The 57,671-nt window shown below is 53.3% G+C and carries 53 protein-coding genes and 4 pseudogenes (1 of these 57 only partly in view); 32 read left to right on the forward strand and 25 right to left on the reverse strand.

Features of this window, described 5'->3' with window-relative positions; translation table 11 throughout:
* Positions 1-333 carry the 3' end of an aspartate aminotransferase family protein gene (locus tag SOP95_RS16205; protein WP_323607611.1) on the forward strand. Its footprint begins 1,014 nt before the window's first position, so 333 of the gene's 1,347 nt are visible here — the last part of the coding sequence; the start codon falls outside the window, past its left edge; its stop codon occupies positions 331-333.
* 62 nt (positions 334-395) lie between these two features.
* Positions 396-1,892: a CoA-acylating methylmalonate-semialdehyde dehydrogenase gene (locus tag SOP95_RS16210; RefSeq protein WP_323607612.1), complete on the forward strand. Its 1,497-nt coding sequence runs from the start codon at positions 396-398 to the stop codon at positions 1,890-1,892.
* Positions 1,893-3,043: 1,151 nt separating this feature from the next.
* Here the strand turns inward: SOP95_RS16210 and SOP95_RS16220 are convergent.
* The 7 genes from SOP95_RS16220 to SOP95_RS16250 form a co-directional block, all read right to left on the reverse strand.
* Entirely contained in the window at positions 3,044-4,447 is a 1,404-nt protein-coding gene (locus tag SOP95_RS16220; protein WP_323607613.1) for a purine-cytosine permease family protein, read from the reverse strand.
* A gap of 301 nt (positions 4,448-4,748) precedes the next feature.
* Positions 4,749-5,045, reverse strand: coding sequence for a hypothetical protein (locus SOP95_RS16225; protein WP_323607614.1), 297 nt, complete (start codon positions 5,043-5,045; stop codon positions 4,749-4,751).
* A gap of 82 nt (positions 5,046-5,127) precedes the next feature.
* Positions 5,128-5,907, reverse strand: a complete 780-nt coding sequence (locus SOP95_RS16230) for an ABC transporter substrate-binding protein (protein WP_323607660.1) — start codon at positions 5,905-5,907, stop codon at positions 5,128-5,130.
* Positions 5,908-5,982: 75 nt separating this feature from the next.
* Positions 5,983-6,930 carry an ornithine cyclodeaminase family protein gene (locus tag SOP95_RS16235; RefSeq protein WP_323607615.1) on the reverse strand — a complete coding sequence of 316 codons (948 nt, stop codon included), beginning with the start codon at positions 6,928-6,930 and terminating at the stop codon, positions 5,983-5,985.
* Complete coding sequence (locus SOP95_RS16240; protein WP_323607617.1) at positions 6,927-7,904, reverse strand: threonine/serine dehydratase; 978 nt, start codon at positions 7,902-7,904, stop codon at positions 6,927-6,929. The genes SOP95_RS16235 and SOP95_RS16240 overlap by 4 nt, the downstream gene beginning before the upstream one ends.
* Before the next feature lie 19 nt (positions 7,905-7,923).
* The gene (locus tag SOP95_RS16245; RefSeq protein ID WP_323607618.1) at positions 7,924-9,048 is read right to left on the reverse strand and encodes a succinylglutamate desuccinylase/aspartoacylase family protein; all 1,125 of its coding nucleotides are present in this window, start codon (positions 9,046-9,048) and stop codon (positions 7,924-7,926) included.
* 553 nt (positions 9,049-9,601) lie between these two features.
* Positions 9,602-10,234 (reverse strand): helix-turn-helix transcriptional regulator, encoded by a 633-nt coding sequence (locus SOP95_RS16250; RefSeq protein ID WP_323607620.1) that lies wholly within the window; start codon positions 10,232-10,234, stop codon positions 9,602-9,604.
* Between the two features lie 263 nt (positions 10,235-10,497).
* On the opposite strand from SOP95_RS16250, the gene SOP95_RS16255 reads away from it, so the two are divergent.
* Entirely contained in the window at positions 10,498-11,118 is a 621-nt protein-coding gene (locus tag SOP95_RS16255) for a tyrosine-type recombinase/integrase (protein WP_034149084.1), read from the forward strand.
* A 118-nt stretch (positions 11,119-11,236) separates the two neighbouring features.
* Here SOP95_RS16255 and SOP95_RS16260 read toward each other — a convergent pair whose 3' ends face one another.
* The 5 genes from SOP95_RS16260 to SOP95_RS16280 form a co-directional block, all read right to left on the reverse strand.
* Positions 11,237-11,455, reverse strand: a complete 219-nt coding sequence (locus SOP95_RS16260; protein ID WP_323607621.1) for a hypothetical protein — start codon at positions 11,453-11,455, stop codon at positions 11,237-11,239.
* Between the two features lie 434 nt (positions 11,456-11,889).
* Complete coding sequence (locus tag SOP95_RS16265; protein ID WP_323607622.1) at positions 11,890-13,218, reverse strand: amidohydrolase; 1,329 nt, start codon at positions 13,216-13,218, stop codon at positions 11,890-11,892.
* A 60-nt stretch (positions 13,219-13,278) separates the two neighbouring features.
* A complete protein-coding gene (locus tag SOP95_RS16270) occupies positions 13,279-14,601 on the reverse strand; it encodes an OprD family outer membrane porin (protein WP_323607623.1) in 1,323 nt (440 codons plus the stop codon).
* Positions 14,602-14,686: 85 nt separating this feature from the next.
* Positions 14,687-15,985 carry an MFS transporter gene (locus SOP95_RS16275; RefSeq protein WP_323607624.1) on the reverse strand — a complete coding sequence of 433 codons (1,299 nt, stop codon included), beginning with the start codon at positions 15,983-15,985 and terminating at the stop codon, positions 14,687-14,689.
* A gap of 53 nt (positions 15,986-16,038) precedes the next feature.
* A complete protein-coding gene (locus SOP95_RS16280) occupies positions 16,039-17,217 on the reverse strand; it encodes a M20 aminoacylase family protein (RefSeq protein WP_323607625.1) in 1,179 nt (392 codons plus the stop codon).
* A gap of 126 nt (positions 17,218-17,343) precedes the next feature.
* Between SOP95_RS16280 and SOP95_RS16285 the strand changes: the two genes are divergently transcribed.
* Positions 17,344-18,297, forward strand: coding sequence for a LysR family transcriptional regulator (locus tag SOP95_RS16285; protein ID WP_323607626.1), 954 nt, complete (start codon positions 17,344-17,346; stop codon positions 18,295-18,297).
* A gap of 186 nt (positions 18,298-18,483) precedes the next feature.
* Positions 18,484-18,681 (forward strand): annotated as a pseudogene (locus SOP95_RS16290) (IS3 family transposase); the annotation flags it as partial.
* Positions 18,682-18,745: 64 nt separating this feature from the next.
* Here the strand turns inward: SOP95_RS16290 and SOP95_RS16295 are convergent.
* From SOP95_RS16295 to SOP95_RS16305, 3 genes and pseudogenes are all read right to left on the reverse strand, one after another.
* Positions 18,746-20,005 (reverse strand): IS110 family transposase, encoded by a 1,260-nt coding sequence (locus tag SOP95_RS16295; protein WP_323607627.1) that lies wholly within the window; start codon positions 20,003-20,005, stop codon positions 18,746-18,748.
* 447 nt (positions 20,006-20,452) lie between these two features.
* Positions 20,453-20,670 (reverse strand): annotated as a pseudogene (locus SOP95_RS16300) (hypothetical protein).
* 260 nt (positions 20,671-20,930) lie between these two features.
* A complete protein-coding gene (locus SOP95_RS16305) occupies positions 20,931-21,782 on the reverse strand; it encodes a hypothetical protein (protein ID WP_323607628.1) in 852 nt (283 codons plus the stop codon).
* Positions 21,783-21,887: 105 nt separating this feature from the next.
* On the opposite strand from SOP95_RS16305, the gene SOP95_RS16310 reads away from it, so the two are divergent.
* Positions 21,888-22,103, forward strand: coding sequence for a hypothetical protein (locus tag SOP95_RS16310; RefSeq protein WP_323607630.1), 216 nt, complete (start codon positions 21,888-21,890; stop codon positions 22,101-22,103).
* Positions 22,104-22,241: 138 nt separating this feature from the next.
* Here the strand turns inward: SOP95_RS16310 and SOP95_RS16315 are convergent, their stop codons facing one another.
* Positions 22,242-23,114: a DNA-binding protein gene (locus SOP95_RS16315; protein WP_323607631.1), complete on the reverse strand. Its 873-nt coding sequence runs from the start codon at positions 23,112-23,114 to the stop codon at positions 22,242-22,244.
* 78 nt (positions 23,115-23,192) lie between these two features.
* Between SOP95_RS16315 and SOP95_RS16320 the strand changes: the two genes are divergently transcribed.
* A complete protein-coding gene (locus SOP95_RS16320; protein WP_323607633.1) occupies positions 23,193-24,290 on the forward strand; it encodes a site-specific integrase in 1,098 nt (365 codons plus the stop codon).
* A gap of 260 nt (positions 24,291-24,550) precedes the next feature.
* Positions 24,551-24,790, forward strand: a complete 240-nt coding sequence (locus SOP95_RS16325) for a BPSL0761 family protein (RefSeq protein ID WP_323607635.1) — start codon at positions 24,551-24,553, stop codon at positions 24,788-24,790.
* A gap of 1,037 nt (positions 24,791-25,827) precedes the next feature.
* On the opposite strand, the gene SOP95_RS16330 is transcribed toward SOP95_RS16325, so the two are convergent.
* Positions 25,828-26,130 (reverse strand): helix-turn-helix domain-containing protein, encoded by a 303-nt coding sequence (locus SOP95_RS16330; RefSeq protein WP_323607637.1) that lies wholly within the window; start codon positions 26,128-26,130, stop codon positions 25,828-25,830.
* A gap of 253 nt (positions 26,131-26,383) precedes the next feature.
* Between SOP95_RS16330 and SOP95_RS16335 the strand changes: the two genes are divergently transcribed.
* Both SOP95_RS16335 and SOP95_RS16340 read left to right on the forward strand, forming a co-directional pair.
* The gene (locus SOP95_RS16335) at positions 26,384-26,842 is read left to right on the forward strand and encodes a hypothetical protein (RefSeq protein WP_323607638.1); all 459 of its coding nucleotides are present in this window, start codon (positions 26,384-26,386) and stop codon (positions 26,840-26,842) included.
* A gap of 314 nt (positions 26,843-27,156) precedes the next feature.
* Complete coding sequence (locus SOP95_RS16340) at positions 27,157-27,597, forward strand: DNA-binding protein (RefSeq protein WP_323607639.1); 441 nt, start codon at positions 27,157-27,159, stop codon at positions 27,595-27,597.
* A gap of 11 nt (positions 27,598-27,608) precedes the next feature.
* On the opposite strand, the gene SOP95_RS16345 is transcribed toward SOP95_RS16340, so the two are convergent.
* Positions 27,609-28,424, reverse strand: coding sequence for a hypothetical protein (locus SOP95_RS16345; RefSeq protein WP_323607642.1), 816 nt, complete (start codon positions 28,422-28,424; stop codon positions 27,609-27,611).
* Positions 28,425-28,666: 242 nt separating this feature from the next.
* On the opposite strand from SOP95_RS16345, the gene SOP95_RS16350 reads away from it, so the two are divergent.
* From SOP95_RS16350 to SOP95_RS16395, 10 genes are all read left to right on the forward strand, one after another.
* Entirely contained in the window at positions 28,667-30,517 is a 1,851-nt protein-coding gene (locus SOP95_RS16350; RefSeq protein WP_323607644.1) for a Mu transposase C-terminal domain-containing protein, read from the forward strand.
* Positions 30,518-30,713: 196 nt separating this feature from the next.
* A complete protein-coding gene (locus tag SOP95_RS16355) occupies positions 30,714-31,631 on the forward strand; it encodes a TniB family NTP-binding protein (protein WP_323607645.1) in 918 nt (305 codons plus the stop codon).
* A 152-nt stretch (positions 31,632-31,783) separates the two neighbouring features.
* Positions 31,784-32,503, forward strand: coding sequence for a hypothetical protein (locus SOP95_RS16360; RefSeq protein WP_323607646.1), 720 nt, complete (start codon positions 31,784-31,786; stop codon positions 32,501-32,503).
* Positions 32,481-33,425 (forward strand): hypothetical protein, encoded by a 945-nt coding sequence (locus SOP95_RS16365; RefSeq protein ID WP_323607647.1) that lies wholly within the window; start codon positions 32,481-32,483, stop codon positions 33,423-33,425. The genes SOP95_RS16360 and SOP95_RS16365 overlap by 23 nt, the downstream gene beginning before the upstream one ends.
* A complete protein-coding gene (locus tag SOP95_RS16370; RefSeq protein WP_323607648.1) occupies positions 33,422-33,916 on the forward strand; it encodes a hypothetical protein in 495 nt (164 codons plus the stop codon). Before SOP95_RS16365 ends, SOP95_RS16370 begins: the two co-directional genes overlap by 4 nt.
* A gap of 807 nt (positions 33,917-34,723) precedes the next feature.
* Positions 34,724-35,977: a tyrosine-type recombinase/integrase gene (locus tag SOP95_RS16375; RefSeq protein ID WP_274075191.1), complete on the forward strand. Its 1,254-nt coding sequence runs from the start codon at positions 34,724-34,726 to the stop codon at positions 35,975-35,977.
* An 11-nt stretch (positions 35,978-35,988) separates the two neighbouring features.
* Complete coding sequence (locus SOP95_RS16380; RefSeq protein WP_323607649.1) at positions 35,989-37,146, forward strand: tyrosine-type recombinase/integrase; 1,158 nt, start codon at positions 35,989-35,991, stop codon at positions 37,144-37,146.
* Positions 37,147-37,157: 11 nt separating this feature from the next.
* Positions 37,158-37,508 carry a hypothetical protein gene (locus SOP95_RS16385; RefSeq protein ID WP_323607650.1) on the forward strand — a complete coding sequence of 117 codons (351 nt, stop codon included), beginning with the start codon at positions 37,158-37,160 and terminating at the stop codon, positions 37,506-37,508.
* Positions 37,495-39,603 carry a hypothetical protein gene (locus tag SOP95_RS16390; protein ID WP_323607651.1) on the forward strand — a complete coding sequence of 703 codons (2,109 nt, stop codon included), beginning with the start codon at positions 37,495-37,497 and terminating at the stop codon, positions 39,601-39,603. The genes SOP95_RS16385 and SOP95_RS16390 overlap by 14 nt, the downstream gene beginning before the upstream one ends.
* A gap of 8 nt (positions 39,604-39,611) precedes the next feature.
* A complete protein-coding gene (locus SOP95_RS16395) occupies positions 39,612-40,007 on the forward strand; it encodes a hypothetical protein (RefSeq protein ID WP_274075194.1) in 396 nt (131 codons plus the stop codon).
* An 81-nt stretch (positions 40,008-40,088) separates the two neighbouring features.
* Here SOP95_RS16395 and SOP95_RS16400 read toward each other — a convergent pair whose 3' ends face one another.
* The gene (locus SOP95_RS16400) at positions 40,089-40,358 is read right to left on the reverse strand and encodes a helix-turn-helix domain-containing protein (protein WP_034022979.1); all 270 of its coding nucleotides are present in this window, start codon (positions 40,356-40,358) and stop codon (positions 40,089-40,091) included.
* An 817-nt stretch (positions 40,359-41,175) separates the two neighbouring features.
* Here SOP95_RS16400 and SOP95_RS16405 point away from each other — a divergent pair.
* Both SOP95_RS16405 and SOP95_RS16410 read left to right on the forward strand, forming a co-directional pair.
* Positions 41,176-42,108: a hypothetical protein gene (locus SOP95_RS16405; protein ID WP_323607652.1), complete on the forward strand. Its 933-nt coding sequence runs from the start codon at positions 41,176-41,178 to the stop codon at positions 42,106-42,108.
* A gap of 58 nt (positions 42,109-42,166) precedes the next feature.
* Positions 42,167-42,390 (forward strand): annotated as a pseudogene (locus SOP95_RS16410) (aminotransferase class I/II-fold pyridoxal phosphate-dependent enzyme); the annotation flags it as partial.
* A 122-nt stretch (positions 42,391-42,512) separates the two neighbouring features.
* Here SOP95_RS16410 and SOP95_RS16415 read toward each other — a convergent pair.
* The 3 genes from SOP95_RS16415 to SOP95_RS32170 all read right to left on the reverse strand — a co-directional run bounded on the left by SOP95_RS16415 (position 42,513) and on the right by SOP95_RS32170 (position 46,328).
* Complete coding sequence (locus SOP95_RS16415) at positions 42,513-42,923, reverse strand: phosphate-starvation-inducible PsiE family protein (protein WP_274075351.1); 411 nt, start codon at positions 42,921-42,923, stop codon at positions 42,513-42,515.
* A 192-nt stretch (positions 42,924-43,115) separates the two neighbouring features.
* Entirely contained in the window at positions 43,116-45,881 is a 2,766-nt protein-coding gene (locus SOP95_RS16420; protein ID WP_425313630.1) for an AAA family ATPase, read from the reverse strand.
* A gap of 240 nt (positions 45,882-46,121) precedes the next feature.
* Positions 46,122-46,328: a hypothetical protein gene (locus SOP95_RS32170; RefSeq protein WP_162493639.1), complete on the reverse strand. Its 207-nt coding sequence runs from the start codon at positions 46,326-46,328 to the stop codon at positions 46,122-46,124.
* Here SOP95_RS32170 and SOP95_RS16430 point away from each other — a divergent pair.
* The 4 genes and pseudogenes from SOP95_RS16430 to SOP95_RS16445 form a co-directional block, all read left to right on the forward strand.
* Positions 46,310-46,615, forward strand: a pseudogene (locus tag SOP95_RS16430) (TolC family protein); the annotation flags it as partial. The gene SOP95_RS32170 and the pseudogene SOP95_RS16430 sit on opposite strands and share 19 nt — an antisense overlap.
* A gap of 36 nt (positions 46,616-46,651) precedes the next feature.
* Entirely contained in the window at positions 46,652-47,188 is a 537-nt protein-coding gene (locus SOP95_RS16435) for a redoxin domain-containing protein (protein ID WP_064677812.1), read from the forward strand.
* Between the two features lie 17 nt (positions 47,189-47,205).
* Entirely contained in the window at positions 47,206-47,733 is a 528-nt protein-coding gene (locus SOP95_RS16440; protein ID WP_010459441.1) for a DsbA family protein, read from the forward strand.
* 519 nt (positions 47,734-48,252) lie between these two features.
* Entirely contained in the window at positions 48,253-49,353 is a 1,101-nt protein-coding gene (locus SOP95_RS16445; RefSeq protein ID WP_154854652.1) for a low temperature requirement protein A, read from the forward strand.
* Between the two features lie 230 nt (positions 49,354-49,583).
* On the opposite strand, the gene SOP95_RS16450 is transcribed toward SOP95_RS16445, so the two are convergent.
* Positions 49,584-50,399: a CmcJ/NvfI family oxidoreductase gene (locus SOP95_RS16450; RefSeq protein ID WP_154854655.1), complete on the reverse strand. Its 816-nt coding sequence runs from the start codon at positions 50,397-50,399 to the stop codon at positions 49,584-49,586.
* A gap of 568 nt (positions 50,400-50,967) precedes the next feature.
* Between SOP95_RS16450 and SOP95_RS16455 the strand changes: the two genes are divergently transcribed.
* Both SOP95_RS16455 and SOP95_RS16460 read left to right on the forward strand, forming a co-directional pair.
* Positions 50,968-52,092, forward strand: coding sequence for an alkene reductase (locus SOP95_RS16455; protein WP_323607653.1), 1,125 nt, complete (start codon positions 50,968-50,970; stop codon positions 52,090-52,092).
* Between the two features lie 173 nt (positions 52,093-52,265).
* A complete protein-coding gene (locus SOP95_RS16460) occupies positions 52,266-52,571 on the forward strand; it encodes an ArsR/SmtB family transcription factor (RefSeq protein WP_047530947.1) in 306 nt (101 codons plus the stop codon).
* Between the two features lie 96 nt (positions 52,572-52,667).
* On the opposite strand, the gene SOP95_RS16465 is transcribed toward SOP95_RS16460, so the two are convergent.
* The gene (locus SOP95_RS16465; protein ID WP_064677807.1) at positions 52,668-53,555 is read right to left on the reverse strand and encodes a LysR family transcriptional regulator; all 888 of its coding nucleotides are present in this window, start codon (positions 53,553-53,555) and stop codon (positions 52,668-52,670) included.
* 103 nt (positions 53,556-53,658) lie between these two features.
* On the opposite strand from SOP95_RS16465, the gene SOP95_RS16470 reads away from it, so the two are divergent.
* Positions 53,659-54,657 (forward strand): zinc-dependent alcohol dehydrogenase family protein, encoded by a 999-nt coding sequence (locus SOP95_RS16470; RefSeq protein ID WP_323607654.1) that lies wholly within the window; start codon positions 53,659-53,661, stop codon positions 54,655-54,657.
* Here the strand turns inward: SOP95_RS16470 and SOP95_RS16475 are convergent.
* Positions 54,654-54,956, reverse strand: coding sequence for an ArsR/SmtB family transcription factor (locus tag SOP95_RS16475; RefSeq protein WP_177010346.1), 303 nt, complete (start codon positions 54,954-54,956; stop codon positions 54,654-54,656). The two genes, SOP95_RS16470 and SOP95_RS16475, sit on opposite strands and share 4 nt — an antisense overlap.
* 86 nt (positions 54,957-55,042) lie before the next feature.
* Here SOP95_RS16475 and SOP95_RS16480 point away from each other — a divergent pair, with 86 nt between their 5' ends.
* The 3 genes from SOP95_RS16480 (at position 55,043) to SOP95_RS16490 (ending at position 57,647) form a co-directional block, all read left to right on the forward strand.
* Complete coding sequence (locus SOP95_RS16480) at positions 55,043-56,134, forward strand: NADH:flavin oxidoreductase/NADH oxidase (RefSeq protein WP_064677805.1); 1,092 nt, start codon at positions 55,043-55,045, stop codon at positions 56,132-56,134.
* Between the two features lie 189 nt (positions 56,135-56,323).
* Positions 56,324-56,617 (forward strand): putative quinol monooxygenase, encoded by a 294-nt coding sequence (locus tag SOP95_RS16485; protein WP_064677804.1) that lies wholly within the window; start codon positions 56,324-56,326, stop codon positions 56,615-56,617.
* A gap of 10 nt (positions 56,618-56,627) precedes the next feature.
* Positions 56,628-57,647 carry a zinc-binding alcohol dehydrogenase family protein gene (locus SOP95_RS16490; protein ID WP_274075201.1) on the forward strand — a complete coding sequence of 340 codons (1,020 nt, stop codon included), beginning with the start codon at positions 56,628-56,630 and terminating at the stop codon, positions 57,645-57,647.
* Positions 57,648-57,671: the final 24 nt, after the last annotated feature.

The raw sequence follows: 57,671 nt of genomic DNA on the forward strand, positions 1-57,671 counted from the left end.
TTGGCCACGCTGGATTTGCTTAAACGCGACAACCTTATTGAACAGTCGGCCAACCTTGCGCCGGTTTTCGAGTCGGCGCTGCACGGCTTGAAAGACTCTAAACACGTGCTGGACATTCGCAATTGTGGCCTCGCTGGCGCAATCCAAATTGCTTCACGCGATGGTGATCCTACGATTCGTCCATTCGAGGCCGGGATCAAGTTATGGAAGGCCGGTTTCTACGTCCGCTTTGGCGGTGACACTCTGCAATTTGGGCCAACCTTCAACACCCAGCCGGAAGAGCTCGACCGCTTGTTCAACGCTGTCGGCGATATTTTGCACCAGGTCGACTGATCACCTCCCCTTGCTGTTTCCCAGCCCTGAATGACAACCAAAAAAAATATCTGGAGCCCCATATGCGCCCTATCGAACACCTGATCAACGGTGAGTTGATCAATAACAACGGCCGCACGGCGGATGTGTTCAACCCGTCCACCGGTGAGGTGATACAAAAGGTGGCCTTGGCCGATTGTGCCACCGTGCAGAAAGCTATTGATGCCGCACAGATAGCCTTCCCCGCCTGGCGTAACACTCCGCCAGCCAAACGTGCGCAAATCATGTACCGCTTCAAGCAACTGCTGGAAGTCAATGAAGCGCGGATTGCCAGACTGATTAGCCAGGAGCATGGCAAAACTCTGGAGGACGCCACTGGCGAGCTCAAACGCGGCATCGAAAACGTTGAATACGCTTGCTCTGCTCCGGAAATTCTAAAGGGCGAATACAGCCGCAACGTGGGTCCGAACATTGATGCCTGGAGCGACTTTCAGCCGCTGGGTGTAGTCGCCGGCATCACCCCGTTCAACTTCCCGGCAATGGTACCGCTGTGGATGTATCCGCTCGCCATTGTTTGCGGCAACTGCTTCATTTTGAAACCGTCCGAGCGCGACCCAAGCTCCACTCTGTTGATTGCCGAGTTGCTGCTGGAAGCCGGCCTGCCAAAGGGTGTCATGAACGTAGTGCATGGTGACAAAGAGGCGGTAGATGCGTTGATCGCGGCGCCAGAAGTCAAAGCGCTTAGCTTCGTCGGTTCCACGCCAATTGCCGAATATATTTATGCGGAAGGCACCAAACGCGGCAAGCGCGTGCAGGCTCTAGGGGGGGCCAAGAACCACGCAGTACTAATGCCAGATGCCGATCTGGATAACGCTGTTAGCGCGCTGATGGGCGCTGCCTATGGTTCGTGTGGTGAGCGCTGCATGGCGATCTCTGTGGCTGTTTGTGTAGGCGATCAGGTAGCCGATGCGTTGGTGGCCAAGCTGGTTCCGCAAATTAAGGCTCTGAAAATTGGTGCCGGCACATCCTGCGGTCTGGACATGGGTCCACTGGTCACCGGTCAACATCGCGACAAGGTTCGAGGTTACGTCGATGACGGCCTACAAGAGGGTGCCGAATTGGTGGTCGACGGTCGCAACCTGGTAGTCTCAGGCTTAGAGTCCGGTTTCTTCCTTGGCGGGTGCCTGTTTGACCATGTCACCCCAGAGATGCGCATCTACCAGGAAGAAATCTTCGGCCCGGTCTTGTGTATCGTACGTGTCAGTAGCCTGGAAGAAGCAATGCGGCTGATCAACGATCACGAATACGGCAACGGTACCTGCATCTTTACCCGTGATGGCGAAGCGGCTCGACTGTTCTGTGACGAGATTGAAGTTGGCATGGTTGGGGTTAACGTGCCCCTGCCAGTGCCCGTGGCTTACCACAGCTTCGGTGGCTGGAAGCGCTCATTGTTCGGTGACCTTCATGCTTACGGTCCGGACGGCGTGCGTTTCTACACACGCCGCAAAGCCATCACCCAGCGCTGGCTAAAGCGTGCGACCCAGGAGGCCGCACAATTTGCTTTTCCCAGCAATGGCTAACTCACTATTCTGAGTCGACGCATTTGTTTCTGCGATCCTTTGCAGGTCGCAGAGACGAATGGTTTCAGTTGTTTCTTGGGCTTTCCATGACACAGAGACGAACTGATTTTTAGGCTAAGTGGGTGCCGAGTAACCCCCTGGACAAGGTTGGGTCCCCTTGGCACTTGGCAATGGGTCTGCATAGATAACATCACCTCAAGGCCCCGGGTCTGTCTCTTCCATGCTGCGCTTCCCACCGCAATCGGCTCTTCGGCGCAAAAAAAAAGCAGTGCCAATCATCGTCGCTCTTCGCGCAAGCATGCTCGCCCCAAGGCATTGCGCTCCCGAAAGATCGGCCATCGCCGAGCCCCGTAGACTACAGCCTTAAATCCGAGATGCGCTGCTAGGTGCAACCAAATCCGATCATGAGTACTAAGTGATTTAACTTGTTGTCAGCAGGCGCGTTACGCAGCGGCAAGCACGGCTGCCAATCGGCGCGGTTCAATAGGAATGGTCAGTACGCCTGTTTGAAGGCGGTCTCAAGCATCTGCCGATGCAACAGGCGAGTGAAATTACCGAAAGCTAACGAATGCACACCGACCGTTGCAGTGATACTCAGCCCTAGAGATTGTATGTTAAAGGCAAGGTAAAGATTTTTTGTTGGAGTTAACGATGAAAATAATCGGAAGAGTCGAAGTCGACACCGTCACTGATGTGAGGTGCGATGTATGCTGTTGTTCGACCGGCTTGGATATGGGCGGGCATCAGTACGGCACCCTACAAGCAAACTGGGGCCATGGCACTGTCCATGATGGGGAGCGCTATGAAGTTCACCTGTGTGAGATATGCTTCTTCCGAACGTTGGCTTTCCTCAAGCAGGAGCGACGATCTCAAAAACTGCATAGCAAGAATGGCCATGAGCTCCTTCGATAATTTCGATCTGCTCACGAAATATGATTATAGCTTTAGATTAATTGAGCGATTGATGCATGGAGAGTGTAAAGAAATGATTACCAAAAGCATAATTATGAGTAGTCGCTCATAGATCACGGAGAACTTAAAGCACAAGTCCCACCTGATCATCCATCAAAAACTTGATACAGCTCTCGCATTGAAATAGAACGAGTCCGTCTCAATGCGAGGCTGTATAATGAGCTGATTTGTTATCGTAATTACCGAACCGATGCCGGTACCGCAGCAACAACTTTTCTGGCTAAAATATAATGGGCGAGCCCAGGAATGATCAAGCCAATAATCCAGGAAATATCCACACCTCCCAATCTTTCAACCAATGGCCCGGTATATAAGCTCGTTGCAATGAACGGCATCTGGATCAGCACACCGAAAACGTATGTGCTAATACCGACAGCGTTCCACCGACCATATTGACCGTTAGGGTCGAAGAGAGCATTTAGATTGTATCGACCTTTGTTGACGAAGTAGAAATCAACGAGATTAATTGCGCTCCATGGCGTGAAAAATGCCAATAGGAACAGGATGAACGATTTAAACGTCCCGATGAACGAATCTTCACCGATCAGTGCAACTGCTGTGGAGGCTCCTACAATGCATAATACAAAACCTATACGCTGGGCTTGGGTAATCACAACGTCACCACGGAAACCACTGATTACCGTTGCAGCGCACATGAAGCTACCGTACGCATTCAGCGTCGAAATGGTGAGCTTGCCAAATGCGATGCTGAAGTAAATCAGCGCTGCGGCCAGCCCCGTGCTGCTCAATCCAACGATGACGGATACTTCGTGGCCAGCAAAACTTGATCCTGCCAATGCGGCTGCAAACACTCCGAGTACCATTGATGTTTGGGCGCCGATGACTGACCCAAGGCCTACCGCGAGTATGGTCTTCGACGAGGACGTGTTGCTCGGCAAGTAGCGAGAGTAATCTGCAACGTACGGACCATAAGCTATCTGCCAAGAGGCTGATAGCGAAACTGCAAGTAAGAAGCTGCCCCATTCAAAATGACGAATAGCCAACAATTTTCCGATGTCGTTATCAAGCGTCAATCGCGCAAAAAGGTAACAGAACGCAACCACTCCTACGACACTGGCTGCGCGGCCGGCCAAATGGATGAATCGGTATCCCATTATGGTCATCAACATCGTGAGACCAGCAAAAATTAATATTCCAGTGCTGTTGGTGACTCCCGCCAACTGCGCAACTGCCTGCCCCGAAAGTATGGCTCCTGTTGCGTTGAAGCCAAGGTACATCAAAGCCACCAAGACAATCGGAATGGTTGCACCGTAAACGCCAAATTGAACCCGACTGGAGATCATCTGAGGCAGTCCTAATTTTGGACCTTGAGCGGCATGCAATGCCATGACTGCCCCGCCAAAGATTTGGCCGATGAGCAGACCAATCAAGGACCAAAATACATCCCCGCCAAGTACAAAAGCCAGGGAGCCAGTCAGTAATGCAGTGATCTGCAAATTACATCCCAACCAAAGAGTGAACTGGCTAAAGAGACTGCCATGCCGCTCAGATTCTGGAATATGGTCGATCGAGCGTGTTTCGATCAGCGCTGGCTGCTGTGAATTATTACGGGGATTGGGCATTTGCTATCTCCACGGGACATCGAAGTGTCCTCGTAATTTTTGTTTGGTGTAAGAGATGGGCAGAAGCGAAAGCGAGTGCTTAAAGAGCAAATTTTTTATTTTTCAGAACGCCCCTTAGAGTAAGGACATAGCGGGTAAAAAATACATACCGAATCAGTTAACCTAGGTTTTCTCCAGCGTTAACTGTTGTGACCCTAACCAATCCCCCCACCCTAAAGCTACGCAATATCAGACAATTAGGAAAAATTCAGGCTCATGGAAATAGAAATGGCGAGCACTCAAGGCTCGCCATTTTAGGTGTCTAAAGCGTTACAAGCATGCCTGAAGGCCAGCTACCGTTGTTTGAGACGGCCTCTAAACACAACTCAACATCACTTACAGGCCAACATACAAAAAAGCCTCCATCGCTCAGCTTCGGATGTTTGAACTTCCATGTTCGCTCACTTTCTTGATTGAGCTTTGGAACTGATTCACCTAATCGAACGATGGTGAAAAATCCGGCAGGGGTGGGTTGTCGATCAATTACCTTGCTAGATCCATGCTCAAAATTTCCCAGCATCTCTTGAAGTGCCATAACTTCTAGCGATTCGAGTTGCATCGAATATGCTCGCTCGTGATCTTTCAGTGGTTCGCCGAAGCATACCACTCAATTGTGTTAGCCTATTTGATGGATTTGAAATTTATTCGCCGTAAATATCAAACTTGAAATAGCGGTCTTGGATATTCTCGTACACACCGTTTTCCCGGATTGATGCCAGGGCGCTGTTGAATCGCTCAGTCAGGGCTTTGTCGCCCTTACGCACAGCAATTCCCACCCCATCACCGAAGTACTTTGAGTCTCTCAGGGGTTCGCCTGCAAATGCGTAGCCTTTACCGTTGGGTGTGTCGAGGAATCCCATTTGAATCGCGACATCATCTCCCTGAACAGCTTCGAGTCGACCGGCAATCAAATCCAGGTAGGCTTCATTGAGCGACGCGTAGCGGACAACCTGAGCGCCTGCGGGAGTGAGAACTTCCGTAGCAAAGCGATCATGGATTCCCGCCCGCTGAACCCCCACTCGCTTGCCCGATAACCCCGAAAAATTGGTACCCAAGTCGCTACCCTCACGCATCACCAAGCGGCTGGCTGCCTGGTAGTAGCGATTGGTGAAGTCGACGGATTTCTTTCGCTCATCACTGATGGTCAAGGAGGAAATTATCGCATCCACCTTCCTAACCTTGAGTGAGGGGATCAGCCCATCGAATTCCTGCTCCACCCACTGACATTTGACCTGCATCTGCGCACAAAGGGCATTTCCGATGTCGTAATCAAATCCAGTAATTTCCCCTTTATCTGTTTTTGATGCAAATGGGGGATATGCGGCTTCTATACCAATTCGAAGGGTATCAGCCGCACTTGTGTAAGAGGCCATCACGAGGGCGAGTGCTGAGACAGAAAACAGAACGGAAAGCTTTTTTATTTTCATAATTACGCTCCGAGGAAGATCTCGCGCGCTTAGGTTTGGCGCACGAGTTGGGGAAATAAACGAGGGGGATTAGCCGTTCATGGATGCCAACGCACAACTAGAGATCTGGGCATCCTGCACAGCCACACCAGTTAGGTCGACCAGCGTGATCTGATCATCGCTTTCACGACCTTTCACACGACCGGCGAGCAATGCACCAAGCTCTGCCAACTGGGCTTCCTCGATCAGTCCTGCCTTCAGTGCGTGCGAGATCTCTCCGTACTGACTGCACTGATAAATGGAGTCCACGATGATGCGATCAGCCCGGGCGACTAGAGCCGCATCCAGCTCTTGCTTGCCAGGGGCATCAGCACCTACGGCCGTGATGTGGGTCCCAGGTTGAATCCACTCGCTCTTGAGTAGAGGCTCACGCGATGGGGTAACGCAGATGATCAGGTTTGCGGACCGTGCGACATCTTCCGGGTTACGAGTGGTTTGCACCTCATAGCCCAGAGATGTTGCGAACGATTTATAGGCCTCAAGCTCAGCATCATCACGGCCCCACACCACAACCTTGCGGCAATCAGTGACAGCATGAAGCTGCTCCAAATGCATCCGTGCCTGCATACCAGCTCCCACGATGCCGATTGCCCTCACTTCTCGCGGAGCCAACAGGCGCGCAGCAATTCGCCCAGCGAGCGCTGTACGGATGCAAGTCAGCCAGCCCTCGTCCTGCAACAAAGCCAGAGGCTGCCCGGTAGTCGCGGACAGCACCATCATCAGTCCATCGTTACTCTCCAAGCCTTTGGCCGGGTTGTCGTAAAAGCCCGTAGAAATCTTCACAGTAAAGGTATCGCTGCCTTTGACGTAGGCAGATTTAACGCAGCAATCACCATTGGCCTCGACAAACGAAAATGCTTGTACTGGTGGTACTTGTACCTCGCCGTTGGAGAAAGCTATGAAGCCTTCCTCCAATCGCTTCACGGCCAGATTTAGGTCAAGTTGGGAAATGATCTGTTGCTTGTTGAAGACTTTCATTTAACGGCTCCAAGGAATTTTTCGAGAAGGATGTTGCGACCGCAAATGACCACCGCAACACGTTTGCCACGGTATTCCTTCGCCAGTTTCTTCATGCTGGCCACCGCGACGCCTGCGGCACCTTCGATGATCCAGCGCTCACAGCCTGCGACATCGCGCATTGCTGCTTTGATTTCTTCCTCGCTAACCAGCACGGTGCGGGACAACAAGTTTTGACAGAGTGGGAAGGTAATACTGCCTGGTTCGATACCACCGGCAGTGCCGTCAGAGATGGTGTCATCCTCTTCCATCTCGATAATCTCGCCGGCCTCGAGGGACCGTTGCATGGTCGGTGCATTTGCTGGCCAGCAACCAATGATCTCGACGTTCGGACTGAGGGCTCGCAGAGCAGCGCCAATACCGGAAACCATCCCACCACCACCTACCGCCACGAACACAGCGTCAAGATCAGGAGCTTGTTCGAACAACTCGACTCCGATCGTGCCCTGGCCGGCGATGATTTCTGGATCGTTGTAGGGAGAAACGAAAGGTTTACCTTGAATGGCAGCTTGACGTGCTGCTTCCAATTCCACGCTCAATGGGTCGAGATCAAGGCTAACAACTTCAGCGCCAAGAGCACGGATCGCATCCAACTTGTAGGCGGAGGCCGAGGTTGTGGTGTAGACGGTAACCGGAACACCCAACACCTTGCCGGCGAGCGCCAGACCCTGCCCGTGATTGCCTGAAGATGCGGTGATCACACCCAACTGACGCTGCGCTTCAGGCAGAAGGCGGATTTTGTTGCTGGCACCCCGGAATTTGAACGAGCCGGTATGTTGCAAGTGCTCGCATTTCAGGTAGACCTCACAGCCCGTCATGGCGGAAAGTCGAGCACTGTAAGTAAGAGGCGTCACAGCCACTTCGGGTCGCAATGCTTTGTGTGCTTCGGAGATAGCGTCGTACAAAGCCGACAAACTGTTTTGATCAACGGACATTTCAAAATTCCTTCGTGAATCAGAAGTGATTGAGTAGTTGGCCAGCCCGGCGATTGGGCAACGGTTCAATGCCGGCTAGCAGCGCGACTCGCTGACCTGCTCGAACCAGTTTGAATAAGGGTTGAACCGTGATCACCCCATCCACATCACTCAAGATGGGCAACCTATGCGCGCCAATTGCCGCGTCGATTGGTACCAGTTCGCCGATCAACTCCCCTTTTGAAACTGCTTCCCCGACTCGTTTTTTCCAAACGAGCAAACCATGTCCAGGGGACGGCAAGTGGCTTGCACCTTCCAGCGGATACACTTTCGGAATGCATTTCGCCTCGACCGGGCTATCAAGCCGAATCAACCCCTCTAAAGCGAGAAAATCCAAAATGCCCAAGGCATCTAGGCGAGCTAGTTGATCATCGACATCGGCCTGCCCACGCAGCTCGATGCTCGCCGCAAATGGGCGCTCCTCGATGCTGCGAAGGCCTTTTTCAATAAGCCAGTCCCACGGCCGATTACATGACTCATCAAACGGCTGGCCGCCAGCTGACTTTTCAAGAAAAACAATCTCGATGTTCATGCATTCGGCGAGCGTCAATGCCTGATCACGTTGCGCATCGTTTGCGTAAAGATGGAGTACACCAGCTGTGTCGCAGTGCAGGTCCAATACAACGTCATGCTGCAGCGCTTCGCCTAAGAGCGTCTGGCGAACAGCGCTAACTGTGTCGGCCGGGGATAACGCCGCGACTGCGTGCACGAGTCGCTGGGTAGGCGTCAGCTTTTCGCAAGCATGATCGTTGAGTTGCGCGTCCAATACAGGAAGCAGGTCTGGGAAGTTGCGGTTAAAGTTTTCACCGTTCGCCAGATTGAATCGCCCAGTCCAAAACCCAAGAACGTTTTGGGTCATGCCAACCGGATTGGCGAATGGGCACAACACGATGCGGCCCAGGATTCTGTTCTGTTGATGGAGCTCCACCAACAACTCCTGCAAATGCTGAATGACCAACAATCCAGGATGCTCATCAGCATGCAAGCCAGCCTGGATGTACGCACTGCGCGAGCTCCCATTGCCGGTGAACTCGTGATTATGCAAACGAACTGTGTTACCCGGGCCGAGTGGTGGCAAATCCGTAAAACGGGTCTCGATCGACATGACGGCATCATCGCTGACGTGGAATATGCGTCCAGGATAGACCCGATTTCTCTATGTGACAATAGCCTGTATTGCGCGAGGTGCGGTCAAACATGCCAGAAAATCAGTTGCGATTATGGTCTCGACCGCTCTAAAACGGGGTTATAAGCTGAAAATAGTTATCTACACATTTGTGGAATTAAAATCTCCCGTAGAAAAAAATATGTCTATCGAGAGAGCTGCACCCCCGAACCCGCCCTCGCTTCGGAGGCTGCTTCTCTTGGAGCCTTCTCATTTGGACCACACCGCTCAGACTCGCGCACAGGCGTATTGCTAAGCAGAGGTTGCGCTGCTTCTCGTATGTGAGCTGAAATTTTCGCTACTTCAGACCCCTGTTCACGGCGTCTGATTAGCTCCCTACAAATTGGGGCTACCTGATCGTCGCCGGAATTGTCTAGTGAGGAGCAGCTGAGAAATTTTTAAGGGGGGCGTCTTCGGCTATTTGCAGGAATGCGTGGGAGTGGATCATCAAGGAGCCAAGTGTTTGACGTCGGCTCCTTCGTGCACACGCTGGCTAGCCTCGAAGTTGTTTCAAATATTTGTAAACCGTAGCGCGCCCCATGTTAAGGACATTAGCTACATAATCAGCTCCGCTGCGGCCTTCAAATGCGCCTTCAGCAAATAGCGCTTCCACCAAAGCGCGCTTGTCCTGGTTCTTGAGAGTACGTAGCGACAAATTGCGCTCATGTAGCCATGCATGCAGGAAGGTATTTATTCGCTCCTGCCAATCATCCTTGAACAGCGCATCGGGTTGCGGAATCAGTCGGCTGACTTGGAAGAATGCAGCCAGTGCATGATGAGCTTGCTCCAGAATGGAGAAGTTTAGGTTTATGCAAAGCAGGTATTCAGCCTTGCCATCCTGATCACAGAGCACACCGGTGATTGAGCGGATTTTTTGCCCATTCCAGTTGATTTTCTCGTAAGGACCTATGCTGGTTGCATGGCCGAGATCGCCCAGCTCCTGATCAAGTGCTGAGTCATCACCCAGTTTGCGCTTGGAGAAATTATTTGCGATGTGGACCACAGTCTGAGATTTCACATGATGAACAATGACTTCTGCGTGAGGGAAAAGCAGCGTTGCGATGCAGTCCGCAACAACCTTGTAGTTATCAATTTTTTCGTAAGCATTGACTGATTGATTCGGCATTGATGGGGCTCAGGTAAGTGTCGGGCACCGTTCACTCGGTGGCATATTTGTCCATGGTGGACTCAACACCTATGCTTATCAAGTTTCTGCTTTGATCGTTCTACCCTGCATTTGGCTCGCGAGGAAGGCTACTTGCGGCCCACCACGAGCGACCGCTATGGGTCGATTTATGCCTTTGCTGACAGGCAGCTATGGGTCTGATAGCCACCACCAGCCATTGTGACTGATCCACCCTTGTCTTCCCTCAACGTGGAGGACGAGCCATGAACACTGTTGCTAGATACCGCCATCAGCCTTGGAACAAGGGAAAGCTTGTCGGTCAGAAAGCCCCGCTCCGAGTCAGAGATATCTGGGCTATCCGAGTAAGACTTCAGCTTGCTGAGAAGACGCGTGATTTGGCGCTCTTCAACTTGGCCATCGATAGCAAGCTGCGTGCCTGTGACTTAACCAAATTGCGGGTCCGAGACATTGCCCATGGGGAGCATGTGTCGTCACGGGCCATCGTGATGCAGCAGAAAACTCAACACCCAGTGCAATTTGAAATCACTGAACAGACCCGAACGGTTCTGGAAGCGTGGATGCGCCAGGCGCGTCTCCGCAGTGAGGATTTCTTGTTCCCGAGCCGGTTGCACGCTTCAGAGCATTTATCCACCAGGCAATACGCTCGAATAGTCAAAGCATGGGTGACAACCATTGGCCTTGACCCAACCATGTATGGTACTCACACGCTACGGAGAACCAAGGCTTCGTTGATTTATCGCAGGACGAAGAACCTTAGAGCGGTCCAACTCCTGCTTGGTCATACGAAGCTTGAAAGCACTGTCAGGTACTTGGGAATCGAAGTCGATGATGCCTTGGAAATGGCGGAGCAGACGGAGGTGTGACCATTCACTGCGACGGTCATGCCAGACCGTCGCTATCCGTTCCTTTACCAGTCAATTGTGTCTAAAAAGTCGGGGAGCCATTCAAATCAGAGGGCAGTCCTGGACCTCTCTGAGTGATCTAAGACTGGCGTACCCTCATAATGGAATCTGTGATGGCTTGAGCATTTGTGTCCAGCGTTTCCATTGCCGATATCGCATTAGAGGCGACACTGCCTACCCCATTTTCTGACAGCCACTTGGTGATTTCTTCTATCGCTGCACATAGAGCGTGCTGGTTGTGGAGGAGCAATGTCAGAGCGTCCGCTGTGGCGATTTTGCAATTTGAGTTATCGGGCATGACGGTCGTCCTTGAGTAATGATGCCGGAAGCCTAGCTCATCTCATCTCGCCGTTGCCTTTCCCAGATCTACCCAGCTATTTGGACTCGATCTGACGGTCCTTTGGACCGAATTTGACCTGTACGTGCCTAGTTTATGACCGGCAGAGGTCGATCTGTTACCGCCGACGCATTTTTCACCTACACGCCAGAATTTCATTGACCTAGCTTCGAACTCCGAGTTCGTTGTTGAGTTTCGCTTTCAGACTGCTGGGGTGGGTCAGAATAGCGTCGGCACCTGGGTCAAAAATGCATTGGCGGTAACACCTTGTAGGAGCGGGCTTGCCCGCGATGGTCTTTAACGAGGACGCGGAGTTCCTGGAGCTCCGCGGCAGTCTCGGGTTCATCGCTGTCAAGCACGCTCTCTCAAAGGCATGAACCGCCTACGCTAATCCGTCAGGATTTCCCAGTAACCCGCCCCACATAGTTCAACACAAACTGCACATACGCCTTGACCCCAGTGGTCAGTGTCCCATCATCCACCGAAAAATACGGGCTATGGTTGGGTGCCGCCTTGTTCATGTCCTGCCCCTCAGGCGTCGCGCCGAGAAACACGAACAGCCCCGGGACTTTTTCCGCGTATAGCGAGAAGTCTTCGCTGGGCGACAGTGAGGCCGGCAGCCGCTCGACTTTGCCCGGCGCCGCCAATTCCAGCGCCGGGACCATCGCTTCGGTCAAGCCAGGATTATTGGTGGTCACCGGTGCGTAGTGCATCACTTCCAGGTCGGCCTTGACCTCATAGGCACTGGCGATGCCGCTGACCAGGGTCGGCATTTTAGCCAGGATGGTGTCGCGGATATCGGCGCTGTTGGTGCGGATGGTGCCGGACAGGGTCACGGTTTCGGGAATTATGTTGGTGGTGGTGCCGCCGTTGATCGAGCCGACACTAATCACGCCCATGCCCTTGGTCAAGTCGATGCGACGGCTGACAAGGGTCTGCAGGCCGTCGACGATTTTCTCGCTGGCGACAATCGGGTCGACCCCGGTCCATGGTGCCGAGCCATGGGTCTGCTTACCGTTGACCGTGATGCGGAAATCGTCGGCACTGTTCAACGCGGTGCCTGGCTTGTAGTACAGGTGCCCGCTCGGGTAGCCGGACATCACGTGAACGCCGAACACCGCTTCAACTTTCGGTGAATCCAGCGCGCCGTCGCGGATCATCGCCTTGGCGCCGATCACCGCGTGAGTATCGAAGTCGTCGACGTCGGCCGCGCCCTCTTCCGCCGGCTGGAACAGAAACACCACGGTGCCCGGCACATCCTCACGGTGTTCGGCCAGGACCCGGGCAGCGCCCAGCAACATCGCAGTGTGAGCATCATGGCCGCAGGCGTGCATCACCGGCACGGTCTTGCCCAGGCGCACGCCCTCGGCCTTGCTGGCGAATGGCAGGCCGGTCATTTCCTTGACCGGCAATGCATCCATGTCGGCACGCAGGGCGACTACAGCGCCAGGCTTCCCACCGCGCAATACCCCGACTACACCGGTCTTGCCCACGCCGGTGCGTACTTCGATGCCCCAGGATTTCAGTTGCTGGGCGACCAGCACGGAGGTCTGGACCTCCATGTTTCCCAGTTCCGGGTGTTGGTGAATGCTGTGGCGCAGGTCGATCACTTGCGCACTGGCTGCGGTGACGGCCGGATTCACCCAGGGTGCATCGGCGGCGTTGCACAGCGTGGAAGCCATGGCCGCGAATATGGCGAGGCCAAGAGGGGCTGGAAATTTCATCGGTGGGTATCCCTTTTGTTTTTTGTTGTTGGAAACGGTTTTGGATCGGAAGCACTGCGGTCAAAAGATCCGCAACGGCCACTCGACCACGACAATGTTCATGGTGATGTCGCCATCCGGCTGGCCGCCAATGGCGTTGTGCATGCCCCGGCGCAGGCGCACGCGCATGTCCTTGGCCGGACCGCTTTGCACGACGTAGCGTGCTTCCAGGTCCAGTTCCTTGTGCGAGGCGCCGTCGGCATTGGCCCAGGCGCCGTAGTGCGGATTGGGCGAGCTGGTGATGTCGTAGCCGTAGACATAGCGCCCCATAAAGCTCAAGCCGGGCACGCCGTAGGGCGCCAAGTCGAGGTCGTAGCGCACTTGCCAGGACTTTTCGTTGGGGCCGTTGAAGTCGGACGCCATGACTGCGTTGCTGAGGAAGATCGAATTACCGAAGGCTCCGGAACCATTGTTGCCAAAGCCGATGTAGTCGAACGGGGTATCGCCGATGACGTGTTGGAAGGCGACGGTGAGCTTGTGATTGAGCAGCGAGTAGGCCATCAGGCCGGACCAGGCCGTGGTGTCGATAGCGCCGGCATTGGCCTGACCCTGGTCCCGTGAGTGGTAGAGGTTGCCCTCCAGGTCGAAGCGGCTGCCTGAGCTGGGCTTCCAGGCATAACTGCTGCCGATGTACTGCTGGCGCCACAGATCTTCGAACTCAGAGCCGTACAGACTGATGGCCCCCTGCTCGCCCAGCGCATAGCGGCCACCGGCGAAGTCGACAGCGGCGGTCTGCACATTGGCGTAGTTGGCCCAAAGCCCGCCCCGGCTGCTGGTCGAGGCCGGCTCGGTGCCCGCGGTAAAATGCCCGCCTTCGAGCAGCAAATCCTGGACGTCCTTGCTGCTCAGCAGAAAGCCGGTCGCGGTGCTGGGTAAAACCCGTAAGTCCGCGGTGGCGAACACCGGATTCAGCACTTCCATTTGCCCGTAGCGCAATTGGCTTTGCGCGTACCGCAGCTTGAGCGAGGCGCCAGCACGGCCAAAGGCATCTTTGGGCTCGCTCTCGTCATTGATCTGGATGTTGCCGTAACCGGCGTGGCCGGCGCCACCGTCCAGTTTGAATGCGGCGTAGCCGAACGCATCGACGCCAAACCCGACCGGGCCCTGGGTAAAACCCGAGGCAAAACTCAGGCGTTCTCCCAAGGCGACGTCGCGGGGATCGCGCCGATTGTGCTGGCGCTGATCATGACCGTCGCCGGAGATCCGAGTGTTCAAGACATTGAAACGGCTGACCAGGGTCAGATGACTGTCCGCGAGGAAGCCCTGCTCATCGGCTACGCAGATTCCGGAAAAAATCGCCGTGCAGGCAACAGCCAACGGCCACAACTTCGAAGTATGGGACATGCACAAATCCATCAGATTAAAGAGCGCTCGAGCGCCTGTTTTTATTATTCGGCCGTGGATCGGTGCCACGGCCTTCGGGGGTTGCTCAGTCGAGGCGTTTGCCTGCGGTTTCCCTGGACATCGTCACGCCGACGAGGGTGGCGCAGAGACAGATCATCACGTACAGCGCAGGCGCGTGATTGTCCCCGGTCAGACTGATCAGGCCGGTGGCAAAGAACTGGGCGAAACCGCCAAAGATCGAGACGCCGAGGCAGTAGACGAGGGACAGGCCAGTGGCGCGGATGGCGCGAGGGAACATCTCAGTCAGCATGACTACCGACGGTACGGTGATCATCACCAGCAGGAAGGTGTTGAAAATCGATACCAGCATCAGCGTGATAAGCGTCGGGAAATGGGTCATCAACAGGAAGGCCGGGTAAATCAGGATCAGCATCGGCACGCTGCCCAGGACAATGGTGCGACGCCGGCCGATCCGGTCACTGAGCTTGCCGGCCCACAGCGACAGAATGATCTGCACCAGGGCGCCGAGGCAGGACGCGCCAATTCCGACCTGCAGCGGCAGATGCAACACCGCAACGGTGTAGTTGGTCATGTAGTCGAGGACGATGTAACTGCTGGCGGTACCACCGATCGCCATCAGTACCCCGGCGATAAGTACGCGGCGATGATGGGTGAATATCTGCCGCAGCGGTGACGCCTGATGCGCGCTGGGCTCGGCTGCGGTTTCCTGCAGGTGGCGACGGATATACACGCCGACCGGCAGCACCAGCACCCCCACCAGGAAAGGAATGCGCCAGCCCCAGCTTTCCAGATCAGCGTCGCTGAGGCCCGCACTCAAGGCCAAGCTCACCAGCGAGCCCATGAGAAAACTCAAACCCTGGCTGAAGAACTGCCAACTGCCATAGAAGCCGCGGTTGTGATCATCGGCATACTCCATGAGCATCGCGGTCGAGGCGCCGACTTCACCACCGATGGCAAACCCTTGCACCAGCCGCGCCGCAACAATCAACAGCGGCGCCGCCAGACCGATCTGCGCGTAGGTCGGGGTCAGCGCCAGTGCCGTTGAACCCAGCGCCATCAGGCACAGGGTCAACAACATCGCCGGTTTGCGTCCGGCGCGATCGGCATAGGCACCAATGATCAGGCCGCCCAGCGGGCGCATAACGAAGCCCAGGCCGAAGGTCGCCAGCGCCAGCAACAACTGGCCGAGCTCGCTTTGCGCGGGAAAGTACTGCCGACCGATCACAGTGGCAAAAAAACTGAATACCGAAAATTCGAAGAATTCCAGCGCCGAGCCGAAGGTAATGGCGGCGATTGCACGGGAACTCAGGGCAGGACGACAGGCGCGAGCCTCGCCCCCCTGCGCGGTTGCAGTAACGGACATGCTTACTCCTTTGCCAGGCGCAGCGACTGCCCCGGCCGACAGACAGTGGGCGATCAGGCCAGGAAGGATTCAACCAGGCGCACCCAGTAGCTCGCCCCCAATGCCAGGCAGTCATCGTTGAAGTCATATCCGGGGTTATGCACCATGCAGCCGCCCTCGCCTTCACCGTTGCCAATCACCAGGTAGCAACCCGGACACTGCTCCAGCATCACCGCGAAGTCTTCGCTGCCGGTGAGCGGTGACATGTCGCTGACCACCCCGTCGCTTCCCAGCCAATCCAGCGCTACCTGGCGGGCAAATGCTGAGCTCCGGAGGTCGTTGATCAACGCCGGGAAACGCTGCGCCTCATCGACCTCGACCGTCGCCGTGGCGCCGAAGCTGGCGGCTTGAGCCTGGACCACCGCAGTGATGCGCTCGATCAGCAGATCACGGACGTCGGACTTCAGCGCCCTGACGCTCAGTTGCAACTCGGCGTGATCAGGGATCACGTTGGGGGCGATGCCGGCGTGAAAGGAACCGACCGAGACCACTGCGCAATCCAGCGGGTTAACGTTGCGCGAGACGACACTCTGCAGCGCCTGGACAATCGCCGAGCCGGCGAGGATGGCGTCGGTGGCCTTGTGTGGCATCGCCCCATGACCGCCCACGCCCTTGACGGTGATGGTCAGGGTGTCGGTGGACGCCATGAACGGGCCGGGCAGAAAACCGAACTTGCCTGTTGGCAGTCCCGGCATGTTGTGCATCGCAAATATGGCGTCACAGGGAAATAGCTCGAACAGACCGTCCTCGAGCATTCTCCGGGCACCGCCATCGCCCTCTTCCGCCGGCTGGAAAATCAGCACCAGGATGCCGTCGAACTCACGGCTCTGCGCAAGATGCTTGGCGGCCGCCAGCAGGATTGCGGTGTGGCCATCGTGGCCGCAGGCATGCATCACGCCTTCATTGCGGCTGGCATACGGCAGGCCGGTCTGCTCGACGATGGGCAATGCGTCCATATCCGCGCGCAGGCCGATGACGCGGTTGCTGGAACCCTGGCGCAAGCGCCCGACGACGCCCGTGCCGCCCAGACCACGGTGCACTTCGTAGCCCCACTCCTCAAGCCGGGCGGCGACCAGGTCGCTGGTGGCGAACTCTTCAAAGCTCAATTCAGGATGGGCATGCAGGTGTCGTCGCAACGCAATCATTTCTTCTTCAAGCGCTGCGATACCGGATAATACGCATGGCTGGGTCATGGGTTTTCCTTGTTGTTATTAACGGGCATGCTGCGGGTCCGATAATAGACAGCCGGCCCATCCGCCGGCAGTCGCAAAATGGTTGTACTGAAAACCATTGGTTTACGCCTGACGAAGGAATAAGACATGAAACTGCATCAGTTGCAGGCATTGGTGGCGATCGCCGATTGCGGCAGCATCCGCGCTGCAGCCCGCAAGATCGGGGTCTCGCAGACCGCCGTGGCAAAGTCGCTGCGGGAACTGGAAAGCCACCTGCAACTGCCGCTGCTGACGCGCAACGCCAGTGGCGTGCTGCTCACCCAATATGGGCGCTCGTTGCTGCTGCACGCCAGGCAAATGCTAGGCCAACTGGAGCTGGCACAGCTGGAGCTGACACACCTGCGGGGACAGGCTGAAGGTCACCTGCGCCTGGGCATTTCGCCGTGGATGGGCATGACCGTGCTGCCCGAGGTGGTGCAGTTATTCCGCCAGCACATGCCACAAGTTCGGCTGGAGATTTTCGAGGGTTTGATGGCAGTCACCTTGCCGCGGCTAAGGGACGGCACCATGGAACTGGCGGTGGGCCTGGTGTCAGCGCTGATGCCGCGCCCGGAGTTCGCCTGCGAGCCGTTGTTTTCCTACGAAATGACGGTGATTGCTCGCCATGGCCATCCCAGGCAGGATTGCCGCTCGATCCACGACTTGCTGGATCAGGATTGGGTGGTCAACTATCCGGACGCCAACCACGACAGTTTCATGCACGAACTGTTCGGGCAACACGGCGCGCAGATCGCCGTGGAGCATGTGCAGCGTGCCCATTCTTTGCAACTGATGCTTTCACTGACTGAGCAGACGGACATGCTTAGCTATTGCCCCGAGCCGATGCTGACCGTGCCGGTCTTCGGCGAGCGCGTGACCAGGTTGAACCTTACCGAATCCTTCGCCACCGACACCATCGGCATCGTCACCCCGCGCAACAGCCAGCCGGGCAGCGCCGCGCAGTGCTTCATCGAATGCATCCTGCAGGTGGTGCGTCGCCGCTCACGCTCGTCGAAGGCCGAAGACCGACGTCTGTTTGATGCCTTGCAATTGCTGATCTGAATCAGGCCGCTCGAACCATTACGACTGCGCAGCCAATGCTGCCGTCATCCACCTGTAGCAGGCCTTGAGGACTTCGATGGGTGCTTCCAGATCTCAAAGCTCCAACCGGCATCACGCAATGGCTAACGCTTCGACCTGAGCCCCACCCGTAGCTAGTGCTCGTGATGGTGTTTCCGTCCACCTCCTCTAGCCGAAAGCTTTTTCCAGCTTCCAAAGCAGAAACGGATCAAGCGAAAAACCCACAAAACGCTGCAGGATGCTCGAAGCGATGTGTTCGATTACATCGAGATGTTTTACAACCCAAAACGACGTCACTGTTTCACCAATCAGCTGTCACCGGTAGAGTTTGAAAAGCGCTACACAGCAAGCTTGGAGAGTGTCTAGAAAACCCTCGGGATGCCCATAGCTACTCTCTACCAAGGGCAGCTTCACGCCCTGAGGAAGTCAGTCAACCTAAATCGAGGTTCTTCAGCAGCGGTGAACCGCGCTTCCTCAAGGCATTCAAATAGGTCGTTTCATCGTAGAGCGTCCTGGTCTGCCAGCACCGATATAGAATCCGAATCCACTTAAACGCGAGTGCGCGTACAGCAGCTTGATAGGTGCTCCCTTTGGCGCGTTGCTGCCGGTAGAAAGCTCCAGCCCAAAAGGATTTATTGATGGTCTGCCCCGCCCATTCCACGAAGGTCTGACGAAGAAATGTTGGACATTGCCAGCGCCAATGCACCCAGCTCTTCTTACCGCTCCGTTCCGTCACCGGGGCAATGCCTGAGTATTTTTGCAACTCGTCCGCGCCATGGAAACGCTCACGTTGCTCTCCGAAGGCTGCGAGTAAACGTGGCGCTAGATGCGGGCCTGCGCCCGGCAAGCCACGAAACAATGCGTAATCCGGTAGTGCAGAAGCGACCCGCTCGATTTCCTTATCGAAGCGATCGATCACCGTGAGGACGGTGCGTAGTTGCTCCACCAACGCGAGGGCGTGTAAGCGGCAAGGCTCGATAATGCCGGCATCTTCTGTGAGCGCAGATGCCGCACGAATCGACGCCAAACGCGCCTCGATCAATGTGGCGCGACGCCCGTTGTGGGCATAAAAGAACGCCTCAAGCGTGGTTTTACGCGCCCGTTTGGCTGACAGGAGTGTCGGCCAGCGAGTGAGGAAATCGCAAAACAACAGAGTGTCTCGCTGCTCGAACCATTCCAGTGCCTGCGGGTAATATTGCTTGAGGGTGTTGCATAAACGGTTGGTAAAACGTGTCTTGTCGTTGACCAGATCCCGGCGCTGTTCGATCAGGCTAAGCAGCGAACGCATGGCCACACTCTGCGGCCTGAGCGCGGTGAACCGTTCAGGATGGCGAAGCAGTAGATCGAGTGCTAACTCCGCATCGGTGGGATCATCCTTGGCGCGACTCGGCTTGAACGCCACGCGATATTTGGCAAGCGTCGAGGGATTGATCGGGAACAGCACGAAAAAGTCATACTTCAGCAGAGCCGACACAATAGGCCCTTTGGCCAACTCCAGAGCTACAGCGATAGGGCCACCGAAGCGCAGGTGCAATGCCTTGGCCCACTCATCAATGCGATCAACCTGGTGCGGAATACAGTCGAACTGACGATGATTGTCATCCCCAGCCTGTAGGCAAATATCATGTTTGGTATCTGCCCAATCAATGCCGATATAGGCTGTGAAATGCTGACTCAAGGACGCTGTCACGTGAACCTCCGCAAGCGATAAAATAGCTGCTAGGGACATGCATGCTTGCGTTCAGCGAAGGCAATATAGTGAGCCGGTGCGACGGCGAACCCTGAGTATTCGTTATCGAGCGCAAGCGCACCTGTAGACTCGGAACTAAAGCTGCAAACGTCATGCGTTTGGGTCGTTTTATTCGTAGTCTACAGGTGCATGTTCCACCCTCGCTGACAGCTACCTGCCAACCGTTACCAGTATCGATGAAGGTGGGACGGACTATCTATATTGGGTCGTTCTCTGTCGGTCGTCACTGCGGCGTCTGTTGGTCAAGTCGAATGCAAACGGTTGGTCAGTGGCAACGCACTGGTTGGTCAAGTGGAATGCAATTTCCCACTCTCCAAAGAATCCCTTTTTTCCCGCATTACATCGGGACTCGCTAGTGAAGAATGGGCAGCGGGCGTTAGATGATGCCTATAACTGCCGTAGTCGCATGATGGCGTCTGTGATGCCTTGAGCATTGGTGTCCAGCATTTCCATGGACGCAATTGCGTTAGCGGAAACACTCACCACTCCATTCTCAGAATGCCACTGGTCACCTCTTCAATGGCCGCACATATGGCGTGCTGGTTGTGCAGGAGCAGTGTGAGAGCGTCTGGTGTGGCTATGTTGGTTTCAGAGTTATCTGACATGGGAATCGTCCTTGAGTAACTAGCTGAACTCGCCTCTGGCTGGAGCCACTTCTCCAGATCCGCTGACACCTAGGTAATTGCACTGACTTGACCACCCATTTGCATTCGACCTAACCAGCCATTTGCACCGGATTAGATCCGCCCCGCTAGCAAACATGACCGGAAGTGAACGGCCAAAAGCGTTCGAGATTAATGGTGACTCATTGCCACCGATATACGATGCGTAGACGTTGTGGTGCAGATGAAGCGAAGACCTCGGATCACTCAGAGGGCTCTGAATGGGGGGTAGCACTTGGTGCTGCGTAGGGGGGATTAGAGCCGAGGTGCGTCTTGAGGCGATTAAAATGCTCGACAAAAAACGGAGGGCCAAAGCCCGCTTCGCTTGTTTCTGTTTTATATATTTCCTGGCACTGATTACCCAGCGGTATGAGTTTGCCCTGCCAATAGTTCCAAAAAAATGGACCGAATGCTTCCAGCGTCGCCTCATCCAGTTGAGTTCCAGACTCCACGATCTCAGGGAAATTTTGCCGAAGATGCGCGGACAACCGAGCATAGAAGCTCACTACGGCGCTAACTGCTGAGTCGTATTGCATGAAAGTTACGTTTTTCAGGTCATCATAGGCATTGACCGAATGAGAATTTGCCCCTCCCGACAATCGGACAAGATCCTCTGGTGTCGGGATGGTCACGTCCTTACTTATATCGAGAATCCAATAGCGCGCATATGTTTGAAGCCTCTCTGGAGACTCCATCAAAAACCTGAGATACACAAATGCAAGGTTTCTATGCATGCGCATTTCTGTTGAGTTAAAGTGCGCATGTAGGGCATCCAAGTGAAGGGCTGATTGGCTTCGGGCGTTGCGGTCAGACTCATAAACTTGAATATAGACTGCAGCGAGGCCCGCGGCGGTCATTGTTCCGGCCAACAGTGAGATGGTGTCTGTCGAATTAAGAAAACCGAGCCTTGCACCAGAGGCTATCGCCTGAATAATCAGAATGGACTGAGTGATAATAAAGAAAGTCGTACCTGCGATAATGGCAACAACTAGAGGGCGTGGAAGCCATGGGTTTGTCTTCATTATGTTAAGGCTCTGATTGGAGTCGATACCCATGTTTTCACACGGCTTGAGATGAATGTCTTCATTGCAGACCCGCCAGGGTAGCCATACTGATCCCGCGATCCCAAGGATAGATTGAAGGGGGGCAATAGCAAGTAGGTGGAGACACCATCGCCGGCAAGCCTCGCTGCCCTGCTCTTCAAGATCAACCAAAACCAGCTTACTCTTGAGGCCGCAATTATGGAGCTGACGCTTTGGGTTGAGCATCGTGGATCGGGTGATGTTGCCGATGACGTCCGGGGTGCTCTAGCGGCCATTGGTAGGAACGACGAGTTCATCAATATGACGCTCGCAGTCCTCATGACTCCGGAGTAAATACTTCGCGGAAGACCTTTGGCCATTTTGTGACCTGCGATGAAGGTCTATATATGGCCGATTGCTGCCTTGGATGGAGAACGTACAACCTACTGTATCGTCTTGCGCCATATCGACGTGCGGATGCCAACTTCGCCTTCAGGGATCGGACATTGGCGCCGCGGATTTTCGGGATCTTGGCTTACGCTTGATGGCGGCAGTCTGGCGTAGCTGCGTCAGTTGTTGCTCCAACGTATCGGCACGAGCCTGCTGCGCTGCAACACGTTGCTGGGTTTGACTGAGCTCGGCCTGGATCGACTCCAGTCGCCGTTGCAACTGCTCGACCTGACGCCCGGCCTCCTTGAAGTTGGCCGTCACAGCCTTGCCCTCCTCCCGCGCACGATCGACCTCGCGGTGTGCGCGATCCTCGACTCCGCGCACGTAGCTCTCCTGCGCCACACGCTCCTGCTCGGCCTTGAGCCGCAGCGCCTGCAGATCCTGCTGTAACGCCTGGTATTGCTGCTGGGCTTCGCGGCGCTCATGCAGTACACCTTCACGCTGCTGTTGCAGGTCCTCGATCTGGGTCTGGCGTTGGGACAGCAGCAGCTCCAGATCTGCCAGCCGCAACTCCGCTGCCTGGCGCCCGGCCAACGCCTCTGCCGCCTGCTGGCGAAACTGTGCCGCGTCCTGACGCGCCTGATCCTCGATTTCGGCGACCCGCTCGCGTTCTGCGATCAATATTTTGCGTTGTTCCACCAACCCTTGTTCAGCGACGCCCTGCGCCAGGTGAATCGCCTGCTGCCACACCGCGACAAACGCTTGCGAGACCTCACCGGGCAGTGCCGGTAGACGGGTCTCGCCGCTCAGCCGCTCGGCCAGGCGTGCCCACCATTGATCGAGCAAACCACCGACCCGCGCCGGACTGCCGCGCCCCAGCTCCAGGCGCACACGCTCGACGGTCGGGCGTTCGCCGCGGGCCAGCACCGCATCCGCCGCCGCAAACACGTCATTTTCCGGTACCCCTACTGCCATGGCTCACCTCCGGGTATATTAGGTCTGATAAAAGAAGTTTATCCGACATTAAATCTTGAACAATGGAATTATCATACGTTGAACGTATTAAATATTACAGATCAATTAGCGTTGGTCGACGAAACCCCGCTAAACCCGCATTCCCTGGCGATTAACGCCCAGGAAGCGGCGGCGGCGTTTCTCGCAGCCGGCACCGCGGCAAATACGGTACGAAGCTACCGCAGCGCCCTCACCTACTGGTCGGCCTGGCTGCAATTGCGTTACGGCCAGGTGCTGGGCGATGCCCCGCTGCCGACCACGGTGGCGATTCAATTCATACTCGATCATCTGGCCCGTCCACTGGCCGATGGCGGCTGGACGCACCTGTTACCGCCCGGCATCGACGCGGCGCTGGTCAAGGCGCGGATCAAAAGCAAACCCGGAGCCCTGGCGTACAACACGGTCAGTCACCGCCTGGCGGTGCTGGGCAAATGGCACCGGATCAATGGCTGGGACAGTCCGACCGAAGCGTCGGCGTTGAAGACCCTGTTGCGTGAGGCGCGCAAGGCCCAATCACGCCAGGGCGTGGCGGCGCGCAAGAAAACCGCGATCGTGCTGGAACCGTTGCAGGCGCTGCTCGCCACCTGCACCGATGGCGCGCGTGGTGTTCGTGACCGCGCCCTGCTCCTGCTCGCCTGGAGCGGTGGCGGCCGGCGTCGCTCGGAAGTGGTGGGCCTGCAAGTGGGCGATGTGCGCCAACTGGATGCCGACACCTGGTTGTACGCCTTGGGCGCGACCAAGACCGACACCGGCGGCGTGCGCCGTGAGAAGCCACTGCGAGGCCCGGCGGCGCAGGCGCTGTCCGCTTGGCTAGACATAGCGCCGGCAGAGTCCGGTCCACTATTTCGGCGGCTGTACAAGGGGGGCGCGGTTGGTACCAGCGCGTTGTCAGCGGACCAAGTGGCGCGCATCGTCCAGCGCCGAGCCAAGTTGGCGGGGCTCGAGGGTGATTGGGCGGCGCACAGTTTGAGGTCGGGGTTTGTCACCGAGGCCGGACGCCAGGGAGTTCCGCTCGGAGAAGTCATGGCCATGACCGAGCACCGCAGTGTAACCACGGTGATGGGGTACTTCCAGGCGGGCAACCTACTGAATAGTCGAGCGACCGAGCTCCTCGCTGACTCGGACGATGCTAATTAACCCGAATTTTCTGCGAAACGTCACCACCCAACTGTCATTTACAATCGGACTTTAGTAAACGGTAGACCCTGTTCTTTCGATTGCCCTCTCACCTTCACATCAACACAGTGGCGTTTGCATCGATGATATTGCCGATCAATCAGAACCACCCGAGCCCGACACGCCCACCGTCACTACCTTGTAGGCGGGCTCGAGATCATGCTAATTCTAGCCACGGATGAATTTTCACGCGAAAAGACCATTTGAGTCACGGAGGCCAGATGACAATGCCCCACGAGCGTACTCGTGCAGTAGTGCAAACCCGAGAGTTTCTGTTGGAGCTGGCTGGCAACCCGTCGCTACCGGAGGGCGTTCGACGCGACGCGCACTTCCTGCTGCGTCACTTCCCCAGCGAACAGGACGTGCGATTGGCAGGTCAAATCGAAGAGCAGTCTGAGTCACTGCCTATCGGCGTGCTGGGCCCGGTCTTCAGCTCTTCCCTGACGTTTCTCCCCTCTTGAGCTGTTTGCAGTCTGACAGGCCCTGACGAGCACCACAGTTTTTTCGCGCCGCCCCCCCCCTCACTTCAGCATCCACTGCGTGGCAGCCGACAAACTGCTAACACCCAAGAAAGAGGCGAAAAAATTTATCCGCACCACTCGCCGATTGAACTGGGCATCTAAGTCGACATATCCAACCTGATGCTACTTGTTTACCTCAATCAGAAAGCAACGCGTGAGGATTAAAGTTGACGCCGTTACCTAGGTTTGCGCCGCCGACCAGACCGTGCGCCCACCGCTATGCGAATGACTTCGAGTCGGCGGCAAAAATGGTGTTTGGATTTTCTCACCCAACTGATTAAGGTGAGACTGCAAGCCACTCCCAAAGGTGTCCTGGAAGATGACCCGTCAACCACAGCAGCCGCCAGAAATTCGCTCCTTCGCGGCTGAAGCCAAGCGTCTCGGTGGCAGTACCACTGCGAATCAGCGCCGATTCATGAAGGCAGCCAGGCAACGAGGAAAGGAGTTGGAGCCAACTGGCGTTATGGCAGGTTCACTTCCAACCTGCGGCGCATGACCGCGCCACTATCATGCGCCCCTTTCGATCGCTTTAATGCCATTGCTTTCCCAACCCTTTAAAAACTCACTATCCCATGTCGACGGTAAATGAGCGCTCGTGCGAGAAGCACTAACACCCAGAGGCCAGGGCATTCGTCAGAGGTGTTCAGTGTCCGGCCCTGCTGCTTAAGCTCAGCCACGGCTGTGAAGGAGGTAACCTGACAAAGGTGCAACGAACACTTCCGATCATGATGAGAGCGCCATCGTCCGAGTGACCTTGCAGAGTGACGACTGCCAGTAGGCACGCGTGAGATGTACAGGTAAGTGTCACAAAATATCCTTGGCGGTTTCGACTCCACCGATTTGGTCCAAGGCTGTGTCCTGTGACCAAATTGAGAAGAACCTGAATTCAGATCCACTCACCAAGTACCGGGCGCCTCATCTATTGGGGTTATATCGCTTAGTGGGGCATGTCTAGATTTTGGCAAAAGGACCTGAGCTCAAGACGCGAACGACGGATTATCTCCGTCGCCGACATCTATCTCCCGCTTCAATTGACAAAGCAGCGTTTCGAGATCCATATCGGGATCCAGAATCAGGAAAGCTTCCGCTATCAAGGTGAGAGGATGCACGCCAATCAAGCCCGCCAGCGCTGAGATCTTCTCGAGTGTGGCGTTCTTTATGCCGCGCTCGAGACTGCTCAGGTAGGTCCTGCTGCTAATGATTCCAAAATCCTCTTGAGTCAATCCGTGGCGTACACGACTTGTCCGCAAAGCAATACCAAAGGCTTCTTTCAGCTCCATCTCGCTCCCCAACAAAAGGAAAGATGAAGCCTGCGTGCACACTATAGCGCTACAATCTATAGGGTTCATTTGCGCACAATACTGCTCCGCGGAATTGCCCACTGTTGAAGCAATCTGCGCCGCAGGGGACCCTGGAGCAGTCAGACGTCTCTGCCGGATTAGTAAGACTGCGCATCTGGCCCACCCATTCAGGTACGGGCACATTGATTGGAACGCCTGATGCGCCCTATAGTGTTCGTTTTGGAGGTAAATGATGTTCATATCGTACAATGATGCGGAGGTGCCTATAGGGCAACTGTGCGGCGATAGCAGCATTCGACACTGGCGTTATGTCGAGCTTGCCCTCAACGACCCGTGGTTTCACGTCTCGATCGCATTCAATCGAAAAGGGAAAGTCGGACACAGCAATCTTTTATTGGCGACACTTCGTGAGTTTGAACAACTTCTAAGCGACTGCGACGACGACCTTTGGCTGGAACAAGTGCTAGTCGTAACACCACGAGATATCAATGGAAGTGAACGCTGGCAAATGGATCGCTTGATGCAGCTAACCGAAGCGATTGACCAGCAAGATAGTCAATTTGTTTATACCTACACCCTGGATAACGGTTCTTCGTTTGTCATTGGTGAATGCTCAGCCCCCCAGGATACGTGCAACATACGCATAGTATACGATCACTCTCGGGATGTTCTTGGTCACAGTACAATCTAAATCGTCCTGATAATGGCATGAAGTTATACTGCTAAGTAAGGCCAGCTATTGCAAAAATGGAGCTGACCTGCCGCTACCTAGTGCAGGTTAACTCTCTTAGTGGTAATACTTACAGGAGGTCGGAAGCGCTGACTTGTGTAGAAAGCGGCGCCAACCAAATTTCAGGAGTAACATAATACTCAAACTATCAATTTTAATGGAAATCCCTTATATCGTCAGCACTCTCCAAATTGCAGATTATAACTGCAGAATTGACATTAAACTCTAAACCATACATAATGCCAAAGGAGATTAATTGCAGGCAGGGCAAGTCAATGAAGAGCAAAATCACTCAAGCTGACATTGCTAGAGCGATTGGACGTCTTAATACACGCGATGCAAAAATCACTCTAAATTCAATTAGAGCAGAGCTTGGGCATCAGGGTTCTAAAACTACTATTCTCAAACTTCTTCGATCCCTGAATAGCATAGGTATCAATGAAGATAGCTCGGACGTAGAATTGGTCCCCGCTATCTCCTCTGCTCGACGTGCCCTGATAAACGACCTGGTCTCCGATGCAAAAACCAACACCACCATTGACTCCCTGATTGAAGTCAGCTTACAAGAAGGTTGTAGCAGGACCGTCGTCACAGAATTATGCTTAACCATAAAGCAACTAAAACTTGAGCTAATGCTTTGCCACTCCAACATAGAAACCCTGCGCTCCTCTCAAAAACAAGCGCTGGACACATTGCGCGCCTCTATCAAACAGTGACTGCTACTAGATTAAGTTTTGGTACGGTACACCCTTCGCTTAATTTTTCGAAATGCGCTTTTACCTAAGTTGTCACTTACCCCAGTGGTTGTCTTTGCATGCAAAAATTCAATTAATGCCTTTCGTTCCTGCCAATCTAGGCGTTCGACGGATTCCCGCCAGGAAAACCAAGTAGCTTGGTTCTGCTGACGCTCAACCTGCTGATAGAAAAAGTAAATAGCGCTCCACAGCTCTATGGCGCTATGGGCTTCGCAATACAATAGACAATGATCCGTTTTCCCCAACTTCTCAATTGCCAGCTGTAACAAATCCAGCAGCCCCGCCTGAATTTCGAAACACCTATGTTCAACAACTACTTGCGCATACGCGGTCTTGATTTCTTGCAATGATATCCCCTCTGATATCGGGCCATATGCATACATTGCGAGCGCAGCTGCCAACCGATCAAGACTTTCCAGTTTTTTGTAGTGCGCAAGCCAAGCATGCGCAGGCATACCTTTACGATAACCGTAATACTCCAGAGTGTCCGATAGTTCTGTACCGCGGAAAACGTGACGAAGTAGTTTCCACAGGATGTGATGAAACACTGCAGTGGCATCTGGCGAAGCAGCCAATATGATACCGAAAGTTTCGGCGCGAGGTTCATGCCCCTTCAGAAAACGTCGCCATGGCTTAGCGTCGCACGCTCCTACCTCCCAACCATGTAATCGCTCAAGCCATCTAGCAATCGCATAACCAGTGCGTGCAATGCCAACTTCGTCGGCAAATATTGTAGCTACTAACGAGATCTTCAGGTAGTCAAGCGACAGTTTTTTTGGTCGAGGCATACGGTACGCACCTTGGCTATGTATTCTGCGCGGATAGCGATTTCCCCATGCGCGGAACACTGAATCTATTATCTATCTGTTTTTATTGAGTTTTTTATAACTAGAAATTTTATATTATGCCCCCTGATCTCGCCCCGTTTCTCTGCATACAATGGCATCCATTCTAGCCAACTGTACCGTTCCGAAGTGTTTTACACCCTCGGACTCGGTTCCACAACAGGACTCCTTCAGGAGTAGTAGGTATGGACCAAAAGCTGGAGAAAGGTGATTTTGTAGTTGCAAATGGAGTATTAGCAACGGTCAGAGAAATCAAGGCGACCGACAGTATAGTAATAAAGGAGTACGAATCTGGTTTAGAGGCGACTATAACCTTGGCAGATCTCCGAATCATTCCTAAACACGTTATGAGCGAACTGGAAACTCCAGCGAGATTAGATCCTTCTCAATCAATAGATGCGGTTCGCTTGATTGAAGCTGGTGAGCGTGCATTGATCATTAATCGTTTTATAGATAACGAAATAGGGGCTAAACAAGCAGCAGATCTTCTCAATATCAAAAAAAGTCGATTTTATAAACTAGTATCCAATTACAGTGTGCACTTCGGTCCTATTAGCGTGGTTCGCCAAATAGCCGGTCCGAAGAAAGGTTCCTCCCGGCTTTCTGAAACCACTATTGGGATTGTTGAGGAGTGTTTCGAAAAGCATTACTCCGGAAAGTCTGCTTCTTATTCAGAGGTATGGCGACAGGCGCAAGCCCGCTGCTTTGAGTTGGGAACCATAGCCCCAGGTCTGAGCGCTGTGCAACGTCACCTAAAAAAACTCGACCCGAAAATACTTCACAGAAAGAAGCACGGGGTGGATGCAACTCTCCAAATTTATCAACCTAGGCCAGGAATTGTTTTTACCGATCATCCATTGCACGTAGCGCAAATAGACCATACTCAAGTGGATCTGCTACTGCGCGCAGAACATGATCGAACAGTGATTGTGGGACGCCCGTGGCTAACCTTGATCATGGATATTCACACCAGGGTCATACTCGGCTATTACATTACGATGTTTGCCCCTTCACTGATATCCGTACAACAGTGTATTGGCATGGCAGCTCTTCCAAAAGCAATGGGGTATTACCAGCCGGACCAGCCACATGTGGACTATCCATTTTATGGTCTGCCAGAGAGAGTACTGATGGATAATGCCGCAGAGTTTCACTCGCCGACTCTAGAAGCAGCGCTAGTTAAGTACGGAGTAAAACCTGAATGGCGGCTAAAAGGCAAAAAACACATGGGCGGACATATAGAAAGACTAATTGGGACTTTAATGACCACGGCAGTTCACTTTCTTCCCGGCACGACATTTTCGAATACACAACAACGCAAAGACTACGATAGTGAGAAGCTGTCGGCACTAACTTTCAGTGAATTTATCGCTTGGTTCTCTGGACAGATAATGATATATCACGGAACTGTCCATGCAGAGCTAAAAAAATCACCAAAAGATGCCTGGAATGAATATTACTCGGGATGCGTAGATGCGGTACCTCGCATTATCACGAAACCACATGAACTGTATATAGACTTCCTTCCAGAGGTACGCAAGCCCGTGCACAACAAGGGGATTCTAATGAATGCTGGCAGGTATTTTTCTTACGAGTTGAGCAAAAAACAGGGCCGTGGACAGATCACCGTTAAATACGACCCTTATAACCTCAATCAAATTTGGGCAAAAATCGATGATAATTACATCAACATCCCTCGCATTGCTGCCGAGCACAAATTCATAAATTATGAAGCATATCGCATCAACCGAGCCTGCAACCAAATAACGCCACCAGGAACAATCACCGATCCGAATGCGCTACGACAAGTTTTAAAGAATAATAATATCGTGAAAACGAGCAAAACGCTGACTCGCCAAGCCAAAGCGAACAAGCAAAAACAAGAAGCTAACATGCAACATAACACCTTTATCAATGCTGGCCTTCCAGTAACGCTTGCTTTACCGCCACCAATAACCGAGCAGCAGGATATTCCAACAGTGTCAGCCGCAGTCAATTTTTCTCTTCCACCATCACTCTTTGACCTCAAAGATTAGCACAGATGAGGAACGAATATTCAATGGGAGTATAATAACCGCATTTCTTAAAAATTTATAAATACCCAATAGTTCTAAAGTATTCTGCAGATTCATAAATTCTTGGTCAGCGATTCGATCGCACTACTGGACGCCTAAAACCCTATAAATTAGTTGACTATTTTATAGAAAAACCCTTAGCACCCAGAGAATTTTTATGAGTAAGGATCTTCAGACCAGTGTGGTAGCCTCCTCTACCAATTCAGAAAATAGTCATGTTCGAGAATCGCGCAGGCATCTCTTACAACTTAGCGAAACACAACGAATCAATATTTGTCTGGAAGACATTTTTTTAGACTACCCCAATGCGCAATCCATTATGCAGTCTGTCGAATTCATGCTTCGCACCAACAATAAGGTACAGGCGCCCTGCATGCTGGTCTGGGGGGGTGGTGGGTATGGAAAAACAAGCATTATCAAAAATTTGAAAGAAGCAAATCAAGCTCATTCGCATAAGCTTGTTTTTATGAGCTTTCGCCAGACTCCGGAAAACTACAATTTCCGTGAGTTACTGTTCGATTCCTTCGGAATGCCGCTTGCGAAGAAATATAGTGGATTCAATGCTTCTAAAGAGTTCTCAAGGACAGTGGAGCGCAATAACATAAAAGGCATTGTGATAGACGAAATTCACGACGCTTTGACCTTAACGCCATTTCAGCAGCGGGCAAATTTGTCTTTACTGAAAAACCTCTCAGGAGAGCAATTCAACTTGAGAGTTTTTGCGTTTGGTACTGATAAGGCCAGCGAGGCGCTGCGTCTAGATCCACAACTTGAGCGTCGTTACTTACAGTGGCCACTGCAGAGATGGACTCTGGACGAAAATTTCCGCTCCTTTCTTCTCGCTTACGAGCGAACTCTCCTACTGAGGAAAGAGTCGAGGCTATGGAGTGAGTCTCTCTCCAGCGCCATTCTTAAGACTTCAGGAGGAATCATGGATAACGTTGCCAAAATCATCCAAGTCTGCGCTGCTGAAGCCATTGTAAGCGGGGCTGAGCAAATAACAGCTGACATTGTCCAGCAAGCTCCCGATCTTGCTCCCAGATTTGGTGTGGCACTTATGATTCGCTCATCTTAATGATGCATTCCGATGCTTGGTTTCAGCGGACCGATCGGATCTTTACAACCGAGAACTTAACAAGTGCAGTTTTTGGATTGATCCAACTCACCACTCCGCATGTAGAGCGAGCAGTCGCCGCGATCAACTCGTTCAGCAAATCGAACGATCGCATGCTTCCCCTAGTTGTATCTGGTGTTTCTGGCTCTGGGATCTCGACAGCAATCTCCCTTGCTGTCGCGAATTTTACAACCCAGCGCGTAAATGTCGTAAAATTAACCAGGTCTGATTTTAGCCTGCATTCACCATTTGAAATGCTACTACACCATTATGGATTCAGACCAAATGAGGGGTACCTCAATAGAACATTAGTGTCCCCCGTTCCGCAGACCATACAAACTCTCGTAGGCATGGCCGCCCCTACGGTAATTATTGTTGAGGACTATCTCAATGGAGTAGTTTCCTTAAGAGCTAAAAGGGCTCATCTCTATCAGTGGGGAAGCCTTGCTGCACATTCCCCTGAGCTGTCTGTGGTACTAGGTACATCGGAGGAAGCTCCACATCTAAATTGCCACTCAGGTCAACCTGCTTGGCCTGAATATCTGATCCATAATTGGAGCGATAAGATATCGCTCAACGGATATTTAGATATGTTATCTATGATCGCCTCAAGCAACCTATATTTAAGCTTGGATCTTTCGCGCCACACTGAAACTCTTTACGCACTTTCCAATGGAATAACGGGCAATCTTATCAGAATCATACAGCAGTGGTGCATCAATCTTATTTTGAAGGATGAGCCCTCTCTAGAGCCTAACCTCGTAAATAGAAGCTTGAGGAGCATAATACAGGAAAATGGGGAGTTACTATATGCCAGTAATTACGGAAGATGAATCGCTGTCTTCATGGGCTCACAGAGCCAATCTTGACGTACAATTTTATTTGCAATCCCGCGAGCGCATATCAAGCAGGTTATTTTATGGAGACCCGGACTTTGACTCGACACCGGACTTAAAAACTTTTCTGGCATCCAGAGAGGAGATAGTCTCTACAAATGCATTTGATTCCTCGACCATGTGGACTATTCCGCCCGGCGTTGCAGATTTTGTATGTGAGTTGTGTCTTAGAGATTCGCTCAAAAATCATCACGCTTTGATATTCAAGAAATCATGGAGGTATGTGATGAATCCAATTTGTAACAGTCATGGATCCCTGCTGTCGACGTTTCCTCCTAGGTCCACGGATCGAATGCAGTATCTAAGCAATTTGCCCCGTTCGATGAGAACACGGCTGCAACATAAGGCCCTTGAAGTTATTGTTTCCACCGCACACCAGCAGCAAATTCGACTCAATTCGTCGGCACCCTCAATCACCTCTTTCGCAATCACAACGAATCGCAAAGCAGAAGTATTAAAATTCATTGCTCAACTGTTTCTACACTCTGGTGATCAAACAGGTGGCATCGCCTCATTTTTTCTGACTTCCCCTCGACCTCGGAATAGACATAGACAAGCCATGGGGTGGAGGCTTTTGTTTATAAGCGGCGCAGTGGAGAGCAGCTCATTAGAACGCGCCTGTGCATTGATAATGCTCGGAATCGTCTCAGGCGATATCGGCGAGGAAGAAATTAATACCCTGACTGCTGTTCTCACTTCACACGATTATTTTGAAAGTTTAGCCCCTTATGATCTTGGCCGCCTGAGTAAATTTATGCTTCCTGAGCATGCCACTTCAATAACCAAGCGTTTGAACGAATATGTTAGCGTGATGAAATGTGACGCTTATCTTAAATTTCTTCGTGGCTTTGAGTTATGAACAAATCCAACAGACTCGATTATCTTAGACCCGAGCATTTGGATCTTGGCCTTGTTGTTTTCGATGACTTCAAAACTCCAGTCATGAGACTTCAACTTATATATTTTGTCGACACCCGAACGGGATTGGTTTTAGTTTCCGCTCTCATCGACTCTTTGCCAACCCGTGCTGCGCTTTTTTTGCTAACAAATCAATTGCACAAAACTCCGACAACCACTCCCCAATCAAGTGTTGACTGTCCGTACAATATTGAGACTTCTGTGTTTAACTGTCGCAAAGGGGCGTCAATACGACTATCTCGCCCCCTCAATCAGCGCGATCTTTTCACTCCAGGAAACGATCTTTTATTTGATTATATCCTTGACCTGCCCCCACGTTATGTCATCCTCCTCATGAACAACGCCCTGGTATTAAAAGAAGCATGGGGGTATATTTCATTCCAAATTGATAAATTCAACAAAACACTTAGTCGCCGCCCCAACGCTGACTAAATAACCCATGTGAGCACTTCCCGACGCCGGTAAAACAACACGCAACAAAGAAAACCAATTTTATATGCGTATTTTCTTGTCTAAGTTAAATTAATTTCCGCCCCATACTAGATGGGTGTGCCTCCAACAGTTGTTTGGCTTTTACATAAAAACCCTAACTTATCCATCGCTCCAGCTTGATACCGTACAGTTGATGCGAAAGCCATGATGTCTCGCACTCTCGAGCTTTTCCAATTTCGCATGGCGGGCGAATATAGCCGCCCCATCTTCGTTTGTTGTTATTGCGTTCTTCTGATCATCCATAGAAAGAAAATTTTCTGACATTTATCGGCTAGCGCCACAAGCGCAACGGTGGGATCGATGCTTTTCTGAGCATAATTTTGCCCAAGCTTAAACTCAAGCCATGGCATTCACTTGACGGGGGACTTTGCTAGCGACTGGATCACCCCGCAGTCAACCCAGACAGCTACGTGCGCTGTTTCTACGGCGATAAGGCTTGAATGATTGGTAAGGTCTTTCCTTCGCTCGGCGAATCACCTCACATTTAGCTATTTGGAGTTAAAACTCTATTATAAAATTGACACCACACAAGATCGTTAATTAGTGGAAATCCGTAGAATTATTTGGGTATCAATTCCACCAATTAGCGATTAATTGGTGGAATCCCTTCAAAAATCAAAAAATTACAAAATTCCACTTAATATCGGTCGGTCACAACTGATTCGACAAACCCGCTTCTACCGTCCACGCTCTCTACGGGCCATGTCCTTCGTGTTCATGGCGCGTTATTTAATGAGGTGGCTGCCGATGAAGCTGATTCAGTGCCGTTACTCTTCTGGTCAGCGTGTACCGCTGCTTGTGCAGGATGGTCAGGCGGCGCCATTGCCCAAGCTAGTCCCATTCATCTACGTCCAGCTCAAGCTCAGGCATCGTGCATACAACACCGCAGCAGCGCACCTGCGGGCGATCCAGGCTTTCTACACCTATGCCAAAAGCCGGGAGCTGGATATCGATGAGGCCATCTTGGCGGGCCGTTTTGAGGCGATTCTGGCGTTACTGGACGGTTACGCCATCTGGCTCCAGAGCGGCCGTCAAGCCGACAACCTAGTCGCCCGAATTGGCACAGCTAAAACGACATCTTTTCCGCTGATCGATCCGCGTACCCGTGACCAGTACCTGCGGCTGTTGAAGCAGTACCTGTCCTGGTGTGTCACCCGATACATCCCGCGCGCCCGTCAGAACTCAACCACCCTGGCAAACATCGAGGTTGTATTTGCAGATGTCGCCGACGTCATTGAACGACGCTTTGAGAGCCATATCATCAATGTTCGTCCCGACCACGCTCGTTACCGCAGCCTGACAGATGCTCAACTCCAGATCATTCGCACACTGATTCGCCCGGGCGCTGCGGAGAATCCGTTTCCGGAACGATTGCAGTTGCGCAATTGGCTAATGATTGAATTGCTGCTGGAGACCGGTATCCGTCGCGGAGAGCTTCTGAAGCTCTACACCACGGACATCAATCAGGGTTCTCAGCATGCCTATGTCAGCATCAATGACCGCGAACATGACCCAGCCGACCCACGCGCTGAAGAGCCTGCGCTGAAAACCCACGGACGGACAGTAGGTATCTCCGCACAGTTGTATGAGGTCTACGAACACTATATCCAGGGCGAACGGCGCCCTCTGCGTGACGGCAAACCGATGAAATTGCTGTACCGCTATCTGTTCATCTCGGATCGAGGCCGCCCGCTGTCGATTCGCGCACTGTCTAACGTCCTCGATCGGCTGTTTCTGACCATTGAACTGGCTCATCCAAGTTTGTTGCCTACACTTTCCGCGCATGACTTTCGCCACTCGTTTGCCGACCGCTTTTTAGCTTACCTGGTCGAGAAGCGTGGGCATGACCTGGAGCGGGCTACGGACGAACTCCGACGAGTCTGCGGTTGGTCTGATACGTCGACGATGCCACGCCGTTATGCAAGTCGTTATCTAGCTGAGTCGGCCAACCTCCACAATGCCCAGCGTGCCTCGGCAGCCTGGAGCCGACTTGACAGTTAAAGAGGTTCGCCGTGACCAAATCAGCCGATCAAGAACAGGCTTCACCCTCCTCCTCTTTTCCGGCCTACGAGTTCGAGGGCCCGGCTCAGGTTGCGATTCGAACTCGCACTAATGACCAGCCAAGGTACGTCGATACTCGATTGAGCGCCTGGACGTGGTACGACGGCGGTATTGCGATGACAATTGATTGGGCCGAGCTTGACTTAACTCCAGAGTTTAATGAAATAGCCAAAGGCTTTATGGCATATGCGTTAGAGAAATATGCTCCCCAAACAGCGTTCATATTTGTAAGGTCTCTTGTCTATTTATCAAGTACCAATCTCGCCCGCCACTTTCCTTGGGATCATCAAGATTTAATCGCCCAATTAGAAGGATTCAAGCGCTCCAGGCATAATCTCATTGGGTTTCGCAGGCTTTATCGCTGGGCAGTTGATAGAGGGATTAAAGGTTTTGATCTAAATACTTACCTAACGATCAAAGATACAAAGTCAGCACGGGTTGACCCGTATGCGCGAATTTTTCTCTCGCAGTCTGGCTTAGACCTTGATGAGGAAGTTCGGTTGCTCAAACGCATTGAACGATACATTTCATCTAACTCTTGGGGGGAAGCCCAGTTTAATATAATGCTTCACTTGGGTTTCGAACTCGCACCACGCTCGATTCAATTCCATTCCCTTGACATCTCGGATTTTGAGTTCATTGAAAGTGCTGATCATGAGAGGTACTACACCCTGTGGCTACCCATGGCCAAAAAGGTCGGCCAACGCAGACCTGAGCGACGGCCGCGCAAAGTCACCTCCCGACTGGGTGAAAAAATCTCACGGCATGTTTCAGAAATTCAACGCCGCTTTAGCAGCAACTGCGAACCATTATTTGTAAATTCTAACGGAAGAAGACTGTCTGTAACTGAAATCATAATGGGACTCAAACATGAACTGAGAGAGGCTGGGATAGACAAGCCTAACCAAGTAACCATGTTGCTCCGTCATCACCTAGGGCAAGGTTTGGCGGACCAGGGAACACCGGCAGACATGATTGCCGAACTGCTTGGCCACAACAGCACTGTTGCAGCGCGTGCTTACGTCACGGCAACCCCCAACATTGCCCGGGTCAAAGAGAAAGCACTCGGCAGAGTCCCGCCTATCAACGCATTATGCGCAGTCTCTTGACCGGGGAAGTCGTGCAACGCCGCGATACCGCTGCCGAAAGAGCGATCCGTGGCGTGATCGACACACAGTACATCGGGGACATCGGTGCATGTGCCCTCCCAGTTCATACGCACTGCCCCTACAATCCCGTCTATGCCTGCTACACCTGCAAGAAGTTTCACCCCTTTGCTGACGGCCGCCATGAGCAGGTGAAAGAGGCGCTGCAACGAGAAGCCCAACGGTTCATTGACATGGCAGAACAAGCCGGAGACCTCCTTCACAATCGGCCTCTCGCCCAGCATCAGACAACCATCCTGGCGGTAAGCGCTACCATCGAGCGCTGCCGGCAGCACACGGAGGGTGCCGCAGATGACGCTGTCTAGGGCAAGGCCGAATCTCGAGGGCTTTATTACACAGGAAAAAGCGATTTTTCAGTCGTTACCAATTTCAACACCGTGGGCGTCACCGGTGTGGGGCGTCGGAAGTTGGTTACCACAACGGGATAACCAACATGCTCTTACCTTCGAAACGCATCGGCAAGCCCTTGAGAAGACAGGCTATCCCGCCCCGCCTAAGGGACCACTCCCCTGCACTTTCCAAGATTTTAGCAAGGCCTTGATTGTGTATCTGCAACGCACCCGGAACCTGAAGTTTTCGATGGTCGCGGCCTACAATATTGCCGTCCGGCGGCTTTACAATCCCTTGTTTGAAAGACGCGTGCCCGACCCCACACAGTTGACGCGAGGCGATTTTGATCGGGTCGTAGCCTTTCTCCGCGAAAGTGGCTACAAGAACCTTTACGACGCGATCTCTCATCTTCAGGTAATAGCGGATACGATTGATAATCTGCAATTAACCGAGATCGCCATCCACTTTGAGCATGATGCAAAACCAGAGAAACGCCGCCACAACTACATTTCATTGCACGATCCTGATCGTGCGGTAAAACAGCGTAAGTCTGATGACAAGTTGCCTTCTCGCGAGGCGATGGAAGCCTACGCCTTATGCTCGAACCATCCGCGCAGTGAGGGCGAAGAAATTTTGCTGCGTGTGATCGATTTGTTGATCGCGACTGGGCAACGGGGTAATGAGGTAGCAGTAATTCCCTATGACTGTTGGGTCGAACGGCCAATCAAAGGGACGGCAGGAAAGGTAGTTGTAGATGCCAATGGTAAACCCATAGTCGAATGCGGGATCAGGTACTTTGCGGAAAAGCAATTTCAATCCCGTGTTCATTGGTTCGCGGAAAGCGACGTTCCTTTAGCTAGGCGCGCGGTCGAACGACTGAAGGTGCTGACGCAAGAACAACGAGAACTCGCTAGGTGGCAAGAAGCCCATCCTGGGCGTCTCTGGCATTACTCACCTCAGACGGCAATGTCAGAGGCTGCGGTTCTAGAATGGCTCGGGTTTAGCAAGAACCGAGACACAGCTAGAAATCTCTATGTGTATTTTTCTCGGAACGGAGTTCACCCCCACGACGAGACTAAGCATCAGTCTAAGGCGATCGAGCGGAGATACTTGGCCGGTGATATTGAGCGCCTGCTCGTTCCCAAGCTTCGTGGACATACAGTATTAACGGAAAATGTCGGAGGTACGCTTCGTATTGTCCTGAAAACCAGCGAAACACTAGCCATTGCTTTTGATGGTCAATTCCGCCTCGGTGGACGGGAAGCAAATGTATTTCGAGCAATCCCCCGTCGTGTGACCCTCTTGGATATTAATCACGCGCTAGGTAGCGATGAAAGGCACGCGTCCATTTTTTCGCGACGGTCATTGACCGAGTCTGATGGGGCTCCGATTCGGCTAACAAGCCACCAACCTCGACACTGGCGAAACACTATTTACCATCTGACTGGCATGAGCGATGTTCAGCAAGCGCTGGCCCTGGGGCGAAAACGCCTCGACCAAAATACCTATTACCAACACACAAGCATTGAAGAAAACACTGCTGCCCACCAAGAGTTCTTGGCGTTCAATAGCCATCACGAGCGCATCGATTTCCTGCACGCGGGCATAAGAGATAAGCGCATTCAGGGCGCTTTGACTGATAGTTACCATGCTTTGCTGTCAAATAAAGGCACGACCACGGCAGAAGCATTCCTTGCCGTACACGCCACGGCGCTGCATGTGACACCCTTCGGAGGTTGCATTCACGATTTCTCCCAAGCGCCCTGCCCTAAGCATCTTCAGTGCTGGAATGGCTGCTCGCATCTCCATCTGCTGGGCACTCCATCGGAACGGGCCAACCTTGAGAAACAAGCCGAGAATCTTACGACCGCAATTACTATCATGCGCGATGCCGGCGCCGGAGAGGCAGGCAGCGATGTATGGCTGGCGGACCAGGAGGACAAACTCAACAATTTAAAATCAGTCCTCGCACGCGATACCAATGCAGGTGTGCAACGCGTGTTTCCAAATGGGCATCCAATGACGGTTGCGGACACGCACAAACGACACAGTTCGGTTTCAGACGATTAGAGGCGACCATGGCGCAACGACAGACTTTGAGGGGCGGCACGTTGGACGAGGCGATCGATGCCCTCCTCGCCCAAATGGTTAGCTTAGGATTGGAGCTCGCGCCTATCTCACGCCCCGAAGTACAGCGTCGATTGGGCCTGACAAGCCGCGCGACCTTAGTAGGTGATCGTGGTCGGCGGATCGAGTCCGCCCGTATCGCACAACTGAAGGAAAGCGGGATAGATCCGGACGGTGCCCGCCGGCGGAGAAGCTTCGAAGAGCGCATTGCTCATCTACAGGCGGAAAATGCCGCCTTGATTACACAGCGCGATAGGCTCTACGAAGCGCTGTCCGTAATTGCGCATAACTGCCTATTGAAAGGGTTGGACGTCGAAGGCGTACTGGGTCCGTTGCGAAAGCAGTGAGCGGATCATCACTCACGTCGAAGCCCATAGTATGTGAGTCCGGTCTGATGTATGTCCAAAACCACACGCGAGAGGCGCAAACTACTTGAGATCGCTACGGATCTGCTCAAGCAGATCCTCCAGTTTAACGGCTGGGTCTTTCTCAAGGTAACAGGCGACGATAACGGATACCGGATGCACTCCAATTGTACCTGCTAGCTCGTCGATCTTCTCTAAGGTCGCGCCTTTGATACCTCTCTCCAGCGAGCTCATGAACGTGCGGCTGCTGACTAAAGCAAAATCCTCTTGGGTTAGACCTCTGCTGATACGCAAGGCGCGAAGCGCTGATCCGAAGGCTTGTTTCAACTCCATTTGCTTTACTCGCAAATGGAAAGATGAAGCCTTTTCGAACACTATAGAGCTACAATCTATAGTGTTCATTGGGAGGCATTTATATTCAGAACCTATCGACGAGACGCAATGCCCCTCTCGTCACGGCTGGAGTCAGATCTCCAGTTGTGGTCGTGTGTGGAGCAGATTATCTCACTGCCTTGGTTTTATCTCACAGCCCTCAAACGCGGTGGCGATTCATCTTCGCGCCACATGCTCATGATTTCTGACGTCCTAACTTTGGAGGAACTGAGCTTGGCCGGGACATCGAGCGTGACAATTGAGTCAATTCTCCTAGCCTCGCCGCCCGGTATGAACGGGACAGAAAGATGGTTAATGGAGCCGCTTACGGAGATAGCATACGTTCCGAAGTCAAAGGGCTCAATCCGTCACTACCGTTTCAAGGTCGAAGAGGGTGCGGTTTACACCGACTCATGTGACCCTGGGCTGGAGGTCGAGCAAGGTAACATCAGCAGGGTTGTGATCTCGCTCCGCTGATTTAAGCCATTTCGCTGACGCGCCACGCGCGTAAGACCCTGACCGCCTGGTTGAGCCACTCTACTGGGATGAGTGAACTTGGCATTGGCCGTCTCACGGCTGAATGCGCAGCCGGTAATGCCGATTATGACGTTTCCCATTGAGCGTGGACCTTGACTCTGCAGCGCCTCTGAGAAAGTGCAGCTACCACTGCAGGGTTCAATTACCGGCGTGGAAGGGAGCTCATGTACTGGCTGACGGTCTCCCATTGCCCTTGCCGGAAACGGTAAGCTTTACAGATTTGACACAAGGAGTAGGAAAATTGATCGAAAATCCCGAGTCGCCCTCAAAACATCATGTATTTGGTCGTGCTTTGAATGATGTCGAGCATGCCATAGGCATGTATGCCTACAGTTATTGCACGATGCCCGCTGAGGCTATTTACGATAAAGCCATTTTGCAATCTATGATGAGCGTCATTGAAACGTGTCATATTTACTGCATCGGATACACACCAATTGTGGATTTCACTGGTGCAAGCCAAACGGGAGATGAGCTTAATATACAATTGAATGTATTGGGCAAAGAGTATACTGTCACGTATTCAATACCTGATTTAATCTACAAGATGGAAGACGGTTATAATTTCCTAGAGGATGCGACCGGCGAAAGGATGTGGCCTGACATGGAGCATGTACAAGCCCGTCTAAACAATGAATTTAAAGCTGTTACTTTCGACGTAAAGTACATAGGCCAGGCATACGGTCAAGACGGTTCAAGAAATGCTATTGATCGACTACTAAAACATGAAACCTTGCAAAAAATAGCGCTGAAGGGAGTTCCGCCAGGGCACAAACTGACTTTGCTTTTGCTTTCCATTCAGCCTAGCAATCAACTCATTACAATGATGAACCCATTTGCTAAAAATGGTGATAGCGGTGATGCACGGATAAAACAAGGCTTGGACAAAGCGCAAAACACTACAGAAGCGGAAAAAATTTCTCTGTATGAAGCGGCGCTAATTAGGTATTTTTACCCAGAATTTAATAAAGAATTCAAGGACAGTTTCCCTTCTACCAATCTAAAAATTCTTCAAGATTGCTATGACAAGGATTTTGGCGCCGTTGTAGCTGAAATCTGCATAGATGAATTACCTTTCATGTTATTTTCAGATAAGGTTGAGCCAAAATTTTATCACATCGCAAAGCATAACTTGCATAAGAGTGAAGATCGAAAAATGTTCTTTGGCATTTGATCTTGCGAAAATGTCACAAACTAGAAGACTGGATCAAACTCATGATCGCCGTGGCCCGTTGCCTCAGGCGATCTGCCTGAAGCTTGAGCGCGACAATGACTTACACTATGCCCTAGACGAAGTGATCGCGGTTGCGGTGGCAAGCACATCATTTATCACGCCCTGGTCGCGACCTTAAACTTGGGTGATGAAGTCATCGTGCATGCTCCGTACTGGGTTTCTTACCCGGACATCGCCCGACTGAACGACGCCACACCGGTGATCATCTCATGCAAGGAGTCCTTCCACCGACTTTGCGATCTGAGCACGTTTACCGGCTGATCTTGCTTTTGGTGTCGAGCCATTTCTGGCGGGCTTCGATGTTCTCTCGGTGGAAAATTGTTGGCATTGCGAAGCCCTCGTAGCTATTCATCCTTATCACGCTCCCGTAAGAGCCAGCAGACGATGCCGAGCACCAGGGTGGCAAATCCTAGTGCGGCAATGGTGAGCGCAGGCGTAGCGGCAGAATCGAGAATAACGAACTTCCGGCTGAGCGCCAGCAAGGCGATCAACAGCACTGTGCGAACCTGAACGATGCTGTTGCGTCGTAGGGCCGGGCGCACAATCGAATGCTTAAACTCCAGGGCTATCAGCACGGTGAAGATTGAGCCAAAGAGGGCCTGGAAAACATCGTGATCTAGTGGGTCAATCGCACCACCGATCACCAACGGTACAACCCTGCGACAGAGCTGCAGTAGAGCCATCAAAATCACAGACGCGATGATGAGACTGAGCGCAATAACAACCAATTGTTCGAAACGTTCGTAAGCATTCATCAGCGCCCACTGAAGCCTGAAATTTTTCAGCGTCGAGTTGCGCTCACGCCTTTCAGAATCAGGCTTTGACACGATAACCCTCCACACTTGCGTCTTCAGTCTGCCGGGCTCGTCCAGGCATTAGAGGATCCAGTACACCACTGCACGTCGTGATCAACAGGCCTGCTCCCAGGTTACGTGAGTGTGCTGGGGCTAAGTCCCAGTCTCCGCAGTAGGTGCCAGATCATCTGGCTGGTCTGGCGGACTACTCCTTTCGGAGGCCTTTGGCGCATCCACCTCCACCTTATTGAAGACCACTTCGCTACGCCCCTTGTCGTAACCCAACTCAACACTGTCGCCGGCTTGCAGCTTGCCAGCGAGCATTTCCTTCGCAAGCCGCGTTTCGACGGCCTGGCGAATCTGACGTTTCAACTCGCGCGCGCCAAACTCAGGCTGATAACCAACATCCGCCAGATGATCGATGAGTGAGCCATCAATTTTCACTGTGATGTTCTGTGCAGCTGCGGTTCGAATGACCCGATCAAGCTGAATGCTCACAATCGATCGGATGTTGTCACGGGTAAGGGCATGGAACACGATGATGTCATCAATACGGTTAAGGAATTCGGGACGAAAATGCCCTTTCAGGACGCCCATTAATTCATCGCGTAACGCTTTATCCGTAAGGCGTTCATCTTCGGGGCGCTCAAGATTCTCCATGATAATGGGAGAGCCCAAGTTGCTGGTGGCAATGATGATCGTATTGCTGAAGTCCACGACACGTCCCTTACCGTCCGTTAGACGCCCATCGTCGAATACCTGCAGCAATACGTTGCTCACATCGGGATGCGCTTTCTCGATCTCGTCGAGCAGAATCACACTGTAGGGCTTGCGGCGGACACGCTCTGTCAACTGACCGCCTTCGTCATATCCCACATAACCGGGTGGCGCGCCGATCAAACGAGCAACCGCATGCCGCTCCATGTACTCCGACATATCAATACGAATGATCGATTGCTCGTCACCAAACACCGTTTCCGCCAACGCTTTGGCAAGTTCAGTTTTGCCAACGCCCGTAGGGCCAAGAAAGAGGAACGTGGCAATAGGTCTGTTGGCTTGGCCAAGTCCGGCTCGAGACAAACGAACGGCATCGCTGACCGCGCGAACAGCGTCTTCCTGCCCGACCAGCCGATCACGCAATGTGTCTTCCATATTCAACAGCTTTTGACGCTCTTCCTGCGTAAGCTCGGTCACAGGAATACCGGTGAGACGGGACAGCACCTCGGCAATAGACTCCAGTGTCACCTCAAGGGTTTCGGAACCTGTCTTGCGCTCCCAGGCTTCTGTTTCCTCTCCCAGTTGCGTCTGTTTTTGACCAATGCGTTCTTCGAAGCCTTTGGATTCATCAAAACGTTTACGGGAGGATGCATAATCCTGTTCACGTTTAAGTTGCGTGATTTCCGCTTCCAGCTCCTGAATGCCAGCCGGCCTCGAGGAGGAACTGATTCGAACGCGGGCGGCTGCCTGATCGATCAGGTCAATGGCTTTATCCGGCAAAAAGCGCGAGGTGATGTAACGATCCGACAGCTCTGCTGCCGCCACAAATGCTTCATCGGCGAATGTGACCTGATGGTGAGCCTCAAGCTTATCGCGCAGCCCACGCAGGATAATGATGGTCTGTTCGACGGTGGGCTCGGCTATCAGCACAGGCTGAAAACGTCGTTCAAGCGCTGCGTCTTTTTCGATGTGCTTTTGGTACTCATTGAGTGTCGTCGCACCGATCAAACTGAGCTCCCCGCGCGCTAATGCGGGTTTCAGTACGTTGGCAATATCCAGGCCGCCCTCCTCACCACCCTGCCCCGCGCCAACGATCGTATGCAACTCGTCGATGAACAGAATAAGCTCCGAGCTTTTTGCGGCGACTTCATCAAGTAGTTGCTTGGCTCGCTCCTCGAATTCACCACGATATTTAGAGCCCGCAACCATTGAGTTCAGATTGATCTCAACCAGCCGTCTGCCACGCAGAATCTCAGGGACATCGCCCTTTACTATTCGTTGTGCAAGCCCTTCAACGATGGCTGTTTTACCGACGCCAGGTTCGCCGATAAGAACCGGATTGTTCTTTCTGCGCCGCGCCAGCACCTCGATGGTATTTTCGATTTCCTGCGCGCGCCCCAGTACGGGATCCAGTTTGCCCTCACGAGCCAGTGACGTCAGGTCGCGACCGAACTTGTCGAGTGTCGGTGTTCCCGTCGGGGTGTCGACTCGCCCATCCTCAGCCCCCTTACCCACCACCTTTACCACCTTCTGCCGCAAGGCTTCAGGCGTTACGCCGTATTTTTTAAGCAATGTCCCGGCGATACTTTCTGGTACAGAGGCAAGCCCGATCAACAAATGCTCTGGGCCAACGTACGAATGTCCTAAATCACGAGATGCCTGGAACGCAAAATTGAAAACTTTCTTTAACCGCGGCGAAATGCTCATCTGGTCCACCGGGGCCTGGGCCTCCGCTGTGCCCCTCTGAGCATGTTGATCGATGTAACCTTTGATCTCGTCCGGAGAAAGCTTCAGCTCCTTAAGCAACGCCGTACCCACATCGGTATCCGCAAGCACATACAACAAATGCTCAGTATCGAGCTCGCTGCGGTTGAGCTCATGGGCTTTCTCACCCGCGCGTTGCAGGATTTCCAGCGTCTGGGAACTGAATGCATCGGTTGCATCGACAGATTCTCGAGGCACTTGCGCAGAGAGCCTGAAGTCATCACCCGCTTGATCCTTTGCTCCGCCCATGCTGTCGAAAAAGCGGGACACACCCCCGCCCAGCAGAGAGTCGAATGGATTCAACATGCTTTGATGGCGTAAGAGTTGACGGTAATCGTGGTCGCAAATGGACATTGTCCTGGCTTGGCCATTTTGCGATACGGTCACTCGCGCTACAGCGGGTCTCGCATTACATATTTCACAGAGAGTAGCCATGATGAGTTGTCTCCAAAGATGGATAACACGGACTCATTCAGATGGATCTACGGCCCCGTAAACGATGCTCAAGCAACAGGGGCATGAGATCCGCAATACGCTGAGATTGCTCAGGAAGACGATTACGTTGGAGGGAATGGCAGTCTCGGCAGACGACGCCATCCAATAACGATAGTCGGATCTCATCAAAACACGCTATGGGCGACCCAGGATACCGACGAACGACGTCTGATAAATTTGTGCTCAAAAATACCGCCAGTCGTAAACCACCAACTCATCAGCAAATGAGGCTATGGAATCACCAGCGTGATCGAGCAACGCTTCGATGTCGGAATTCGCAGGGGCGAATCGATCAGCAAGGACATGATTGCGGTTCGCACCAAAACCATCGGATAAAAAAGCCGCCGAAAATGACAGCAAAAGAACGAGCGCGCGAGGTCTTGCCGGCATTGGAGGAAACGGAGAACGCGTTCAGCGATTACGGCAAGCGCCAACAACGACTATAGTCAATGGTGCGTCAGAGCGAATCCAGCCTTTCCGCTGCCAACCTGGCCTCAATCCAATACCGCGAAGGCACGGCGGATCTCCTCGTGCTTCTTGATGCGGATAGTGAACGTCTCGCAACCGAAGACACTCAGGCTCAGGCCTCAAACGAGGTGTATCGAGGCATCGTCGCCATTTATAAATCACTTGGCGGTGGATGGAGTTATCCCCCCGGGCAAGTCGTATCCCGCTGAGCAGACCCCAACCGCCCATCTATAAGGGCTCAAGCCATGCACACTTCAGAATTGGATGATGCGAAAGAAACGAATGGCGACCTGGTTCAGGGGCCGCTGCCGGCCGGCACTGTCGCGCCCGACTTCACTCTGTACGCAACCCCTGATCAGCAGTTGTCGCTACGCGAGCTAAAGGGAAATCCCGTGATACTGGCGTTTTATCCCGCAGACTGGACTTCGGTTTGTGGCGACCAACTGACTTTGTACAACCAGTTGCTACCCACATTCAGAGAATACGGTGCTACGCTACTGGGTATCTCAGTTGACAGCGCCTGGTGTCATCAGGCCTTTGCCAAAGATCGGAGTTTTCACTTCAGCCTGCTGGCCGATTTCGAGCCCAAAGGGGCTGTGGCGCGGCAGTATGGAGCCTACGAGTCCCACCTGGGGGTTTGTAAGCGGGCGCTGTTCGTGATTGACAAGGAGGGGGTGGTCGCCTGGAGCTACGTCTCCCCGATGGCAATCAATCCGGGGGCGGACGGCATTCTGGATGCGCTGGATGCTCTGGCGAATTCATCACAAAGCACGCCAACCTAAATTTAACAGGTGATCCCATGGCCACTCTCAAAGTCCCGGTAAGTGCCAGCGACCATCGCCAGGGAAGTGCGCATGCCAAGGTCACACTGGTGGAATTTGGCGACTATCAATGTCCCTATTGCGCTGAAGCGTATTGGATAGTCAAGAATCTGCAACAGCATTTTCGCGATGATTTGCTGTTCGTGTTCCGTAATTTTCCACTGACCACTGCTCACCCGCATGCGATGGCTGCAGCTGTCACCGCTGAGTTTGCCGGGAGTCGAGGATTCTTCTGGGAGGCGCACGACGAATTGTATGAAAATCAGGATCGATTGGGCCTGCCGCTGTTTCGGGCCATCGCTCTAAAACATGGCCTCTCCGACGAAGAACTCTATCTTGCCATGCAAGACGGTACCTACGTACCCAAAATAAAATCCGATTTTAATGGCGGCGTACGGAGCGGCGTGAATGGCACCCCAGCGTTTTACATTGACGGGCTTCGCTATGACGGGGCTCCAGAGTTCACCGAGATGAGTCAGATGATTGAGCTTTCGTTAGTGAGTTGACGAAATCGCTAGATAGTGAAATCGCTTGGCATCACCCACACCGTAGCCGAGGGCGAACGTGCCCTATTGCGCAGCGCACCAGGTGTGCGTTCGATAATATTTCAATACGGGAGATTGAAGAATCCACGGTGCTGCCAACGATAAGCATCGCTCATAAAGCAGCGGCACGAAAATATCAGCCCAGCGAACCGAGGACATAAAAAATGGCGATGTTAATTTTTGACAGTTCGGAAGATTCCATAGTCGAGGCCCGTGTCCTGGTCGAGGCGCTGAATGAATGGTTGGCGGAACAGCAGCCCAGTTGCCCGCTAAGGTCCGCCCGTGCGAAATGTTGCTATCGGCCCGATGGCACGCTGGATTCTGTATTGACCGTACTAACAGACGTGGTGGTGGACTAGGTCAGGTGTTGCACTCAGTTTTTGCGACCGCCCCCAAGGTTGACGCCTATACCCGTCCACCCGTTCGCTTATCCGTTAGTTTCCTTCTACATTAAAGAGGTGCACACGGAGCCAGCAGCGAATGAAATCTTTGAAGTATTATGAAAAAAATCGACACGCCACATGGTTAGAGTTGTTTTTTGACCTGATTTTTGTTGTAGCAATTGGCAAGGTTACGCATACTCTCGGACATCTTCATCACGGCCACTTTGAACAGGAGCAATTATGGACATTTTTACTGCTTTTTGTTCCATTATGGTGGATCTGGTCCAGCCACACGATTTACTCAAATAGGTTTGATACAGACAGTAACCTTCACCGTTTGGCAACATTATTTTTAATGTTGCTGCTCATTGTGCTGTCTGCACGGATTGGGGAAGAATTGGAAGTAAACTATGCGCTTGTTATTGCCTGCTATTTTGGTATACGTGCCATCATCAGTATTATGTACATTTCGTCCATAAATAAATTTGATCACCGTAGCGAATTCTCCTCCAGGCTTGGCTTCGCCCTGTTAGTTAGCGCAGTGATTAGTCTTTCATCCATTTTTTTTGACCCACCTATGCGTTACCTTGTCGCTTACATTGGGATTTTTCTTGACATTCTGCTCCCTTTATTTTCTTGGGGTAAGCTAAAGCCATTGCCCGCACATACAGAACACTTGGTTGAACGACTAGGTTTACTCACCCTTATCTTATTGGGCGAGTCGGTAATTAGCCTTTCTGGAGGGTTATCTGACATTCAATGGGATCGTTATAATGTGATGGCGGCAATCACCGGATTTATCATGATTTGCAGTATCTGGTGGATCTATTTTGATAGCTTTTACCTGCTGAGCAAAAATGAAAGTAGTATGAGTGGACACTCCTTAATCTACTCGCACCTTTTTCTATTTATGGGGCTAGCACTTCTCGCAAATTTGATCAGGCATGCGATCCTGAATGACATTGCGATGCGCGATTTCCAGATTACGTCAATCATCGGCATGGCCTTATTTTTCTTAGGTAAGCAATATGGCTACTTCATAGCGGTACCTAAAATAAGGAAATACATACTACAAAACACCTTGATCGTGTTTTCTCTAGGTGGTTTGGTTATATTCCTACCCCGCGTCGAGTACATATTGGTCGGCCTGACAGCAACCATGATCTGTTATGTTTTATTAAACTTCAGGTATCGTTGAATCTTTAAAGTTGGGCCATATCACGGATGGATCAGCTATCCGCGCGCACCAAAGACTCAGCAGCTGATTGTCGAGGACTGGCGCACTGCGGATCGTGCTGAATGTGGTTAGCTGTTCAAACCCTTCACTCAGTCGCTACACATCCCTGCCAACGAGAAGCGGGTGGTCGCATGGTAAAGCACGGGGGGGAAACACCGCGCGGCGGGAGGCCCGCGCCAAGCGGCAAAAACCTAATCAAAGAAGGCCAGGGTGCGAACTTCGATACTCTCGCGCGGCGGGGCTCCCGGCGGCGTATTTGGGTCTTTGAAGGCGGTATGGGGCGTGAAGCGGGCACGGCCGTCGTGACGTGAGTCATACCCCTTGATCAGCAAGACTTCGTCACGGCGCATGTCCGGAAAATAGTACCAGCGCTGTTGCGGATTGTAGGCCAGGTGGTAGATCTCACCGATACGATCCGGATAGACCAGGTCGGTGGCCAGCAGGTCATTGGGGTCGAGCGTCGAGGCATCCAGCACGGCCAGCGGTGAGCGCTTGACGGGCCCGCTCATCGGGCGCCAGAGGTTAATCTGGGCCACCGACACCAGTGCGCCGGCCTGATCCTGGCCCAGCACGTCGCGAATACGCTCAGGTCCCGAGCGGTCGGTGTAGTCATTATGCACACGGCTGGCTGGCCCACGAATATCCCGCCGCTCGGCGTCGCTGCGCCTGGTGTGGTCGAAGATGACGACCCGGCTCGCGCCCGTCAACTCCTTGATCAAGGCCCTGACCTCGTCATAGTAGACGCTGTCCACTGAGGTATCGTCGTAGAGATCGTCGACCACCGTATCCCGCCGATGGAGTTCAAACCCCTGCTTGTCCAGAGAAAGGCTGTCTGCCAACGGACGACCGTTGTGTATCGTGACCTCGCGCTCCTCCTGCTCAGCAAAGTAGCGCGGTTCACTGTCACCGGTCAGAGCCTCTGTATGCACATAGGGCTTCGCATCGTGCTTGACCAGGTAGGTGAGTTTTGTGATGACGCTAGCGGGCATATCAGTTGTGCACTTCAAGTAACGCCTCCCGGTCTGCTGACCGCATTCGGCGTGGTGTCACCGTGGCGGCGCTGTAGCTTGCCTGTAAACTGCCTCATCCTCGATCGTATGCCTTCCAAGGGACACTTTCAAATGCACCCCGAGGTGCATGGTCCCCGACCGGTAGAAAAGGACATACCTACCTCGGCACCGACGTGCAGCTTGACCAGTACTGGCGCGTCGGACTCCAGGCCCGCGCCTAGGGCGACTACTACATCGAAGTTCTGAACCAGCAGCGCAAATACGGTGGATATCCGGATGGAAGATCGCATCCCAACACATCATCTTTTGCGCAGCGTTGATCAGTATCTCGATCTGAGCAACCTGCGATAGCTGACCAAATTGAGAAAGAAAAAACTAGATATTGACATATCTCGATATTGTAAATAGTCTGAGTTCGAAGCCACCCCCCTTATCTCAGGAAGCGCCAAATGCAGAAGATGTGGGTGAACACCTCAACGAAGCGCCTTACGGTTTGCTCTGATCCCGTGGAGCCGCATCCATTTAGCTTAATACATCGATATTTCTATATATGCAGGTAAATGAAATGACACATACCGCGCTCTTCAAAACCGCACAGCTGGGGCCCTACACCCTCAAGAATCGAATCGTTTTGCCACCGCTTACCCGTTCGCGTAGCTCCCAGCCTGGCAACATTCCGAACGATCTCATGGCCACGTATTACCGCCAGCGTACTGGCGCGGGATTCATGGTGACCGAAGGCACCCAGATCGAGCCTCGTGGACAGGGTTATGCCTGGACTCCCGGCATTCACAGCGCCGAGCAGATTGAAGGCTGGCGCAAAATCACCGACGCCGTTCACGCCGAAGGGGGTGTGATCTTCGCTCAACTTTGGCATGTCGGCCGCGTGTCGCACACGTCCTTGCAGCCCGGCGGTGAAGCGCCGGTCGCGCCGTCAGCCATAAAGGCGGACAACGTCAAGGTATTCATCGAGACCGGCCCTGGCACGGGTGCACTGGCCGATCCATCGATCCCGCGCGCTCTTTCCACCGCAGAGGTGAAAGAACTGGTCCATCTCTATGCCCAGGCGGCCCGCAATGCCCTGGACGCTGGGTTCGACGGGGTGGAACTGCACTGCGCGAACGGCTACCTGGTGAACCAGTTCATTTCCGCCCACACAAACCAGCGTGATGATGTATATGGTGGCTCGTTGCAAAATCGACTGCGCTTCCTGCGCGAAATCACCCAGGCAGTTGCTGGCGTCGTTGGCAAGGAGCGTATGGGCGTTCGCTTCGCCCCGCTCTTCGCGACCACCGATGAAGATCGCGTCTACCTCGGCCTCGTCGAGAAAGATCCCCATCAAACCTATGTCGAAGCGGTGAAGATTCTCGAGGAAGTGGGTATCGCCTACCTGTCGCTCGCCGAGGCCGACTGGGAGAACGCACCCGATCTACCTGAAGCGTTCCGGGAAGATATTCGCAGTATCTTCAGCGGTAAGATTCTCTATGCCGGCAGGTACACCGCTGAACGCGGAAATCGTGTCATCCAGGCGGGTTGGGGCGATCTGATCGCGTTTGGTCGTCCTTTCATCGCCAACCCCGACCTGCCCGCCCGTATCGCCAACGACTGGCCGCTCAATCCGGTCGACCCGACAAGCATGTATGGCGGTACCGACAAGGGCTACACCGACTATCCGAGCTATCGCCCCTGAGCAATCCGCGCCGCGTCCCAGACTCCAGGGCGCGGCTTACGCTTGCTGACCGAGGAAGGGGAACATCTTGCCTGGCAACAAACGGACGCAGAGGTCACTTTGGGTGCCTTCCAATTCTCCGTGCGAACGACGAAGATATCGCAATATCGCGAAAAACAGGTATCGCCAATTTTATGAACATTGACATCAACGAAGCCCTGAAAGCCTTGGCGAACCCGACGCGCCTTGACATCCTCAATTGGCTCAAGGATCCCAGGACGAACTTTCCCGAGCAGGAAGTCGACCCGGAAACAGTAGGCGTGTGCGTCAGCATCATCCAGGAGCGCACAGGCCTTTCGCAGTCCACTACATCGCTTTACCTCACAACCCTGCAGCGCGCGCACCTGGTAACCTCGCAGCGGATAGGCCCTTGGACCTATTACAAACGTCACGACGAAAATATCGATGCCTTTTTCAAAGCGCTGCAAGAAAAGATCTAGGTCCAGGCTACCCGAGGACCGTTTACCGGCGGCGCCCAAAGCTTTCCCTTAACGAAAGCGCTTCAAAAGGTGGATTGTCGCCCATCAGCGCTCAGTTTAAACGGGGTGGGCCGCGACCCACTCTTTGAGATGAGCAACAAAACTGAGAACAGTCGGAGCGATGTTTTCTCTTGAAGGGTATACCGCATAGATTCCCACCGGCGGCTCAATGGCCCAATCGGAAAATGCCTCCACCAGCTTTCCTGAATCAAGATCATCTCGTATATGCCAGTCCATCAGCAGCGCTACTCCATGCCCATCTATTGCCATCTGGCGAACCACTTCCCCCAAACTGGATGAAAAACGGTTGCGTATTTTGCATGTTTTTTTAACGCCTCCTCGGGACATGGTCCAACTGGAATCTTTTCCGACGATGAGGCCGTCCAGCGTGGTTAAGTCTTTTGGAGAGGTAGGCATACCCTGTTTTTCCCAATATTGGGGGGCGGCGCAAATCAGACGTCGGGACGCAGAAATCCTCTGCGCGATCAGGGATGAATCGGCCATTACTCCGTGCCGAATCGCAAGGTCGGTACCATGGGCGGCCAAATCAACCAGTTGATCTGTCGGGTGTAAATCAACGATAACGCCAGGGTAGCGTTTGAGATAACTGCTCACGACGCTCGATAAATAACCTTGGGCAAATGTCGCGGAAGCGGTTATGCGTAGATGACCGGTAATCTCGGTCTTCTGGAAAAATCCTCGCTCCGCTTTTTCGACGCTTTCCAGGATGCTTAGTGCGTGTTGATAAAGCTTCTCACCGTCCGAAGTGGGACTTAGCTTGCGGGTGGTGCGGTTAAAAAGTCTCCGACCAACGCTGTCTTCAAGGGCCAGAAGACGCTTGCTTGCGCCTGCGGCAGTCATCCCCATTCGTTCGGACGCTGCGCGGATGGAACCCTCCTCGAAAACAGCAATAAACAACCGCAATTCATCAATGGAATCCAGCATTTATTACCAACCAAAAGGACCGAAAGATTCAATAATTCTAGCGTATTTATCCCATATTACTGATGATAAATTTGTTGGCCTATTGTTCCTCGGAGTTTAAGCCTTGAAAGCCATTGTGATGAATCAGCATGGTAACTCAGACCTTTTTGTAGAAATTAATACGGAAAACCCCGTTGCCCGCCCAGGTCATGTGATTATCGACGTGCGGGCGACAAGCGTGAATCCAGTGGACACGAAAATTCGTCGGGGCAGCGAAGGTACGGCCGGTCTGACTTTTCCGGCAATTCTTCACATCGATGTTTCAGGGGTGGTCAGCTCCATTGGTGCTGGTGTGACCCGCTTTAACGTAGGCGATGAAGTCTATGGCTGTTTCGGCGGCATCGTGGGGATTCCCGGTGCGCTGGCAGATCAGATGGAGGCCGATGCTGAGATGCTTGCTCTAAAACCCAAGTCGCTCTCTTTTGGCGAAGCAGCCAGCTTGCCGCTCGTGGCAATTACGGCCTGGGAGGCGCTGATCGACCGAGCCTCGATCAAACCCAATGACAACGTCTTGGTGCATGGTGGCACCGGTGGTGTTGGGCACATAGGCATTCAATTGGCCAAGATCCTGGGGGCCAGGGTTTCGACGACGGTTTCAACGCCAGAAAAAGCGGAAATTGCCCGTCAACTGGGCGCCGATGAGATTATTTTTTATAACAGCGAGACGCCCCAGGAATACAGTCAGCGAATCACCGAAGGAAAAGGATTCGATACGGTCTTCGATACCTTGGGCGGTGAGGTCTTACAAAACTCACTGAAAGCCGCGAAGCTTAAGGGCCATGTTGTCTCGATCATCGGTTACGACAGCTACGATCTGACCGAAATGCACTTTAAGGCATTGAGACTCGACTTTGTATTCATGGCTATTTCGATCATTCATAACGAAGGCCGCAAGCACCATGGCGAGATCCTGCAAAGACTGGCCGCCCTGGTTGATCGCGGCCTGGTTAAACCACTGATTGATGAGCGTCATGACTTCACTGCTGCGGGTGTCAGCGCGGCACATGATCGCCTTGAGTCAGGCCGTGCCATTGGCAAAGTCGTCATTGAGCGACAGGCTTAGTCGTGCTGGGACAGGATCGTTTCCAGCAGGCCCGGAAAACGGTGACTCAAGTCTTCCCTGCGCAACGAATTCATGTGGGTCGTGCCGATGGTCTGGGTTTGAACCAGGCCGGCATCACGCAGCACCCGAAAATGATGGGACATGGTGGACTTCGCGCGGCCACCGTCCAGGTCGCCGCAGCTGGCCTCTCCCAGCTCGGCGAGGCGCCGGACAATCTCCAGGCGTACAGGGTCGCTCAAGGCGTAAAACAGACGCTCAAGAACGAATTCGCTGAGAGGAAGGTGTTTGAAGGGGCGCATGAGCGAATCATACACGGGTTTGCTATAGGTCAATAGTTCGAATATTATCGAACAATAGTAATAGTATCCCTCGGAGAAAAAACCTGATGTCTGCACTGTTCCAACCTTTCACGCTCAAGGATGTCTCCCTTCGCAACCGGATCGCGATTCCCCCCATGTGCATGTACTCGGCCAATGATGGCCTGATCAACGATTGGCACACTGTGCACTATGCCACCCTCGCGCGTGGCGGGGCGGGACTGGTGGTTGTCGAGGCGACCGCCGTGTCACCCGAAGGACGGATCACGCCTGGCTGCGCTGGTATCTGGAATGATGAGCTCGCTCGTGCCTTCGTGCCGGTGGTGCAATCGATCAAGGCTGCCGGCGCAGTGCCAGGTATCCAGATTGCCCACGCGGGGCGCAAGGCCGGTGCGAACCGTCCTTGGGAAGGTGACGATCATATCGGCGAGGATGATTTGCGTGGCTGGCAGACCATCGCCCCGTCGGCTGTTGCCTTTGGCGCTCATCTCGCCAAGCAGCCGAAAGCCATGACGCTGGAGGATATCGCCCGAGTGCGCGAGGATTTTGTCTCCGCCGCTCGCCGTGCACGTGAAGCCGGCTTCGAGTGGTTGGAGCTGCATTTCGCCCATGGCTATCTGGCCCAGTCATTCCTCTCTGAACACTCCAACCTTCGTGACGACGCCTATGGCGGAAATTTCGATAACCGTAGCCGCTTTCTGCTGGAAACACTGGCGGCGGTTCGCGAAGTATGGCCAGAGCACTTGCCGCTGACCGCTCGTCTGGGTGTCATCGAATACGACGGTCGGGATGAACAGACCTTGTCAGAGGCTATCGAACTGACACGTCGTTTCAAGGACGGTGGATTGGACTTACTCAGCGTCAGTATCGGGTTCACCATCCCTGAATCCAACATTCCTTGGGCCCCCGGTTTCATGGGCGAAGTTACCCAGCGTGTACGGCGCGAGGCGGGGATTGCGGTGGCCTCGGCATGGGGCTTCGGCACGCCGAGCGTCGCCGAAGAAGCGGTGAAGAGTGGTCAACTGGACCTGGCGATGATTGGCCGGGCGCACCTGGGCAATCCCAACTGGTCCTATTCAGCCGCCCAGGCGCTGGGTGTAGAGCGTGCTGCCTGGACCCTGCCCGCTCCCTATGCCCATTGGCTTGAACGCTACAGGTGATCCCGCCGGAGCGAGGGCGCTCGCATGGCCTTAGGGCTATCAACTTGGTCGAATGCCCAAGCGGGCAAGATTGTTGTCGCGCTCTCACCCGGATTCAGGTTTTTGGCCGCATGGCCGGCATGGACATCTTCGATACTCCGTGCCAGCCAATGCGCTCCCTCTTTATATCGCACACAGACAGGAGGTTTGATGACCACCCCTCTGACACTGATTGCCACCTTGGTCGCCAAGGCCGGCTTCGAAGCCGAGCTCGAGCAAACGCTGCAGGGCCTGCAAGGCCCAAGCCGAGGCGAAGCGGACTGTATCCAGTACGACTTCCATCGTGATGCCGAGCAGGCTCGCACTTTCCACATGATCGAGCAGTGGCGGGACGAAGCGGCGCTGACTGATCACGAAGCGACACCGCATTTTCAGGCAGCGCTCCCTTTCATCGAACGTGCAGCTGAAAAGCTCACCATCACGAAAATGTATCGCATCTCCTGAGGATCTTCGAATGAAAGCCATTGCACACTTCAAATGCCTGCCTATTGAACATCCCGACGCCTTGGTGGAGATCGATATTCCCGAGCCAGTGCCGGGGCCGCGCGACTTGCTCGTAGAGGTAAAGGCCGTATCGGTCAATCCTGTCGATACCAAGGTGCGGCAGGGCTACGTACCGCACGAGGACGAAAGCCAGCCGCGCATCCTCGGCTGGGACGCTGCCGGCGTGGTCAAGTCGGTCGGCAGCGACGTGACGCTATTCAAGCCCGGTGACAGGGTCTGGTACGCCGGATCGCTGATCCGCCCGGGCAGCAACAGTGAGCTGCAACTGGTGGACGAGCGTATCGTCGGCTCAATGCCCCAGTCGCTGGATTTCAGCAAGGCTGCGGCATTGCCACTGACTTCCTTGACCGCTTGGGAATTACTGTTTGATCGCCTCGGTGTTGCACGCGATACCACCGACCGGGGCGAAACGCTGCTGATCATCGGCGCTGCAGGCGGGGTGGGTTCAATCCTGACTCAGCTGGCGCGTCAGCTAACCGGGTTGACGATCATTGGTACGGCTTCGCGCCCTGAAACCCAGACCTGGGTCACCGAGCTTGGTGCGCATCATGTCATCGACCATACCAAGCCACTCAGCGAGGAGCTCAAGCGCATCGGTATCGCACAAGTCAGCCATGTCGCTAGCCTGACCCAGACCGATCGGCACTACGAGCAAATCATCGAATCACTGAAGCCTCAGGGCAAGCTGGGCCTGATCGATGACCCGGCCACGCTGGACGCCGTACCGCTCAAGCGCAAGAGCCTGTCGTTGCACTGGGAGCTGATGTACACCCGCTCGCTTTACGAGACAGAGGACATACAGGAGCAGCACAACATCCTCAACGAAGTTTCGCGGCGCATTGACGCGGGTGACTTGCGCACCACCGTTGGCGACAACTACGGGCGCATCAGCGCAGAAAATCTTCGTCGTGCCCATGCTCTGCTGGAAAGCGGCAAGGCGAAGGGCAAGGTCGTGCTGGAAGGCTTCTAAGAGGGTGTAGACAAACCCGCCGCC

It is taken from the genome of Pseudomonas sp. YuFO8 (genome assembly GCF_035065025.1).
GTDB lineage: Bacteria > Pseudomonadota > Gammaproteobacteria > Pseudomonadales > Pseudomonadaceae > Aquipseudomonas > Aquipseudomonas putida_AE.

What these genes read in the sequence shown, in the direction of transcription:
- SOP95_RS16360 (WP_323607646.1), top strand. Translation starts at nt 31,784, where the DNA reads ATGCTTCCCCTAGTTGTATCTGGTGTTTCTGGCTCTGGGATCTCGACA.
- SOP95_RS16305 (WP_323607628.1), bottom strand. Translation starts at nt 21,782, where the DNA reads ATGGGTATCGACTCCAATCAGAGCCTTAACATAATGAAGACAAACCCA.
- SOP95_RS16275 (WP_323607624.1), bottom strand. Translation starts at nt 15,985, where the DNA reads ATGTCCGTTACTGCAACCGCGCAGGGGGGCGAGGCTCGCGCCTGTCGT.
- SOP95_RS16260 (WP_323607621.1), bottom strand. Translation starts at nt 11,455, where the DNA reads ATGCCCGATAACTCAAATTGCAAAATCGCCACAGCGGACGCTCTGACA.
- SOP95_RS16255 (WP_034149084.1), top strand. Translation starts at nt 10,498, where the DNA reads ATGAACACTGTTGCTAGATACCGCCATCAGCCTTGGAACAAGGGAAAG.
- SOP95_RS16210 (WP_323607612.1), top strand. Translation starts at nt 396, where the DNA reads ATGCGCCCTATCGAACACCTGATCAACGGTGAGTTGATCAATAACAAC.
- SOP95_RS16490 (WP_274075201.1), top strand. Translation starts at nt 56,628, where the DNA reads ATGAAAGCCATTGCACACTTCAAATGCCTGCCTATTGAACATCCCGAC.
- SOP95_RS16390 (WP_323607651.1), top strand. Translation starts at nt 37,495, where the DNA reads ATGACGCTGTCTAGGGCAAGGCCGAATCTCGAGGGCTTTATTACACAG.
- SOP95_RS16395 (WP_274075194.1), top strand. Translation starts at nt 39,612, where the DNA reads ATGGCGCAACGACAGACTTTGAGGGGCGGCACGTTGGACGAGGCGATC.
- SOP95_RS16285 (WP_323607626.1), top strand. Translation starts at nt 17,344, where the DNA reads ATGAAACTGCATCAGTTGCAGGCATTGGTGGCGATCGCCGATTGCGGC.
- SOP95_RS16340 (WP_323607639.1), top strand. Translation starts at nt 27,157, where the DNA reads ATGAAGAGCAAAATCACTCAAGCTGACATTGCTAGAGCGATTGGACGT.
- SOP95_RS16350 (WP_323607644.1), top strand. Translation starts at nt 28,667, where the DNA reads ATGGACCAAAAGCTGGAGAAAGGTGATTTTGTAGTTGCAAATGGAGTA.
- SOP95_RS16240 (WP_323607617.1), bottom strand. Translation starts at nt 7,904, where the DNA reads ATGTCCGTTGATCAAAACAGTTTGTCGGCTTTGTACGACGCTATCTCC.
- SOP95_RS16315 (WP_323607631.1), bottom strand. Translation starts at nt 23,114, where the DNA reads ATGGCAGTAGGGGTACCGGAAAATGACGTGTTTGCGGCGGCGGATGCG.
- SOP95_RS16440 (WP_010459441.1), top strand. Translation starts at nt 47,206, where the DNA reads ATGGCCACTCTCAAAGTCCCGGTAAGTGCCAGCGACCATCGCCAGGGA.
- SOP95_RS16325 (WP_323607635.1), top strand. Translation starts at nt 24,551, where the DNA reads ATGACAATGCCCCACGAGCGTACTCGTGCAGTAGTGCAAACCCGAGAG.
- SOP95_RS16370 (WP_323607648.1), top strand. Translation starts at nt 33,422, where the DNA reads ATGAACAAATCCAACAGACTCGATTATCTTAGACCCGAGCATTTGGAT.
- SOP95_RS16375 (WP_274075191.1), top strand. Translation starts at nt 34,724, where the DNA reads ATGAAGCTGATTCAGTGCCGTTACTCTTCTGGTCAGCGTGTACCGCTG.
- SOP95_RS16475 (WP_177010346.1), bottom strand. Translation starts at nt 54,956, where the DNA reads ATGCGCCCCTTCAAACACCTTCCTCTCAGCGAATTCGTTCTTGAGCGT.
- SOP95_RS16225 (WP_323607614.1), bottom strand. Translation starts at nt 5,045, where the DNA reads ATGCAACTCGAATCGCTAGAAGTTATGGCACTTCAAGAGATGCTGGGA.
- SOP95_RS16465 (WP_064677807.1), bottom strand. Translation starts at nt 53,555, where the DNA reads ATGCTGGATTCCATTGATGAATTGCGGTTGTTTATTGCTGTTTTCGAG.
- SOP95_RS16265 (WP_323607622.1), bottom strand. Translation starts at nt 13,218, where the DNA reads ATGAAATTTCCAGCCCCTCTTGGCCTCGCCATATTCGCGGCCATGGCT.
- SOP95_RS16245 (WP_323607618.1), bottom strand. Translation starts at nt 9,048, where the DNA reads ATGTCGATCGAGACCCGTTTTACGGATTTGCCACCACTCGGCCCGGGT.
- SOP95_RS16270 (WP_323607623.1), bottom strand. Translation starts at nt 14,601, where the DNA reads ATGTCCCATACTTCGAAGTTGTGGCCGTTGGCTGTTGCCTGCACGGCG.
- SOP95_RS16220 (WP_323607613.1), bottom strand. Translation starts at nt 4,447, where the DNA reads ATGCCCAATCCCCGTAATAATTCACAGCAGCCAGCGCTGATCGAAACA.
- SOP95_RS16400 (WP_034022979.1), bottom strand. Translation starts at nt 40,358, where the DNA reads ATGGAGTTGAAACAAGCCTTCGGATCAGCGCTTCGCGCCTTGCGTATC.
- SOP95_RS16455 (WP_323607653.1), top strand. Translation starts at nt 50,968, where the DNA reads ATGACACATACCGCGCTCTTCAAAACCGCACAGCTGGGGCCCTACACC.
- SOP95_RS16435 (WP_064677812.1), top strand. Translation starts at nt 46,652, where the DNA reads ATGCACACTTCAGAATTGGATGATGCGAAAGAAACGAATGGCGACCTG.
- SOP95_RS16345 (WP_323607642.1), bottom strand. Translation starts at nt 28,424, where the DNA reads ATGCCTCGACCAAAAAAACTGTCGCTTGACTACCTGAAGATCTCGTTA.
- SOP95_RS16335 (WP_323607638.1), top strand. Translation starts at nt 26,384, where the DNA reads ATGTTCATATCGTACAATGATGCGGAGGTGCCTATAGGGCAACTGTGC.
- SOP95_RS16445 (WP_154854652.1), top strand. Translation starts at nt 48,253, where the DNA reads ATGAAATCTTTGAAGTATTATGAAAAAAATCGACACGCCACATGGTTA.
- SOP95_RS16355 (WP_323607645.1), top strand. Translation starts at nt 30,714, where the DNA reads ATGAGTAAGGATCTTCAGACCAGTGTGGTAGCCTCCTCTACCAATTCA.
- SOP95_RS16480 (WP_064677805.1), top strand. Translation starts at nt 55,043, where the DNA reads ATGTCTGCACTGTTCCAACCTTTCACGCTCAAGGATGTCTCCCTTCGC.
- SOP95_RS32170 (WP_162493639.1), bottom strand. Translation starts at nt 46,328, where the DNA reads ATGCCGGCAAGACCTCGCGCGCTCGTTCTTTTGCTGTCATTTTCGGCG.
- SOP95_RS16415 (WP_274075351.1), bottom strand. Translation starts at nt 42,923, where the DNA reads ATGAATGCTTACGAACGTTTCGAACAATTGGTTGTTATTGCGCTCAGT.
- SOP95_RS16330 (WP_323607637.1), bottom strand. Translation starts at nt 26,130, where the DNA reads ATGGAGCTGAAAGAAGCCTTTGGTATTGCTTTGCGGACAAGTCGTGTA.
- SOP95_RS16485 (WP_064677804.1), top strand. Translation starts at nt 56,324, where the DNA reads ATGACCACCCCTCTGACACTGATTGCCACCTTGGTCGCCAAGGCCGGC.
- SOP95_RS16460 (WP_047530947.1), top strand. Translation starts at nt 52,266, where the DNA reads ATGAACATTGACATCAACGAAGCCCTGAAAGCCTTGGCGAACCCGACG.
- SOP95_RS16365 (WP_323607647.1), top strand. Translation starts at nt 32,481, where the DNA reads ATGCCAGTAATTACGGAAGATGAATCGCTGTCTTCATGGGCTCACAGA.
- SOP95_RS16280 (WP_323607625.1), bottom strand. Translation starts at nt 17,217, where the DNA reads ATGACCCAGCCATGCGTATTATCCGGTATCGCAGCGCTTGAAGAAGAA.
- SOP95_RS16235 (WP_323607615.1), bottom strand. Translation starts at nt 6,930, where the DNA reads ATGAAAGTCTTCAACAAGCAACAGATCATTTCCCAACTTGACCTAAAT.
- SOP95_RS16250 (WP_323607620.1), bottom strand. Translation starts at nt 10,234, where the DNA reads ATGCCGAATCAATCAGTCAATGCTTACGAAAAAATTGATAACTACAAG.